The 57,671-nt window shown below is 44.8% G+C and carries 48 protein-coding genes and 6 pseudogenes (2 of these 54 running past the window's edge); 24 read left to right on the top strand and 30 right to left on the bottom strand.

Annotation, left to right across the window (positions count from 1 at the left end; genetic code table 11):
* Positions 1–328, bottom strand: the start of a protein-coding gene (locus FTU54_RS02475; RefSeq protein WP_104471333.1) for a LysR family transcriptional regulator. It extends 557 nt beyond the left edge of the window; only the first 328 of its 885 coding nucleotides appear in the window; it begins with the start codon at positions 326–328; its stop codon lies beyond the left edge, outside the window.
* Between the two features lie 177 nt (positions 329–505).
* On the opposite strand from FTU54_RS02475, the pseudogene FTU54_RS02470 reads away from it, so the two are divergent.
* Positions 506–1,396, top strand: a pseudogene (locus tag FTU54_RS02470) (aldehyde dehydrogenase family protein); the annotation flags it as partial.
* Positions 1,397–1,945: 549 nt separating this feature from the next.
* Here FTU54_RS02470 and FTU54_RS02465 read toward each other — a convergent pair.
* The 5 genes and pseudogenes from FTU54_RS02465 to FTU54_RS02445 all read right to left on the bottom strand — a co-directional run.
* Positions 1,946–3,046 (bottom strand): ABC transporter permease, encoded by a 1,101-nt coding sequence (locus FTU54_RS02465; protein ID WP_127800767.1) that lies wholly within the window; start codon positions 3,044–3,046, stop codon positions 1,946–1,948.
* Positions 3,043–4,173, bottom strand: coding sequence for an ABC transporter permease (locus FTU54_RS02460; protein WP_180074382.1), 1,131 nt, complete (start codon positions 4,171–4,173; stop codon positions 3,043–3,045). The genes FTU54_RS02465 and FTU54_RS02460 overlap by 4 nt, the downstream gene beginning before the upstream one ends.
* Positions 4,173–5,303 carry an HlyD family secretion protein gene (locus tag FTU54_RS02455; RefSeq protein WP_180074380.1) on the bottom strand — a complete coding sequence of 377 codons (1,131 nt, stop codon included), beginning with the start codon at positions 5,301–5,303 and terminating at the stop codon, positions 4,173–4,175. Before FTU54_RS02455 ends, FTU54_RS02460 begins: the two co-directional genes overlap by 1 nt.
* A gap of 11 nt (positions 5,304–5,314) precedes the next feature.
* Entirely contained in the window at positions 5,315–6,775 is a 1,461-nt protein-coding gene (locus FTU54_RS02450) for a TolC family protein (protein WP_127800761.1), read from the bottom strand.
* A 171-nt stretch (positions 6,776–6,946) separates the two neighbouring features.
* A pseudogene (locus FTU54_RS02445) lies at positions 6,947–7,435 on the bottom strand (IS3 family transposase); the annotation flags it as partial.
* A gap of 27 nt (positions 7,436–7,462) precedes the next feature.
* Here FTU54_RS02445 and FTU54_RS02440 point away from each other — a divergent pair.
* A pseudogene (locus FTU54_RS02440) lies at positions 7,463–7,947 on the top strand (IS3 family transposase); the annotation flags it as partial.
* 14 nt (positions 7,948–7,961) lie between these two features.
* On the opposite strand, the pseudogene FTU54_RS02435 reads toward FTU54_RS02440, so the two are convergent.
* A pseudogene (locus tag FTU54_RS02435) lies at positions 7,962–8,060 on the bottom strand (IS1 family transposase); the annotation flags it as partial.
* 54 nt (positions 8,061–8,114) lie between these two features.
* Between FTU54_RS02435 and FTU54_RS15370 the strand changes: the two are divergent.
* Positions 8,115–8,252: pseudogene (locus FTU54_RS15370) on the top strand (IS982 family transposase); the annotation flags it as partial.
* A 78-nt stretch (positions 8,253–8,330) separates the two neighbouring features.
* Here the strand turns inward: FTU54_RS15370 and FTU54_RS02430 are convergent.
* Together FTU54_RS02430 and FTU54_RS02425 are read right to left on the bottom strand one after the other, a co-directional pair.
* The gene (locus FTU54_RS02430) at positions 8,331–8,939 is read right to left on the bottom strand and encodes a MarC family protein (protein ID WP_005177911.1); all 609 of its coding nucleotides are present in this window, start codon (positions 8,937–8,939) and stop codon (positions 8,331–8,333) included.
* A gap of 12 nt (positions 8,940–8,951) precedes the next feature.
* Positions 8,952–10,988: a choline transporter gene (locus tag FTU54_RS02425; RefSeq protein ID WP_005177908.1), complete on the bottom strand. Its 2,037-nt coding sequence runs from the start codon at positions 10,986–10,988 to the stop codon at positions 8,952–8,954.
* A 231-nt stretch (positions 10,989–11,219) separates the two neighbouring features.
* Here FTU54_RS02425 and betI point away from each other — a divergent pair, with 231 nt between their 5' ends.
* The 4 genes from betI (at position 11,220) to FTU54_RS02405 (ending at position 15,912) form a co-directional block, all read left to right on the top strand.
* Positions 11,220–11,804: a transcriptional regulator BetI gene (betI, locus tag FTU54_RS02420; RefSeq protein ID WP_035363085.1), complete on the top strand. Its 585-nt coding sequence runs from the start codon at positions 11,220–11,222 to the stop codon at positions 11,802–11,804.
* Positions 11,805–11,821: 17 nt separating this feature from the next.
* Positions 11,822–13,297: a betaine-aldehyde dehydrogenase gene (gene betB, locus FTU54_RS02415; protein ID WP_180074378.1), complete on the top strand. Its 1,476-nt coding sequence runs from the start codon at positions 11,822–11,824 to the stop codon at positions 13,295–13,297.
* Positions 13,298–13,313: 16 nt separating this feature from the next.
* Positions 13,314–14,981 (top strand): choline dehydrogenase, encoded by a 1,668-nt coding sequence (gene betA / locus FTU54_RS02410; RefSeq protein ID WP_160243190.1) that lies wholly within the window; start codon positions 13,314–13,316, stop codon positions 14,979–14,981.
* Between the two features lie 157 nt (positions 14,982–15,138).
* Positions 15,139–15,912 (top strand): hypothetical protein, encoded by a 774-nt coding sequence (locus FTU54_RS02405; RefSeq protein WP_180074375.1) that lies wholly within the window; start codon positions 15,139–15,141, stop codon positions 15,910–15,912.
* A gap of 23 nt (positions 15,913–15,935) precedes the next feature.
* On the opposite strand, the gene FTU54_RS02400 is transcribed toward FTU54_RS02405, so the two are convergent.
* Together FTU54_RS02400 and FTU54_RS02395 are read right to left on the bottom strand one after the other, a co-directional pair.
* Positions 15,936–17,327, bottom strand: a complete 1,392-nt coding sequence (locus FTU54_RS02400) for an ATP-binding protein (RefSeq protein WP_180074372.1) — start codon at positions 17,325–17,327, stop codon at positions 15,936–15,938.
* Positions 17,328–17,329: 2 nt separating this feature from the next.
* A complete protein-coding gene (locus FTU54_RS02395; RefSeq protein WP_104470221.1) occupies positions 17,330–18,001 on the bottom strand; it encodes a response regulator transcription factor in 672 nt (223 codons plus the stop codon).
* A gap of 109 nt (positions 18,002–18,110) precedes the next feature.
* On the opposite strand from FTU54_RS02395, the gene dsbD reads away from it, so the two are divergent.
* The 5 genes from dsbD (at position 18,111) to FTU54_RS02370 (ending at position 23,088) form a co-directional block, all read left to right on the top strand.
* On the top strand, positions 18,111–20,093 hold the full coding sequence (dsbD, locus tag FTU54_RS02390) for a protein-disulfide reductase DsbD (RefSeq protein ID WP_180074371.1): 1,983 nt from the start codon (positions 18,111–18,113) through the stop codon (positions 20,091–20,093).
* Positions 20,090–20,932, top strand: coding sequence for a TlpA disulfide reductase family protein (locus FTU54_RS02385; protein ID WP_180074369.1), 843 nt, complete (start codon positions 20,090–20,092; stop codon positions 20,930–20,932). The genes dsbD and FTU54_RS02385 overlap by 4 nt, the downstream gene beginning before the upstream one ends.
* A 12-nt stretch (positions 20,933–20,944) precedes the next feature.
* Positions 20,945–21,685: a thiol:disulfide interchange protein DsbG gene (gene dsbG / locus FTU54_RS02380; RefSeq protein ID WP_180074367.1), complete on the top strand. Its 741-nt coding sequence runs from the start codon at positions 20,945–20,947 to the stop codon at positions 21,683–21,685.
* Between the two features lie 272 nt (positions 21,686–21,957).
* Positions 21,958–22,881, top strand: coding sequence for an Abi family protein (locus FTU54_RS02375; RefSeq protein ID WP_180074365.1), 924 nt, complete (start codon positions 21,958–21,960; stop codon positions 22,879–22,881).
* A 3-nt stretch (positions 22,882–22,884) separates the two neighbouring features.
* Positions 22,885–23,088, top strand: coding sequence for a hypothetical protein (locus tag FTU54_RS02370; RefSeq protein ID WP_127801575.1), 204 nt, complete (start codon positions 22,885–22,887; stop codon positions 23,086–23,088).
* A gap of 153 nt (positions 23,089–23,241) precedes the next feature.
* On the opposite strand, the gene FTU54_RS02365 is transcribed toward FTU54_RS02370, so the two are convergent.
* Complete coding sequence (locus tag FTU54_RS02365) at positions 23,242–24,249, bottom strand: OmpA family protein (protein WP_104470225.1); 1,008 nt, start codon at positions 24,247–24,249, stop codon at positions 23,242–23,244.
* A gap of 661 nt (positions 24,250–24,910) precedes the next feature.
* On the opposite strand from FTU54_RS02365, the gene FTU54_RS02360 reads away from it, so the two are divergent.
* The 5 genes and pseudogenes from FTU54_RS02360 to FTU54_RS02340 all read left to right on the top strand — a co-directional run.
* A complete protein-coding gene (locus FTU54_RS02360) occupies positions 24,911–25,897 on the top strand; it encodes a DUF1852 domain-containing protein (protein ID WP_104473240.1) in 987 nt (328 codons plus the stop codon).
* A gap of 28 nt (positions 25,898–25,925) precedes the next feature.
* A complete protein-coding gene (locus tag FTU54_RS02355) occupies positions 25,926–26,954 on the top strand; it encodes a methionine synthase (protein WP_104473241.1) in 1,029 nt (342 codons plus the stop codon).
* 109 nt (positions 26,955–27,063) lie between these two features.
* On the top strand, positions 27,064–27,555 hold the full coding sequence (locus FTU54_RS02350; RefSeq protein WP_104473242.1) for a flavin reductase: 492 nt from the start codon (positions 27,064–27,066) through the stop codon (positions 27,553–27,555).
* A gap of 41 nt (positions 27,556–27,596) precedes the next feature.
* Positions 27,597–28,397 carry a sulfite exporter TauE/SafE family protein gene (locus tag FTU54_RS02345; RefSeq protein WP_075168281.1) on the top strand — a complete coding sequence of 267 codons (801 nt, stop codon included), beginning with the start codon at positions 27,597–27,599 and terminating at the stop codon, positions 28,395–28,397.
* A gap of 333 nt (positions 28,398–28,730) precedes the next feature.
* A pseudogene (locus FTU54_RS02340) lies at positions 28,731–29,507 on the top strand (TonB-dependent receptor plug domain-containing protein); the annotation flags it as partial.
* Between the two features lie 520 nt (positions 29,508–30,027).
* Here FTU54_RS02340 and FTU54_RS02335 read toward each other — a convergent pair.
* Positions 30,028–30,963, bottom strand: coding sequence for an alpha/beta hydrolase (locus FTU54_RS02335; RefSeq protein WP_075168279.1), 936 nt, complete (start codon positions 30,961–30,963; stop codon positions 30,028–30,030).
* A gap of 250 nt (positions 30,964–31,213) precedes the next feature.
* Here FTU54_RS02335 and FTU54_RS02330 point away from each other — a divergent pair, with 250 nt between their 5' ends.
* The gene (locus tag FTU54_RS02330) at positions 31,214–31,750 is read left to right on the top strand and encodes a TetR/AcrR family transcriptional regulator (RefSeq protein WP_075168278.1); all 537 of its coding nucleotides are present in this window, start codon (positions 31,214–31,216) and stop codon (positions 31,748–31,750) included.
* Positions 31,751–32,111: 361 nt separating this feature from the next.
* On the opposite strand, the gene FTU54_RS02325 is transcribed toward FTU54_RS02330, so the two are convergent.
* The 11 genes from FTU54_RS02325 to FTU54_RS02275 all read right to left on the bottom strand — a co-directional run bounded on the left by FTU54_RS02325 (position 32,112) and on the right by FTU54_RS02275 (position 45,647).
* Positions 32,112–32,879, bottom strand: a complete 768-nt coding sequence (locus tag FTU54_RS02325) for an OmpA family protein (RefSeq protein ID WP_075175237.1) — start codon at positions 32,877–32,879, stop codon at positions 32,112–32,114.
* Between the two features lies 1 nt (position 32,880).
* Complete coding sequence (gene tagF / locus FTU54_RS02320; protein WP_005177824.1) at positions 32,881–33,840, bottom strand: type VI secretion system-associated protein TagF; 960 nt, start codon at positions 33,838–33,840, stop codon at positions 32,881–32,883.
* Between the two features lie 31 nt (positions 33,841–33,871).
* Positions 33,872–37,687, bottom strand: a complete 3,816-nt coding sequence (gene tssM, locus FTU54_RS02315; RefSeq protein WP_127801016.1) for a type VI secretion system membrane subunit TssM — start codon at positions 37,685–37,687, stop codon at positions 33,872–33,874.
* A gap of 40 nt (positions 37,688–37,727) precedes the next feature.
* Positions 37,728–39,146, bottom strand: coding sequence for a hypothetical protein (locus tag FTU54_RS02310; RefSeq protein ID WP_168399662.1), 1,419 nt, complete (start codon positions 39,144–39,146; stop codon positions 37,728–37,730).
* Positions 39,143–40,138 (bottom strand): type VI secretion system baseplate subunit TssG, encoded by a 996-nt coding sequence (tssG, locus tag FTU54_RS02305; RefSeq protein ID WP_180074363.1) that lies wholly within the window; start codon positions 40,136–40,138, stop codon positions 39,143–39,145. The genes FTU54_RS02310 and tssG overlap by 4 nt, the downstream gene beginning before the upstream one ends.
* Positions 40,102–41,907: a type VI secretion system baseplate subunit TssF gene (tssF, locus tag FTU54_RS02300; protein WP_127799559.1), complete on the bottom strand. Its 1,806-nt coding sequence runs from the start codon at positions 41,905–41,907 to the stop codon at positions 40,102–40,104. The genes tssG and tssF overlap by 37 nt, the downstream gene beginning before the upstream one ends.
* A gap of 11 nt (positions 41,908–41,918) precedes the next feature.
* Positions 41,919–42,395: a type VI secretion system baseplate subunit TssE gene (gene tssE / locus FTU54_RS02295; RefSeq protein WP_127799557.1), complete on the bottom strand. Its 477-nt coding sequence runs from the start codon at positions 42,393–42,395 to the stop codon at positions 41,919–41,921.
* A 67-nt stretch (positions 42,396–42,462) separates the two neighbouring features.
* Positions 42,463–42,966, bottom strand: a complete 504-nt coding sequence (locus FTU54_RS02290) for a type VI secretion system tube protein Hcp (RefSeq protein ID WP_005177807.1) — start codon at positions 42,964–42,966, stop codon at positions 42,463–42,465.
* 44 nt (positions 42,967–43,010) lie between these two features.
* The gene (gene tssC, locus FTU54_RS02285; RefSeq protein WP_168399659.1) at positions 43,011–44,492 is read right to left on the bottom strand and encodes a type VI secretion system contractile sheath large subunit; all 1,482 of its coding nucleotides are present in this window, start codon (positions 44,490–44,492) and stop codon (positions 43,011–43,013) included.
* Entirely contained in the window at positions 44,485–44,988 is a 504-nt protein-coding gene (gene tssB, locus FTU54_RS02280; protein ID WP_045795670.1) for a type VI secretion system contractile sheath small subunit, read from the bottom strand. The genes tssC and tssB overlap by 8 nt, the downstream gene beginning before the upstream one ends.
* A 20-nt stretch (positions 44,989–45,008) precedes the next feature.
* A complete protein-coding gene (locus FTU54_RS02275) occupies positions 45,009–45,647 on the bottom strand; it encodes a hypothetical protein (protein WP_168399658.1) in 639 nt (212 codons plus the stop codon).
* A gap of 390 nt (positions 45,648–46,037) precedes the next feature.
* Between FTU54_RS02275 and tssH the strand changes: the two genes are divergently transcribed.
* From tssH to FTU54_RS02245, 6 genes are read left to right on the top strand one after another with little or no spacing between them, the layout of a single operon-like run.
* Positions 46,038–48,716 carry a type VI secretion system ATPase TssH gene (tssH, locus tag FTU54_RS02270; protein ID WP_180061539.1) on the top strand — a complete coding sequence of 893 codons (2,679 nt, stop codon included), beginning with the start codon at positions 46,038–46,040 and terminating at the stop codon, positions 48,714–48,716.
* 19 nt (positions 48,717–48,735) lie between these two features.
* Entirely contained in the window at positions 48,736–49,851 is a 1,116-nt protein-coding gene (gene tssA, locus FTU54_RS02265; protein WP_180074361.1) for a type VI secretion system protein TssA, read from the top strand.
* A 5-nt stretch (positions 49,852–49,856) separates the two neighbouring features.
* The gene (gene tssK / locus FTU54_RS02260; RefSeq protein WP_005177795.1) at positions 49,857–51,221 is read left to right on the top strand and encodes a type VI secretion system baseplate subunit TssK; all 1,365 of its coding nucleotides are present in this window, start codon (positions 49,857–49,859) and stop codon (positions 51,219–51,221) included.
* Positions 51,222–51,233: 12 nt separating this feature from the next.
* Positions 51,234–52,040 carry a type IVB secretion system protein IcmH/DotU gene (gene icmH / locus FTU54_RS02255; protein ID WP_075167754.1) on the top strand — a complete coding sequence of 269 codons (807 nt, stop codon included), beginning with the start codon at positions 51,234–51,236 and terminating at the stop codon, positions 52,038–52,040.
* A 14-nt stretch (positions 52,041–52,054) separates the two neighbouring features.
* Complete coding sequence (locus FTU54_RS02250; RefSeq protein WP_160243212.1) at positions 52,055–52,693, top strand: hypothetical protein; 639 nt, start codon at positions 52,055–52,057, stop codon at positions 52,691–52,693.
* Positions 52,690–53,652 (top strand): M15 family metallopeptidase, encoded by a 963-nt coding sequence (locus FTU54_RS02245; RefSeq protein ID WP_075175228.1) that lies wholly within the window; start codon positions 52,690–52,692, stop codon positions 53,650–53,652. The genes FTU54_RS02250 and FTU54_RS02245 overlap by 4 nt, the downstream gene beginning before the upstream one ends.
* Positions 53,653–53,665: 13 nt before the next feature.
* Here the strand turns inward: FTU54_RS02245 and FTU54_RS02240 are convergent, their stop codons facing one another.
* From FTU54_RS02240 to FTU54_RS02215, 6 genes are all read right to left on the bottom strand, one after another.
* The gene (locus tag FTU54_RS02240) at positions 53,666–54,430 is read right to left on the bottom strand and encodes an alpha/beta fold hydrolase (RefSeq protein ID WP_168399303.1); all 765 of its coding nucleotides are present in this window, start codon (positions 54,428–54,430) and stop codon (positions 53,666–53,668) included.
* 141 nt (positions 54,431–54,571) lie between these two features.
* Positions 54,572–55,447 (bottom strand): MBL fold metallo-hydrolase, encoded by an 876-nt coding sequence (locus FTU54_RS02235; RefSeq protein ID WP_005177784.1) that lies wholly within the window; start codon positions 55,445–55,447, stop codon positions 54,572–54,574.
* A complete protein-coding gene (locus FTU54_RS02230) occupies positions 55,444–55,866 on the bottom strand; it encodes a DUF6691 family protein (RefSeq protein ID WP_180074359.1) in 423 nt (140 codons plus the stop codon). Before FTU54_RS02230 ends, FTU54_RS02235 begins: the two co-directional genes overlap by 4 nt.
* Position 55,867: 1 nt before the next feature.
* Positions 55,868–56,284: a YeeE/YedE family protein gene (locus FTU54_RS02225; protein ID WP_075167749.1), complete on the bottom strand. Its 417-nt coding sequence runs from the start codon at positions 56,282–56,284 to the stop codon at positions 55,868–55,870.
* Positions 56,285–56,780: 496 nt separating this feature from the next.
* Positions 56,781–57,527, bottom strand: a complete 747-nt coding sequence (locus tag FTU54_RS02220; RefSeq protein WP_016658159.1) for a hypothetical protein — start codon at positions 57,525–57,527, stop codon at positions 56,781–56,783.
* 3 nt (positions 57,528–57,530) lie between these two features.
* A protein-coding gene (locus FTU54_RS02215; RefSeq protein WP_005177774.1) for a hypothetical protein crosses the window boundary here: on the bottom strand, positions 57,531–57,671 show its 3' portion. 117 nt of this gene lie beyond the right edge of the window; only the last 141 of its 258 coding nucleotides appear in the window; its start codon lies beyond the right edge, outside the window — the gene reads right to left on this strand; its stop codon occupies positions 57,531–57,533.

Raw genomic sequence — 57,671 nt, 5'->3', positions numbered from 1 at the left:
CCGCCAGCAGCCGGGCCAGAAACGCCGTCCCGAAACCTTCCGGCGCACCAATGCGTACCCGGCCTTGTAAAGGGTCATGGCGTTTATCAATCTGGATAAAAGACTGTTCCATCTGTTCGACGCGGGGCACCAGTGCCAGACCTTCCGCAGTCAGCTCATAGCCTTTGGCTTCACGTTTAAACAGCTGGGTACCCAAGGTATTTTCCAGCGCCTGAATGCGCCGTGCCACGGTGCTGTGTTCCACTTCCATCAGGCGCGCAGCATTGGTGAGGGTTTTGGCCCGGGCCAAGACCAGAAAAAAGCGTAAGTGATCCCAATCAACTTTCATTTTATGTTTAACATCCTGTTAAATCTCTGTGCAAATTTGCACAACCGTCGTGCGCCAATCTCTATTGGTGCCAAAAGTGTTCTTTGTTAGTCTGCTGAAACAGCGTAAAAAATAATACGTTAAAAACAGCCAGTAAAGGCAGATAAAACGACAATAACAAACCAGCACGGAGCGACCATGAACGCGATTCATCATCCCCATTCGAATACCGGCATCACCACGGCAAAACTGCTGATTAATGGTGAATTTATCGACTCCACCACCAGCCATTGGCAGGATATTGTCAATCCTGCCACTCAGGAAGTTCTGGGTCAGGTGCCGTTTGCCACCGCAGAAGAAGTCAATGCCGCCATTGCCGCAGCCCAACAGGCTTTTGCCAGCTGGCGTGAAACACCTATTCAGGCCCGTATGCGGATTATGCTGAAACTGCAGGAGCTGATCCGTCACAACTTAAAAAGTATTGCACAAGTCCTGACCGCTGAACAGGGCAAAACATTAGCAGATGCCGAAGGTGATATTCAGCGTGGCCTGGAAGTGGTGGAACATGCCTGCTCGGTCGGTTCGCTGCAAATGGGTGAGTATATTGAAGGCGTGGCGCGCGGGGTAGATACCTATACCATGCAGCAACCCTTAGGTGTCTGTGCCGGAATTACCCCGTTTAATTTCCCTGCGATGATTCCGTTGTGGATGTTCCCAATGGCCATTGTCTGCGGCAATACTTTTGTCTTAAAGCCGTCGGAGCAGGATCCGCTATCAACCATGATGCTGGTCGAGCTGGCGATGCAGGCCGGTGTTCCTGCCGGAGTGCTGAATGTGGTGCATGGCGGTAAAGAAGTGGTCGATCTGCTGTGTACGCATTCTGATATCAAGGCCATTTCCTTTGTCGGTTCAACCGCGGTCGGTACCCATGTCTATAACCTGGCAGGCCAGCATGGCAAACGGGTGCAGTCAATGATGGGCGCCAAAAACCATGTGGTGGTGATGCCGGATGCCAATAAAGAACAGACCTTAAATGCCTTGGTTGGCGCAGCTGGTCAGCGTTGTATGGCCCTGTCTTTGGCGTTGATGTTTAGTGTTTAAATTAAAATAGTGGTCTTTAAATATTGGATACTAAAGTCAGATGCACTTGGCTCAGCGATTATCATTTCAATACAGCCTTATTTTGATGATTAAGCTTTTGCTTTATATGTATTAATCCCAGCTCCCGAAGGAACTGGGATTACCTACAAAATTAAAGTGAAGAGTTGTTCATAACGTCTTCAGGATTGGGTAAATGAGCCAGAAGCTTCGTTCTGACTCAGCGGAATTACCTTACATATTTGGGTAATTCGTGTTAGCGGCAGTGTAAAACTGACCCCCTTGGTTAATATAGCGGTCATGGGGGAGATTAAGAACCACCGCACCATGAGATCGTGACGGTACATTTGAGCCACATCTTACTAAAAAGAATCAGACCAGTATCACGCAAATAGATAGCCAGATTCTATTCCTATATTCGTGACTGGCGTTTAGCCATGAGCCGATTTATTATTGAATTCGGTGACCAGTGAAGCAATCACCTTTAAATTTATCAAAAGCAATTACATAAAATTATTTACAGGTTCAATAATATACAAGCTAGAAAGTTCCACAGTTTGAAATTAAACGTCGATAAGCCAAGAAAAAGCACAAGCTGCCGATCATTCCGAGATAAAGCAATTTAGGCAAGACTAGCTCTGTAGGTACACCCATCTGATTGAGTTGAATAAACATCTGCACAATTTGGGTGGAAGGCAGGATTTCGCCAACGACTTGCATCCAGATAGGCATTGCAGCATGCGGCCAGGCCGCACCAGATAAAAAGAACAGTGGAATGGAAGTGAATACAATTACATGACCCGCACGTTCCGGCAGATCCAGAAAACTGGCGAATAGGCAGGTCATGCCAATTATTGTATAGATAAAAACCGGAACAGCCAGTAGCATCCCGAACAGGTTGCCACCACGTGGATAATCAAATAGCCAGAAGCTAAAGCCGAATAAATAGAAACATCCCAGACAGCCAATAGTAAAGACCGCTAAACACATCCCAATCAATGCATTTGTGTTTAATTCTATTTTTCTTTCCCGATATACCAAAATCAGCATACTCAAACCCAGAAGAATAGTTTGGTGGATAATTAAAGGTGCAACCGCAGGAAAGACATAACTGCCATAGCCGGATAGCGGATTAAATAAAGGAATTTGATGCACAGAAAGGGCAGGTGAAAAGTCCGAGACCTCGCCAAAGCGTTCAGTATAGTCTGCCAAAGTTTGCTCAACCGATGTGGCTAAGCCCAGACCAATTTGTTTGGTCACTAAAAAGTTGGCTGTGCTTAAATACAGGCCAATGCCGCCTGTTTCACCATGCCTTAAGCTTTGCGATAAATTGTCCGGTAGCAGTAAAATGCCATCGGCTTTTTGAGATTCAACCCATTGTTTGGCTTCGGCAAAATTGCCGGTAATCGCCTCAATTTCCACATTGGGGCTTTGTGCCACCTGACCAATAATACGGGTGCTTAAGTTACTTTGTTCTTCATCGACAATAATAATCGGTAAGGCTTCAGCCTGCTGTGCCTGATAAGCGGTTGGATAAAAAAAGCTGTAAAACAAGACAGATAGAATCAGCGTGGTAAAGATCGCGCCGTGACTGACAATATCCTTGAAGCCTTGCAGATAGTAAAACCAGAGGGATTTCATTGGACTGCTCCTTTGGCGATTTTTTTAAGAAACAGATAAGCCAGCAGAGCGTAGACTAGGGCATAGATCAGCAGCATTAATCCAGCTTGCAGTGAAATATGCAATGGACTACCAATCACCCATTGTTCAGTTTGTAATTTGGCATAGGGCGTAAACGGAATAATATTGGACCAAAACTGGGTGAACAGGGGCGCATTATTTAAAGGGAGGGTCACACCTGCAAAACTCAAAGATGAACCACCATAGACCGCAATGATGCCAAAAGATTTACTTAAATCTTTGGCCGCCAGAACCACTGCACTGCTTAAAAATGCATAAGCGCTATATAGCAGAAATTGTGCCGATAGAATCAGAGCGAGCGAGCCAGCAACAAACCAGCCGCGAATTTCAATCAGCCAGAACATCCAGATCCAGGTCCATAGACTAAAAATAGCCACATAGACCAGGTTCTTAGACAGTAATGCCATCCAGATGGACGAGTTGCTAATCCAGCTTGTTAAGGTCTGTCGCTTCAGTTCCTGACCGACGGAAAATGCCACACAACAACACAGCAGTAAATGCAGAATTGCCGGAATGACATAGGGTTCCAGATAGAATTCATAATTTAGTTGCGGGTTATACAGCGGCGATATTTTGATATGCGGTGACGGTGCTTCGAGAGAAGGCAGCCGGTTGCCCAGATATTGCTGTCCGCCAAATTCAGCCAGTGCTTGCAGGGTACTGACCAGCATGGCAGAGGAAATGGTATTTCCGATACTGAAATAACTCTGGTTAAAGGCAATACTGATGTCAGCATCCCGGGCACGAACCAGACGTTGCTCGGCACCGCTGGGAATATGGATATAACCCCAAATTTTATTTTGATTTAACAGGCGCTCAATTTCAGCTGTTTGTTCCGACACTGTAGCAATTTTAAGAGTATGATTCAGCGCCACATGCTGATAAATGCTTTGACTCAGCGCACTCTGGTCTTGATCAATAATCGCAATCGGTAAATGATCCGATTTCCCTTGAGCAAACATGCTGCTGAATAAAATAATCACCAGTGCAGGTGCGAGCGTGACCAGACACAGATCCCATTTTTCGCGGAGCAGATAGCGCAGTTCGCGCCATATACCCGTCCACATTATCGGGTCTCTTTCAGTTTAAATAACACGCTCATCCCAACTTTCAGTTCAGGAATCGCTGGTGTGGGCACAAGATGCAGCTTAAAACTTCGCACATCATAACCGCCGGTTTGGCGTGTGGTCTTAATGGTGGCAAATTCACCTTCAGCACTGATCTGCTTGATTTTAAAAGTGGCGGTTTTATCTAGGGCGGGAATATAACCTTCAATACTGCTCATTTTCTGAAACGGGGCATATTGGTCTTCACGAATATTCAGGCTCACCCACATTTGATCTTCAATCAGGCTGACCACAGGGACTGCGGTGGCTACCAGCTCCGAGACTTTGCCATAGGTTTTAGACACCGTTCCGTTTACAGGTGCTACTAATTGGGTTTCTGCCTCTAATGCATTGGCTTCATCCAGCGCAGCCTGGGCAATATCTACTTGTGCATCGGCAGAACTCTTTTGCTGCGAGGTGCTGCCACGTTTGGCACGTGCGTATTGCTGATACGCTGCTTCTGTCATTTGTGCCGCTGATTGACTGGCTGCATACAATTCATCACGGCGCTGGCGTGAAATCACACCTTCCTTAAATAAATTTGCACCACGCTCATAAGAAACTTTGGCTAAATTTTGCTGTGCTTTCAGCGATTGCCAGTTGGCATACAGGCTGGCGATATTTTCTTCTTGCGAGCCACGTTCAGCAGTCGATTGTAAGGCCAGCGCAGATTGTAAAGCCGCTGCGGCTTGCTGTTTTTTGGCCTGAATTTCCGGGCTGTTTAAGCGCACCAGCACATCGCCTTTTTTGACTCGCTGACCTTCTTCTACATAAATTTCTTCAATACGGCTTGGCACTTTGGTCGCCACCTGAACTGTTTCAGCTTCTACACGACCCTGCAATTCAAGCGGAGCCGGTTGGTAGCTTTTCCATAATCCAAATGCGATGACTGCCAGCAGAACTGGAATCAGGGCGAGCAATAAATATTTTTTCTTTTTAGCGATTTCAGGAGCTTGTTGTTGCTCGGTCGAAGTCGTCGCGTTGTTTTCTATTTCAGTTTTTGTTTCTACCTGTTGCGCAGGCGATTTTTCTGTATCGCTGGATGAAGCCGCTTCATTCACAGGATCATTGGTTTTTTGATCTTCGTTCATGTTCGGCTCCATTAGCGAATATAGTGAGTGTTGGTATGTTGGATGTAGTTCGGAAATTCTGCAATCGAGCCATGGCTTTGTAATAGTGTGGCCAGTGACATCACATATTTGTAAGCATTCAAGGCAGTTTCGGCTCGTAGTCCGCTCAGCATATTTTGTGCATCGATGACCTGTATGGCGGTGCCCATATCTTCTTTAAAGGACAATTCTTGGATGCGTAAATTTTCCTGTGCGGCTTTCAAATTTTGTGCCAGAAGTGCATCACTTTGCTGTGCGCTGAGTGCTTCGCTATAAGATTTATAAATCAGATTTTCAATTTCCTGCTGGGTGCGTGCAGTGAGCAGTTCTGTGGCAGAGCGTTTGAGTTCGGCAGCCTGAATATTTTTGTTTTTATCGATCCCAGAAAACAGGTTATAGCGTGCGGCAACTCCGACAATCCAGTTTTCATTTTGATCCAGACTATATTCGCCAAAAGCAAAAACATTCGGTTTTTTAGCTGCTTGCTGGGCTTTGACATTGGCTTGAGCTAATTGAGTATCCAGCTGCATTTTTTGAATCAGCGCAGAGTTCTGACTAAAGGTTTTCAGCAGATGATTTAAGGCCTGTGGCTCGGTTTTATTGACAAATAAAGGCGTCGAAAGTTCGGTGATGCTACTTTCCTGAAGCAGATTATTCAGCTGGAACAGGGCAGCATTCAAATTGGCCTGTGTATTTTGCTGGCTGCGCTCGGCATTATTGCGTGCCACTTCAAACTGCATGCGGTGCCCTTTACTGATAAAACCTTGCTGTTCCATCTTTAAGGCATTGCGATAATGCTGCTGCATGGCATTCAGATTAAACAGCGCAGCTGCATGCAGTTGCTTTTGGAGCTGTACATTAAAATAACTTTGAATCAGTTCAAAACGCTGCGTGTCTTGCTGCTGTTTGTTGCTGAGCTGACTACGACCGACCTGAATATTGGCGATTTCTTTAGCGCTGCTTGTCAGCCCACCGGTATAAAGCGGCATCATGACTGAAATCGTCGGGCGAATCACCTGATCATCCAGCACGACATGCGAACTATCAGGAATTAAGCCCACCCCATTTTGAATAGGTTGTCTTAGACTATTTTTTAGCGGGTCAGCCAGCCCCCCTAAGTTCAGTTCATCAATTCTATTATTTACACCATCCGTTAAGGATTGCTCTAAATTATTTTTTAATGCACCCAAAGGCAGATCGAGTTCATTATGAAAGGCATACGCACGAACATTCAGGTCGACTCGTGGCAGACCTATACCTTTCACTGCTTCAGCTTCAAGTTTTGAAGCCTGTTCCAGACTTTGATAGGCTTGGCTGCTATAAGAATTTTGCAACAACTGACGTTCAGCGTCCTGAAAGCTGATGCTCTGCGCATGAGCAAAGCTGCCATACATCATCGATGCAAGCAGATTTAAACCCCAGACAAGCTGTCTTTTATTTTTCTTTAAGTTCATAAAGTCGCTAAAACTGATTTAAAGCCGGTGATGTTATCCGGCTAGTATAAATCAAAGGTTCGCAGATAGAACTAGTGTAAAGTTATAGTATTGTTTCTTTTACATCTGTATGGCTTTGTTGCACAAGCCTATCTGAACCTACCGGGTTTGTCGGAGACTTTTTTATTTAAGTTAGGCCACCTGACCTAACGGGTTAATCTTATCATAGTACATTGCTTCAAACTCAAAAGGCGATACATAACCCAGTGCACTGTGTACACGCTTTTTATTGAACCAATCTACCCAGTTGAGTGTCGCAAGTTGTACATCTGCTAAACCTTGCCAATCTGCTTTTAAATATTCAATCACCTCTGTTTTGTATAAGCCATTCACCGTTTCAGCCAAAGCATTATCGTATGAATCACCAGTTGTACCGACTGATGCTCGTAAATTTGCAGCTTCTAAACGATTGGTATAGCGAATAGAAAGATATTGAACACCTCTATCGGAATGATGAATCACATTCTTTGGCATGCCTCGATCGTGCAATGCTTGCTCAAGTGCATCGAGTACCATATCTGTATTCATCCGTGTAGATACTTTCCATCCAACAATTGCTCGTGAGAACACATCAATAATAAAGGCGGTATAGACCCAGCCTGAATTTGTTTGAATATAGGGGTGAGTAGACCAAAGGAATCTCACCCTTATATCCGCACTTATGAAGGGTGGCTATATCTCGCAGTTGTGATTGACCTGTTTTCACGTCTTGTTGTTGGCTGGTCTATGAAATTCAGAATCACGGCAGATCTGGTTTTAGATGCGTTATTGATGGCTTTGTGGCGAAGAAACCCAAAGAACAAAGTCCTAATCCATTCTGACCAAGGCAGCCAATACACCAGTCATGAATGGCAGACATTTCTCAAGCATCATAATCTTGAAAGTAGTATGAGTCGTCGACTTGCGCAGTACACTGCTCATGCCATGACAATGCTGTTGCCGAGAGCTTTTTTCAACTGTTAAAACGAGAGAGGATCAAAAAGAAAATATATGCATCAAGAACTGAGGCTAGGTCTGATATCTTTGAATATATTGAGATGTTCTACAATACAAAACGCAGGCATGGTTCCAATGATCAGCGTTCTCCATTAGATTATGAAAAGGCCCATCAAAAGATGATTATGTGTGTCTAGAATTTTGGTGGCTATTCACATTGATAGTTTTGCTTGCCATATAGTTTGAGGCCATTTTTCTTTATACTGTCACTTAGACAGGTTGGACATTTGATTTCTAGTGTTATTTGCATCTCACTATCTTATCAAAAGCCAACCTGTTTTTTTCAGCATACTTTTTGAAACACCACCAAAAAACCAGGTTGAAAAAGTCAGCTTTAAGCTTGTCTGAAGAAATGACCATTGTCATTTTATTTCATCAATCCGGTTTTAGATTCTTCAAATATTTTTATTGCCAAATGATCGTTCCATTCTGGAAATCTGCTTTATTGTTTGAACCCCAATAAGCCAACTTTCCAAAATATGCTAAAAGGCTAAGTGGATTTCATCGAACTCAGGTTATTTTAGCTCTGCATAATCCCACTGACACCGGTCACAATCATATCAATGGCAATGGTCCCAATCAGCAAGGCAGCCAGACGCCCGACAATATCGACATACAGATCAATATAATTGGAATGTTTATGCTGCAAATGATCATGCGCATATTTCATTAAAATAAGCAGGCTACAGGTCAGAAACAGCGTCACAAAAATCACCAGCACCAGTTGCCACAGGCTTAGCTGAATTCCGGTAATGACCGCGGCGCTGATGGTTCCCGGGCCAATCATAAACGGCATGGCAATAGTGCCAGCCAAATGATGCGGCGCACCACGCATCACCCCAATGGTATCGGCGCCTTCAAACACATAGCGGTAACCGATCACCAGAAAAATAATCCCGCCAAAAATCTGGAAAGATTCAAAACGGACATGCAGGACATCATGAAAAAAGGCTTCACCGGTTTTGGCGAAAATAATAAACACCACAAAGCTGATTAAACTGCCCTGAATCAGGGCGCGATTAAACACTCGGGCCTCGGAATTACGGATAATGCCGAGCATATAAATACTCATTAAAAACGGGTTTAATAATGAGAAAAATAGTGCAAAGGCGTGAAGCGATTCAGACATCATGCAGCTTCCTTATTGATCCGGGTCTGGAAAGAGCGGGCGCTTGCCTGGACTAATCCGGTTGATGTGCAAGAACATCAGATGGCGCTCGTATTTATCCAGAATGTCGTTAATGACCTGTTCCTTGCTATAACCCACCAGATCATTGCCTTGCGAGCCTTCAAACAGATAGGTTTCCAGACGGTAATAGTATTTCTTGGTGCGTTTGCCGCGTGAACTGAAGTTGGGTGTGTCATAACGGATTGGCCAGATCTGGTAAACGAAGTTTTCTTCTTCATCCAGCTGAATGGTTAAATCCAGATGTGACAGTTCCGGTTCATCATCCAGGGCTTTTTCTGCCAGATCGACCTGAATGCCTTTGTTGATGAATTCTGTGGCCACCGCCTGCATTGCCGGTTTACAGACCTCTTCCAGCATTTGCTGGGTTTGCGATAAATTGGCATGCAGCATTACCCGGCTGAGGCGTTTTTTCCAGTTAAAGATGTCGACATTACCGACTACAGGTGCCGCATTCATGCTGGTACTGGCCTGACGAAAATCTTCCAGTCTTAATGACTTGTACAAACCCGCCATCACAAAGAAAATTACAAAGCTAAAAGGCAGCCCCATAATAATGGTGGTGTTTTGCAGCGCAGTCACACCATTGGCCATCAGCATGGCCAAAGTCAGTAAACCAATCGCCAGTGCCCAGAAGACACTTAACCAGCGCGGCGAATCATGTTCAATATTGCTAAATTTGGTGGTGAAATTCCCCAGCACCAGTGCCCCTGAATCGGCAGAAGTCACATAAAACAGCAAACCGGTAATGGTGGCGACGCCGGCCAGAAACGGGAACCACGGATATTGGGCGAGCAGGTCATAAAAACCATGTGCCGGATTGGCCAATACGGTGGTGGCCAGCTGGGTATTGCCATCAAAAATGACGCTGTGCAGAGCGCTATTTCCAAAAATTGACAGCCAAGTCAGGGTAAACAACAGTGGAATAATTAAGGTACCGGCCACAAATTCACGGATGGTTCGGCCACGGGAAATCCGTGCCAGGAACAGGCCGACAAATGGCGACCAGGCAATCCACCAGGCCCAGAAAAACAGGGTCCAGCTGTTCATCCATTCTTTCGGTTGCTGAAACGGAAAACTGGTTAAGGACAGTTGCGGGAACTGGCTAATATAGTCGCCAAAGTTCTGGATTAACGCTGCCAGTAAAAACTCGGTATTGCCCATCACCAGAATAAAAAGCAGCAGACCAATCGACACATAAATATTGACTTCAGACAGAATCCGGAGGCCTTTATTTACCCCAGAAGCCACTGAAATTGCAGTAATAATGACTGCAACGGCAATCAGCGCCGACTGGATCAGCAGGTTTTCTGGCACATCAAACAGTACATGCAGGCCGTAGTTGAGCTGAACCACACCAATCCCGCAGGTGGTGGCAATACCAAAAATGGTGCCCAAAACGGCCGCGGTATCAACACTATGTCCAATCCAGCCATTAACACGCTTGCCAAAAATCGGATAAAGCGCCGAGCGGATGGTTAGCGGCAGGTTATAACGATAACTAAAATAACCCAAAGCCACGCCAACCAAGGCATACATGCTCCAGCCAGTTAATCCATAGTGGAACAGGGTCCAGACCATTGACTGGCGCGCAGCCTCAAAAGTCTGGCCTTCGCCGACAGGCGGATTCATATAGTGAGACAGCGGTTCGGCCACCGAGAAGAACATCAGGTCAATCCCGATTCCGGCCGAGAACAGCATTGCCGACCAGCTCAGCAGGCTAAATTCCGGCTTGGAATGTTTGGGACCTAATTTGATATCGCCATAACGCGACAGGGCAATAAACAGTACAAAGACCAGATATAAGGTGGCCGCCAGCAGGTAATACCAGCTAAAGGTCCGGCTGACCCAGTTCAAGATTTGGGTAATGAGCTGATTCGCCTGGTCATTAAATAAAATCGTAACCAGCGAAAACAGCAGGATGAGTGTTGCCGAAAGAAAAAAGACAACTTTGTTCAGACTATCGGTCGTCTGTTCAGTTTTCTTTTGCATAAATCTGTGACCATATTTTTTTAATTCGGATCTACAGCGCAGTGTGTTTTGGCTTAACCAGACTCTATAGGCATGGTTCTCATTACAAACATTTGCAAATGAAAAACAAACTGAGCTGTACATCAGGAAGCAGACGGGACTATAATTTATTTTAATTGAACGTTCAATTAAAATAACGTTTTTATATGTTACCTTGTCTTGTGCATGATTTTTATTAGTTAGGTCGATCTTATGCCTAAAGTTGGTATGCAACCGATTCGTCGTCAACAGCTGATTGATGCCACCTTATCTGCCATTAATGAACTGGGTTTTACTGAAGCATCTATCAGCCAGATTGCCCAGCGGGCAGGTGTGTCTACAGGCATCATCAGTCACTATTTTCAGGGCAAGCATGGCCTGATTGAAGCGACCATGCGTTATTTGCTGCAACAGCTGGGCGATGCCATTTCTGCCAGTTTAAACGCCGCAGAAAACACGCCGGAGCAGCGCCTGATTGCAATTGTGTGTGCCAATTTCTCGGCCGAACAGACCGATAAAGCCGCCATGAAAACCTGGCTGGCATTCTGGGCCAACAGTATGCATCAACCTGACTTGCATCGTTTGCAGCAGGTTAACCATTACCGCCTGCATTCCAATATCAAGCATGAGTTTGCCAAACAGCTGGACCGCGAGCAGGCCGAACGCGCCGCCCAAGGTCTGGCCGCACTGATTGACGGTTTCTGGTTACGCGGTTCCTTAATGACCACTGACCTGGATGCCGATTTACCTATTCAGATTTGTGCCGACTATATCCGTCAGCAACTCAATATTCACTAAATTACGAGGAGAACCGATTGATGCAATTCAATACACAACGACCTTATATTCACGGTCAGTTTGTCGATGCTTCATCCTCTGAAACATTCCAAAGTATTAATCCGGCCAATGCTGAGGTGTTGGCCACCATTCAGGCATGTAACCAGGCCGATGTTGATCGGGCAGTACAGTCTGCCAAACAGGGACAAAAAGTCTGGGCAGCCATGACCACCATGCAGCGTTCACGCATTTTAAATCAGGCCGTAGCCATTTTACGGGCACGCAATGATGAGCTGGCAGAAATTGAAAGCCTGGACAGTGGCAAGCCTTTAAGTGAAACCCGGAGCGTCGATATTGTGACCGGGGCAGATGTGCTGGAATATTATGCCAGCATTTTACCAGCGATCGAAGGCCAGCAAATTCCATTAAGAGAGAGTTCTTTTATTTATACCCGCCGTGAACCGCTGGGTGTGGTGGCCGGTATTGGCGCCTGGAATTATCCAATCCAGATTGCGTTATGGAAATCTGCACCGGCCTTGGCCGCAGGCAACGCCATGGTGTTTAAAGCCAGTGAAATTACCCCACTGACCGCGTTAAAACTGGCCGAAATTTATAGTGAAGCCGGAGTACCGGACGGCGTCTTTAATGTGGTGACCGGTGGTGGCGATGTGGGTAGCTATTTAACTGAGCATCCGGAGATTGCCAAAGTATCCTTTACCGGCGGTGTGAGTACCGGTAAAAAAGTAATGGCACAGGCAGCGGCGTCCAGCTTAAAAGAAATCACCATGGAACTCGGTGGAAAATCACCGTTAATTATCTGTGAAGATGCCAATCTGGATCTGGCTGCCGATATCGCCATGATGGCCAATTTCTACAGCTCTGGACAGGTGTGTACCAATGGAACCCGGGTGTTTATTCCTGCTGCTTTAAAAACTGCTTTTGAAGAAAAGATTCTGCAGCGCATTCCTTATGTGCGGATGGGGCAGCCTTTAGACCCGAACACCAATTTCGGACCACTGTCCAGCTTTGCCCATATGGAAAAAGTATTGCATTACATTGAGCTGGGCAAGCAACAGGGCGCCCGTCTGTTAACAGGTGGACAGCGCGCAGCGGCAGCTGAATTTGCGCACGGGGCTTTTGTTGAACCCACGGTATTTACCGACTGTCATGATGAAATGCGCATTGTCCAGGAAGAAATTTTTGGCCCGGTTATGAGCATCTTAAGCTATGACAGCGAAGATGAAGTGATCCGCAGAGCCAATGCCACCACCTATGGTCTGGCTGCCGGTGTGGTCAGTCCAGATTTAAGCCGGGCCCATCGTATTATTCATCAGATTGAAGCGGGGATTTGCTGGCTGAATACCTGGGGCGAATCTCCGGCAGAAATGCCGGTTGGTGGCTATAAACAGTCCGGTGTTGGCCGTGAAAATGGTCTGGTGACCTTACAGCACTATACCCAGACCAAATCGGTTCAGGTGGAACTGAGTCCTTTCCAATCTGTATTTTCAGCTTAAGGGAGGATCATGCTGCATGAACTATGACTATATTATTATTGGTGCAGGTTCTGCCGGGAATGTGCTGGCGGCTCGATTAACCGAAGATCCGGACACGACGGTGTTGCTCCTAGAAGCAGGTGGGCCGGACTACCGGCTGGATTTTCGTACCCAGATGCCTGCCGCGCTGGCTTATCCCTTACAGGGCCGGCGTTATAACTGGGCTTATCTGACCGATCCGGAACCGTATATGAATAACCGCCGTATGGAATGTGGTCGCGGTAAAGGCTTGGGCGGTTCCTCCCTGATTAACGGCATGTGTTATATCCGCGGCAATGCGATGGATCTGGAACAATGGGCCAGTTTGAAAGGACTGGAGCATTGGAGCTATGCCGACTGCCTGCCTTATTATAAAAAGGCCGAAACCCGTGATATTGGCGGCAATGACTATCATGGCGACAGCGGTCCGGTACAGGTCGCCACCCCGAAAGCCGGAAATAACGAGCTGTTTCATGCCATGGTCGATGCTGCGGTGCAGGCCGGCTATCCACGTACCGATGATTTAAATGGCTATCAGCAGGAAGGATTTGGTCCGATGGACCGTACCGTAACCCCGCAGGGACGCCGTTCCAGCACAGCGCGTGGTTATCTGGATATGGCCAGACAGCGCCCGAATTTAACCATTCGCACCCATGCCATGACCCATAAAATTCTATTTCATGGCAAGCAGGCTATAGGCGTCGAATATTTTCAGGGACAAAGTACCGCGCAGCCACTCCAAGTCTTTGCTGAAAAAGAAGTGTTGCTCTGTGGGGGTGCCATTGCTTCCCCGCAAATTCTGCAGCGTTCCGGTGTCGGTAATGCCCAGCATCTAAAAAGCCTGGAGATTCCGGTGGTTCATGATTTACCGGGCGTAGGTGAAAACCTGCAAGATCATCTGGAAATGTATTTGCAGTATCAGTGCAAAAAACCGGTCAGCTTATATCCAGCCTTAAAATGGTATAACCAGCCAAAAATTGGCGCAGAATGGCTGTTTTTAGGTCAGGGTGTGGGTGCCAGTAACCAGTTTGAAGCCGGTGGCTTTATCCGCACCTCCGATGAGTTTGCCTGGCCGAATATCCAGTATCACTTTTTACCGGTCGCCATTAACTACAATGGCAGTAATGCCATTCAGCAGCATGGTTTTCAGGCGCATGTCGGTTCCATGCGCTCTCCATCCCGCGGTCGGGTCAAACTGCGCTCCAAAGATCCGTTTCAGCATCCAAGTATCCTGTTCAATTATATGAGTACCGAACAGGACTGGCGCGAGTTCCGTGATGCCATCCGCATTACCCGGGACATCATGCATCAACCGGCTTTAGATGCCTATCGCGGCGAAGAAATCAGCCCGGGCAAACAGGTACAAAGTGATGCCGAGCTGGACGAATTTATCCGTAACCACGCTGAAACTGCGTTCCATCCATCTTGCAGCTGCAAAATGGGTGAAGATGATATGGCCGTGGTCGATGGCTACGGGCGGGTACATGGACTGCAAAACCTGCGAGTGATTGATGCTTCCATCATGCCGCTGATTATTACCGGCAACCTGAATGCCACCACCATTATGATGGCCGAAAAACTGGCCGATCATATTCGTGCCAAACCGGCGCTGGCCAAATCTACGGCGCCATTTTACCGGGCCAATACGCCAGTCCGGTCAATCTAGCCGCAACAGAACGCTTTGATCTCTTAGATCATTTTGATGTGCATTTTTATACACATCCTTTTTCTTAGTTAAAACCAGATACCCAACCATCCGCACAGCTCACGGTCCGATGGTTGGCTGGGATTTTTTACATTTAATCAGGTTAAATTTTAAAACAATGATTCCATTTACAAGAACGGTGGTCGCCGCCGGGTGTCTGTCATGTATCAGCATGTCCAGCTGGGCCAATGAAGCATCCTCTTCCTCTATTGATGTGTCTGGTCAGCTGACCGCAGTATCTAAATATGTGTCGCGCGGTCTGACCAATGCACCAGAAAATGAAGACCTGGCTTTGCAGGCCTCTTTAACCCTGGGTTATAGAAATTTTTATGCTGCTTATTGGGGCAGTACACTGGGTTATTCATACCGCGATTTACAGCAAGGCCGGCAATACAGCACCGATAAAATGGAACATGATTTTATTGTCGGGCATGTGTCAGATTTTAAAGGCCTGACCTGGGATCTGTGGAATGCGACCTATTATTATCCGGGTGGAGAAAACACCACGTCCAATGAACTGGGCCTGCGTGTCAGTAAAAACCTGAATGAGCAAGCTACACTAACCTTCGGCGTGTCGACCTATTTATATGATGTGGTGTATATGAATCAGGGCGATACCTATGTCAGCCTGAATTATGCCCATCAGCTCAGTGATAAATTAACTGGAAATCTGGCCGTTGCCGGTTCTTATTTTAATGACTCCGGCAAATATGAAGGTCAGGAATTTTTAGATACCCAGACCGATACTGCTTTTCGTTTTGCCTCGGTCGGGCTGGATTATGCAGTTGCGCCGAATGTGAATGTCTTTTCCGACTTCATTCTGGGTGGCTATGACCGCAGTAAAATCAAACAGAAAAATCAGGCGGTTTGGGGCTTAAGATATAGCTTCTAATCTAGTCCCCAAGCATCAACCCTTTAATTGGGCGTAGACGAGGGCTGCTCCGGCCGAATGCGAATGCTTAAACCCTGAGGAAGGTTCAGGCTTAAATCCATCTGGTAGTGATGATGCTGGAGCAGCGCTTTCACCAAAGCCAGCCCTAAACCATGACCCTGTTGCTGGGCAGATTTACGCCAGAAGCGCCGGGTCATCTGGGTCAGTTCAGCGGCAGTCAGCCCCTGACCATCATCTTGTACCAGCAGTTGCTGATTATGCATGGTAATTGCAATTCGGCTTAAGCCTTGGGCATGTAGCAGGGCATTTTCCAGCAGATTTTTCAGAATCGTCTGCAAGCTCAGCGGTGGCAATTGCAGGGTCTGCAGACTTTCCCAATCGACCTGCAAGATAGTGTTTAAATGTGGATAAACCGGACTTAATTCTTCCATCACTTGCCTCAAAACTGGTGCGACTTCGGTGGTTTCCGAATTTGGGGCGGCTTGCGCAGCGTCATGATCGGTCTGGCTGAGTAATAACAACTGTTCCAGCAACTGCTGATAGCGCCAGATACTGTTTTCGGCCTGTTTCAGGTTTTCAATCAGCTTGCTGGCCTGCGCCGGATTCTGTTCAACCATCATCCGGCTGAGTTGTACATGAGTTTTAATTGCGGTTAAAGGGCTACGCAGTTCATGCGCGGCATAGGCGGTAAACAGTTTTTCATTTTCCAGACTATGGTGCAGATTCTGAATCAGCTGATTGGAATTATCGACAAAGGGCTGGACTTCTTTGGGAATTTTGCGCGCATCCAGATGTTGCAGATAATGCGCCGCATCTGACAGCGAATGCTGTTTATCTGCCAGTTGCTGGGCCATATCATCTAAAGGGCGGAATTCTTTACGCAGAATATGAATCACCAGCGCCATACAGATCAATAGCGATAACACCAGCGGAATCAGCACCGATTGCAGAATCTGTTGCAATAAAGAGGCTCTAAGCACCAGCCGTTCTGCGGCCACCACCTGAATATCACCTTTACGCAGCACATAACTGCGCCATTCCACACCATTTTCCTGCCAGGTACTAAAGCCCGGTTGCTGTCCGGTTAGCTGCGCCGGCGCACCGCGGGTGCGAGCCACCACATACGGCCCCAAGGTAATATCCGAGCTAAACACCGACACCTCACAGGCAATCAGGTTTTGCGCATGATACTGTTCGGCCACCTGTTTTAAGGAGTCAGGATTAATTTCCTGGAGCGGCAAATGCTGAATCAGCCGCGCCACCATTTGTGCAGAGGCAAACAGGCGCTGATCCAGCGTATCTTGCAGCCGCTGCTGCAAATCATAATACAGCCAGCAAAACACCAGACTCCACAGGCTAAGAAACACCACCATAAACATGCTAACCAGCCGCCATTTTAAACTGTAGTTCTGCATATTCAGCTCTCGGTTTCCGGCACTTTAAACATATAGCCCACACCACGAATGGTCTGAATCAGCTGCGGCTCTAGTTTCTGGCGTAAATGATAAATATGCACATTCAGCGCGTTGCTCTCGATACTGTCCTGATAGCCATACAGTTTATCGAGCAGCTGTTCATTTTTTAAAATCTGGTTGGGATGGCTCATCAGGGTTTCCAGCAGGCTGTATTCACGCCGTGACAGAGTCACCGGCTGCTGCTGGAACGTCACTTCCTGGGTATCGCGGTTTAACAGCAAATCACCCAGTTGCAACAGGTTGGAAGAAAAACCACGATTACGCCGTGCCAGCGCATGTATACGGGCAATCAGCTCATCCAGTTCAAAGGGTTTGGTCAGGTAGTCATCGGCCCCCAGATTTAAGGCTTCTACACATTGCCGGGTTTGATGCCGGGCGGTTAAAACCAGTACCGGCAGATGAATTTCATCCTGGCGCCACTGCTGCAGCAGTTCCAGACCGTCCTGATCGGGCAGGCCCAAATCCAGCAGGCACAAATCGACCGCACTTTGCCGGATAAAATAATCAGCAGCGCGTGCAGTAGCCACATGCTCGACTGAAATATTTAAATAGTCCAGCGCTGAACAGATACTTTGGGCAATATAAGGATCATCTTCGACCAGAACCACAAACATAGTTACTCTCCACCTGAAATCCTATTTTATAAATAATGAGCTATGTTAATGTTCTCTTAATTTAATCTTTTTAATAATGAATCGGGTTTTCTACAGAAAAATGGACGTCATGATTACGCGTGTAAGTGCTTTGCTTGTGGTTCTTTGTGCATTCTGGCCAGTCTGGTCACAGGCGCAGGAGTTCTTGCCACCCGATCAGGCGTTTCAGTTTCAGGCGCGTTCTATTAGTGATGATCAGGCGGAACTGCGCTGGACCATCGCCGAGGATTATTATTTATATCATGATCAGCTGCAGGTGCGTAGCGATGCCGGTGCGCTAAAATTACAGCTGCCAGTCCCGGAAGATAAGAACGATCCGACCTTTGGCCAGACCAAGGTGCATTATCATCAGGTCAAGACCACCATTACGGTCGCGCCAAACCAGCAATTTAAAATTCAGTGGCAGGGCTGTGCCGAAAGCGGTTTATGTTATCCGGTGCAACGCGCCACCATTCAGACCGATGCGCAAGGCTTGTTGCCCCAGTCAGATGCGCCTTCAAGCGAACGGCGTTTATTAAGTGCCGCCAAACCGGTCGCGCTGGATGCACCGGCTAAAATTGAAGCGGCACCAAGTAAGCCTGAAAAAACAGCGCTGATAACTGCACCAGCTGTAGTAGAAGCAAATGTAATTGAAGATGAAGCGATTGCCGCAGTAGAGAATACAGAGCTGACAAAAATCACTGATGCTGTCGCGGCTTCAGAAATTTCAGTCGTAGCGTCCAATCCGGTGCCGGCCAGTGAAATCGCAGGCGAAACACAAACGACAGCAGCCGCGTCATTACAATCTGAATGGAACAATGACCAGTATTTTTTCAATTTACTCTCGGAACATCATTTATTTTTTAATCTGCTGATTTTTTTAGGTTTTGGTATTTTACTGGCCTTTTTACCTTGTTCTTTGCCACTGATTCCAATTCTATCCGGTATTCTGGTACAACGTCATCGCGGTTATCGTGCTGCGTTGATTGCGCTGGCTTTTGTACTGGGTATGGCCGCAGTGTATGCGGTGATGGGACTGGCGGTTGCACAACTGGGCTATAGTTTCCAGCGCTGGTTCCAAAGCCCGATCTTTATTGGCATTTTTGCGGTGCTATTTATCTTGTTTGCCTTGAACCTGTTTGGGGTGTATCAGCTGTCCTTACCACAAGGTTTATTACAACGACTGGACCGATGGCAGCAAAAACAGCAGGGCGGTACGCTGGTCGGTGCTGCGTTAATGGGGATGATTTCCGCGCTGATTGTAGGTCCGTGTATGAGCGCGCCTTTGGCTGGTGCTTTGCTGTTCGTATCGCAGTTGGATCAGCCGGTACTCGGCGCGACCTATCTGTTTGTACTGGGTCTGGGCCTCGGGATTCCTTTATTTATTGCCGCTGTATTTGGCGCCAAATATTTACCGAAACCGGGTATGTGGATGGACCGGTTGAAATTCAGTTTCGGCTTTTTAATGCTGGCGCTGGCGGTTTATTTCGCCCGCCCATTGCTGCCGACTGTGGCCTATTTCCTGTTGATGGGCATTATTTTCCTGGCACTGGCGATTTACTGCTTCGATTTAATCCGCAGACATCTGCAAGGCAAAATCTCGCGTGTTGGCGTTATTGTACTGGCGCTGGCCATGACCGCTATTAGTATTTGGCATATTCAACATGGCCTTCAGCAGATGGGTGCAGTCCATGCCCAACAAACACTCAGCTGGCAAAAGGTGCATACCCAGCAGGAACTGGTACAGCTGCTACAGCAAAACAGTGGACGCAGTATCGTGATTGATGTCTATGCCGACTGGTGTGTGGCCTGTCAACCGGTAGAAAATGAAGTCCTGCCCCGTACCGATGTACAGGCAGCCTTGCAGGATGTGGTACGGATTAAACTGGATTTAACCGAGTATCATCCATCTCAAGATGAATTACTGCGTGACTGGCAGATTCTTGGTCCACCGACCATGATTTTCCTGGACAGTCAGCAGCAGGAACAGCGTACTTTACGTTTAACTGGTACCTTTAGCGCGACCCAACTTATTCAGCGCTTACAGCAACTTCAGCAGGCAAAAACACCATGATGGTTTCTGCAACGGCGCTGCATATAGGCCCACTGATGTTGCCGTGGCAGATTGTGCTGCTGCTCACCGGATTAGTGCTGGTGTATGGGGCAGGGCGATATTTCAGACACAAACAGCAATGGCCTGAACCTAGCTGGTGCATCTTTAGTGACAGCTTGTGGACATCATTGTGGGTGGGATTAATTGCCGCACGACTGGTTTTTGTGCTGATGCATGCCGATCTTTATCTGGCGACACCACTGGATATAATCAAGATTCAGGACAAAGGCTTTCATTTTTATGGTGGATTGATTGCCGGCATTGGGTGGTTTTTATGGAAAAACCGGGCATTGGCCAATCTGCCTAAAGCGATATTGATCGCGCTATTTGTTGCGATCCAGCTTTGTCTGAATTGGGGTATTCAAACGGTCTTGCCACAGCAGAATCAGTATCCTGATCTGCAATTTCAAAATTTACAGCAGCAACAGGTGCCGCTACAGCACTGGGTTGGCAAACCGACCGTCATCAACCTGTGGGCCAGCTGGTGTCCGCCGTGTCACCGGGAAATGCCGGTTTTACATCAGGCCCAGCAGGATTATCCGGACATTCATTTTGTAATGCTGAATCAGGGCGAAACGACTGACACCGTACAGGATTATCTGCGTCAGCATGGTTTTAATTTCCAGCATGTCCTGTTTGATCCTCAAGGTGACATGGCCACCCAGATGAATATGTATGGCTTGCCAAGCACCTTGTTCTTTAATGCACAAGGACAGCTCGTGCATCGGCATATGGGCGAACTGACCCAGCCGATGCTGCGTCGCTATATCAATGATCTTTCTGCTCCATCTTCAAAATAACAGGAAATTCTCATGAAAATGATTTATCCCGCTGCGTTGTTCCTGCTGCTGTTAAATACGACAGCATTTGCCCAGACTGATCTGAAAAAACAGATTGAGCAGGAAGGCTTTGAATTTATCAAACAGATTGAAGCGCCAGAAAAAATGACCGGATGGGCCGGGCATATGCAGCAAAGTCCGGCAACCGTGTTTATTTCCAATGACCAGAAATATTACATTATTGGCGATTTGCACAATGCCAAGGGTGAGAACCTGACCATCAAAGCGCTTGAAACCCATGTCAAAGACGCCGTGCTGGATGATGTCTGGAAAAGTCTGGAAAACTCCACCTGGATTCAGGACGGACAAAAAGATGCGCCGCGGATTGTATATGTATTTTCAGACCCGAATTGTCCGTATTGCCATACCTTCTGGCAAAAGGCACGTCCGTGGGTGAAGGCGGGGAAGGTACAGCTTAGACATATTCAGGTGGCAGTCATTCGTGATGAGAGTCGCGGGCAAGTGGCAACCATGCTGATGGCTAAAAATCCACAGCAGGTGTTTACCAGTTACAATGCTAACAAAGGGCAAAACAAGTTAAAAATTACCAAGAATATCCCTGCTGATATTGCTGCAAAAATAGATGCCAATCAGGAACTGATGGCTAAATATGGTTTCTTTGCCACTCCGTCGATGGTGTGGAAAAACCAGCAAGGCGAGTTTAAGTCCGCCCAAGGGATGATGGAGGATTTAAGAGAGATTTTTGAGAAGTAAAAGGTTCATGAACAATGGCAGATGTTGTTTAGGTTAGCGCTTGGGGCGTAAAAAATCTTCCCCTTGTGGAATGCTGTTCCTCACCTCTTTAATAAAGAGGGGTTAGGGGAGATTAGATATAAAAAAGACTGTCGCTAAGGGCAGTTTTTGATCATAACTTGCTAATAATGACAATTGTCGCTATTATGTACTTAATACAGCCGCCACGCTTAGTTCTTCTTTTGAAGTCCGCGCAACCTTGGCGGTTTTTTATGCCTCGATTTTAGTGAATTATGTTAAAACCTTATAATAAAAAGCCTTTATCATATGCTGAGCAAGTGCATCATCTACAGTCTAAAGGATTGAGTATTCATAATGTTGCTTGGGCTGAAGGAATATTGGCAAAATATGGTTATTATCGCTTAAGTGCATATTGGTATCCTTACCGAATAAGGTCAGGAAATAATGTCTTAGATCGATTCAAGCTGGGCACTTCGTTTGAAAAAATTGTGCAATTATATGAATTTGATACTGAATTACGATTACAAATATTCGGTGCTATCGAAATTATAGAAACGTTTTTACGAACGAAATTAACGTATTATCTCGGTCATCAATATGGTGCATTTGGTATCTACAATGCACAAAATTTTTATCCCAAATTTAACCATAGAAAATTTTTAGAAACATGCAACAAAGAAGTTGGACGCTCTAAAGATACGTTCATCCAGCATTTTCAACAAAATTATGATGGTTTTCCTCAAATCCCAATCTGGATGCTGACAGAAGTTTTAAGTTTTGGTTCATTGTCATTTTTATATAGTGGTTTAATAAATAATAAGGCAAATAATAAAGAAGATAAGAAAGCTATCGCACAGCATTTTTCTTTGCATCATGAAAAATTAGCTGAATGGTTGCATATATTGACCTATGTGAGAAATATTTGTGCCCATCATGGACGGTTATGGAATAAAGAATTAGCTATTAAATCTAAAGCCGACAAAGATCCAAATTGGCAATCACCGATTACACCGACGAATAAACGTATCTTCTATGTACTCTTAATCTTAAAAACCTTGCTAAGACCGACAGGATTTGATTCAGAGTGGTGCTATCAATTGAATAAACTCTTAAAACCTATTGTGAAAGATGAAAATTGGCGTGTTGCGATGGGTTTTCCTGATAATTGGGAAGAACATCCTATTTGGAGCTTATGAAATATGGTAAAAAAAATACCAGAATTTTTAGAAGGTCGTAGCCCTGATCGTCAAAATCGCATTTTGGAAAATACAAAAATAATCTTAAAAGATTGTGTTATGGATGAGGTTTATTTATTACAACTAGCAGAAAAAGCGAAAAGTGAAGAAACTATCAGGATAACTTTAGCTGACTTAAGAGTTCGAGTTCACAAAAATCGCACTTAAAAGTTTGATAAGCTGAAACCGGGTATCGCTTGGTCTATCAAGTCATTGACGCCAAAATTGTGGTGCTTGTCTTAGACGTTGACCGCCGTGACACCATTTATAAAAAGATGTAAAAAAGACCGCTATATTGCGGTCTTTTTAGTATTTAGACTTTTATAATTTCACCAACTCCACCCGACGGTTTTTCGCCTTACCATCTTCAGTCGTATTATCTGCAACAGGCTGAGTATCCCCAAAACCTTTGGCTGTCAGACGATTTGCATCAATGCCTGCTTTGGTTAGGGCAGCAACTACAGCTTGCGCACGCTGTTCAGACAGTTTTAAATTATGCGCTGCATCGCCTGTATTGTCGGTGTGTCCATAAATGCCAAGCTTTAAATCAGCGTTATCTTTCAGTAAAGCAATAATCTGATCTATTTGTTCTTGTGAGTCTGGCAAAATCTTGGCTTGATCTGTGGCAAAGTTAATTTGCACACTCACTTTATTGTCCTGATCCAGACTTTGTTTCAGTGCACTCGACGTCAGTGCTTTGGCAGTGATATTTAAGGGCTGACTTTCCGCTACCATTAAACCCATATAGTGACCAGATTGCGCCAAATGGAACCAAATATTTTTATCCGCTTGTCGAATCACATACGTTTGCGCAGGGTAATTATAAATATCAGCCAAACCTGAACCATGTTGCACCCGAATGGCATCAGGCAGACTGTTGGCAAGCTCTTTGGGGATTTGACTATTGGCAACTTCTACACCACCAAGCTGTTTAATTACCGCATCAAGATTACGCTGTATTTCTAAATAACTGCCTTCTTTATAATCTGATTTAGCGGTAATACCCGAACTAAACAGTTTTCCTTCAACCCAGTGAAAGTCATGTCCTGTCCAAAACGGCACACGTTCAAAATTTCGTTTTTCATCATTCTGATAGCGATAGCCCTCTGGTAATGCAATATAAGGAAACTCACCAAGCACTGCGGTCGAAATGGGGATGTTATTCAGATTAAAATCTGAGCTGGCTTTGGCAGTTTCATTTGCATCTGATGTGATTTCAGAAGTACTGACTTCAGTTTCAGCCTGATCAGAAGTCGGTTTGGCACAGCCATACATAAGTGCCAGTACACAACTTAAACTTAGCCCCAAGATTATTTTTTGAAAAGTCATCGGATATTTCCTTATTTTACTGATCTCAATATTCTGCTTGTATTTTAAACAGTATAGCTGAGCCGGTTTAAATTTTCATTTTTTATAGAGGCTGAAAGTCGCTAAGTCGCCTCTCAAGGAGATGGGGCTACAGAAGAACACCACATCCATTTTTTCAATATAAAAGATAAATCACTGATCATTTACAAGCTTAACGCCTTGATTTTTCCTCATCTTCAACTGAGCCAAATTCATGTTGATGCTTTTATAGACATTTTTATATAAGCGCCGTTTGACCTAAACAGACCAGATCCAAATATTTAGGCGAGCCAATTTTTTATTCCATCAAGAAGCTCATTTTCTTCAACAAAATGTGAAGATATTTAGCTACAATAAAAATTATAAATAATTGTTTTTATTATAATTTTAAAATTTGTTTTGATTTTAAATCTAGCATTGCTTTGACTTTTTCCTGCTAGAAAAAAAGGACTCGAGTGACAACTAATAGGGCAGTCTATTTTTCTGTTCTCTTTCCTTAAATAACGCTATTAAAACCTCAACATGAATTTTATTCATTATTGACTTAGATTAAATCATTTTTATTCATCTTAGGGTTCACGTATAACTAAAACCAGAAAGACATTCAGATTTTTATTTTTAGATATTTAAAGCGGTGGAACAGATGAGTCAACAGTTTGCATGTTCAATTCAACGTATTCGTTTTGATGAAAACTATCAACCAGCGGACAGTACCCGTTTAACAACCAACTTTGCCAATCTGGCGCGTGGTGAAAGCCGTGAACAGAACCTGCGTAATACGCTGCGCATGATCAATAACCGTTTTAATGCCTTGGCACATTGGGATAATCCGAAGGGTGACCGTTATTCACTGGAAATTGATATTGTATCTGCAGATCTTGATGTCGAAGGCAATGGTAACGCCTTTCCAGCCATTGAAATGCTGAAATCGACGATTGTTGATCATCGTACCAATCAGCGTATTGAAGGCATGATCGGAAACAGTTTTTCATCGTATGTACGTGATTATGATTTTAGCGTGCTTTTATTGTCCCAAGGCTATAAAGCAGGGGAAATACCAGACAACTTTGGTGATTTGCACGGCAAGCTGTATCAGTACGTGGTGAATTCCGAGGCGTTCCAGTCACATTTTAATAAACAGCCGGTGATCTGCCTGAGCGTATCGACCACCAAAACCTATTATCGTACCGCCAATGTTCATCCGGTGCTGGGTGTTGAATATCAGCAAAATGAATACTCAAGAACAGATCATTATTTCGCTAAAATGGGTTTAACCGTTCGCTATTTTAAACCAGAAAATAGTGCTGCACCTTTGGCATTCTATTTTAGCGGTGATTTATTGGCAGATTATACCGATCTTGAATTAATCAGCGCGATTAGCACCATGGAAAGCTTCCAGAAGATTTATCGTCCTGAAATTTACAATGCCAACTCGACTGCAGGTCAGGTCTATCAACCTAGCCTGGAGTACCCGGATTATTCATTGACACAAATTGTCTATGACCGTGTCGAGCGTAGCCAGTTGGCCGTAAAACAGGGCAAATGGACAGAAGAACACTTTATCAAACCGTATCAGCACATCCTGGAACAGTGGGCTGCCAGCTACACCGTAGAAACCAACGCTGCTTAATTCAACGTATAGAGATAGAAGATTAGAGATGAGCATTTTACTCCCAACCTCAACCGCAGGCAGCTTACCGAAACCCTCCTGGCTGGCAGAACCGGAAAAACTCTGGTCGCCGTGGAAACTTGAAGGTGATGCACTGCGTGAAGCCAAACAGGATGCCTTGAGCCTGTCACTGCTTGAACAGTTACTGGCCGGAATTGATATTGTAAGCGATGGTGAACAAACCCGTCAGCATTTTGTCACCACCTTTATTGAACATCTCGAAGGTGTGGATTTTGAAAAACGGGAAACGGTGCGTATCCGTAACCGTTATGATGCCAGCGTACCTTCGGTGATCGGTGAGGTGGCCCGGAAACAGCCGGTGTTTGTAGAAGATGCCAAGTTTTTACGCAGCCAGACCACTCAGCCAATTAAATGGGCTTTGCCGGGTCCAATGACCATGATTGATACCCTGTACGATGGTCATTACAAAAGCCGTGAAAAACTGGCCTGGGAATTTGCCAAAATCCTGAATCAGGAGGCAAGGGAACTCGAAGCGGCTGGGGTTGATATTATTCAGTTTGATGAACCTGCTTTTAACGTGTTCTTTGATGAAGTCAATGACTGGGGCGTGGCCACACTGGAACGCGCACTGGAAGGACTGAAATGCGAAACCGCCGTGCATATCTGTTATGGCTATGGCATTAAAGCCAATACCGACTGGAAAAAAACCTTAGGCTCTGAATGGCGACAATATGAAGCCGTATTCCCGAAATTGCAACAATCCAAAATTGATATTGTATCGCTGGAATGCCAGAACTCGCGCGTACCGATGGACCTGATTGAGCTGATCCGTGGCAAAAAAGTTATGGTTGGCGCTATTGATGTGGCCACCAGCCAGATTGAAACAGCAGAAGAAGTGGCCAATACCTTGCGTAAGGCCTTGCAATTTGTTGATGCCGACAAGCTTTATCCATCGACCAACTGTGGTATGACGCCGTTATCACGTCAGGTGGCGCAAGGCAAACTGCGTGCTTTAAGCGCTGGCGCCGATATTGTGCGTCAAGAATTGAGTGCTTAACGCGCAGGTACATCATGTGGCAGAGCTGATGGGAATGGATGGAAAACATCTGGCCCATCCGCTTAACAACCATTTCAAGCATAACCCAAGAAAATGAAGGAATCCGGTGATGATTGAAGCAGCAGACTTTAGAAATGCCATGTCTTTGCTCAGCAGCGCGGTCAATGTGGTGACCACGGCAGGGGCGTCTGGTGTGCATGGATTTACCGCATCTGCCGTGTGTAGTGTAACCGATACACCACCGACCTTATTGGTTTGCATGAATCAGACCTCACGTTCACACGCCCATTTTATTGAAAATAAAGTCTTGAGCGTGAATGTGCTAGGCGCGCAGCATCAGCAGATCTCCAATGTCTTTGCTTCCAAAATGAAGTCTGAAGAGCGCTTTCAATATGGAACCTGGACCGAACTGGAAACCGGCGCACCGGTGTTAACAGATGCCTTGACCAGTTTTGATTGCGAGATTGAGCAGATTCAGCAGGTGGGTACGCATAGTATTTTTATGTGCCGAGTGGTGGCCATTCAGCACAGTCAGCAAGAACATGGTCTGGTGTATTTTAATCGTGCCTATCATCAGGTTGGTGAGCTGGAACTTGCTTAAGGCACCTTGTTTTTAATTTCAAATTATTCAGTCAGTATTTTGTGGAAATTATCATTTTTTTAATTATCGGGGCATGCGCAGGCTTTGCCGCTGGGCTGTTTGGGGTCGGTGGCGGAACAATCATTGTGCCACTGTTATATATCGTGTTTATGCAGATGGGTTATAGTCCGGATGTGATTATGCATTTGGCTTTAGGTACATCGCTAGCAACTATTGTGGTCACCTCTATCAGTTCATTGATGGCGCACCATAAGAACGAGGCAGTGCTGTGGCCAGTCTTTAGACATCTAGCTCCGCCTATGGCTCTTGGATGCTTTTTCGGTGCAGGGATTGCCGGTTTAATTTCGGGCTTACATTTGCAGATTGTGGTAGGAATCTTTCTGATCTGGGTAGCGTATACCATGTTCACAGGTAGCAAAAAGCCGGTAGAGCAGGGGCAAACCTTACCCTCAACCGGTCAACAAATCGCTGCAGGCTCAGGAATTGGTTTTGCTTCAGCCATCTTTGGGATTGGTGGTGGCAGCTTGACCGTACCGTATCTCAACCGTTATGGCGTGATCATGCAACAAGCGGTGGGCACATCTGCAGCCTGTGGTTTCCCCATTGCAGTTGCCGGTGCTTTAGGCTTTATGATTTTTGGGATGCATGCGCAGGTGAATGTGCCCAATACTATTGGCTTTGTTCATATTTATGCTTTTCTTGGTATTAGCATTATGAGTTTCTTTACTGCCAAACTTGGGGCGAAAACAGCACATGCATTATCGCCACAAATCCTGAAAAAATGTTTCGCCGTGTTATTGGTGATTGTGGGCTGTTTCTTTCTGGTTAAGGGTTTGAGTTAAGCTGAAGGCAATTGGAAGATCACGAATACGCTCATAATAGTGGTTTGATTATAGAGCGTATGCTTCTCAGCAGATTCATGATCTAAATAATTATCTTTAGAAGGAGCTTCCTGTTCAATTTGGATTACTTGATTTACTTAGAAGAAGTCGGTTTCCTCAATTAAAAAATAGAACAATAAATATTAATTTTTTTCATTTCAAAACAGTGTTCATTGTCTGTTTTATGAAATTTTTTCTGTGAAGTTTCAAGCCAAGAAAGTACTCAATAAAATTTTTAAATAATAATGATTATCATTTGCTATAAAATATACAATTGCAATCTAGGGAATAAAAATGCGGCTATCTCAATTTAATCTTTGTCTTCTCACAATCGCTATTTCTATGCATCTTTATGCAAAAGAGAGTAGCCCAGCAGCTGCACCAGAAAAATCGGATATCACTCAACTTTCAACAATGGTGATGACCGCCACACGTACACCTAAAACAATCGCCGAGATCGCAGGGACAGTACAAACCATTCATGGCGAAGCAATTGTTCAACAAGCCGACGCAGGTCGAAAAGTCGCAGATGTTTTAGCACAACTTGTACCGTCTTTAGCGCCTAGTAGTGGAACTACAGGTAATTATGGTCAGACCATGCGTGGACGTAATGTACTGGTCATGATTGATGGAGTTTCACAGACAGGTTCACGGGATGTTGCACGTCAACTGAATAGTATTAGTCCAAATATGATTGACCATATTGAGGTGGTTTCCGGCGCATCCAGTATTTATGGTTCAGGTGCAACTGGCGGTATTATTAATATTATTACCAAACGCGCAGATAAATCTGAACCCGTAAGTTTTCAAACCAAGCTGGGCATCACATCAGCCGATAATTTCCGCCGTGATGGTTTAACTTACCAAGTGGGTCAAACTGCCTCATTTAGTAATGATCAAGTGGATGGATTTTTAGGCCTAGATTATACCCGCCGAGGTTCTCAATTTGATGGTCGAGGAAAGCGTATTTCATTAAGTCCTTGGCAGGGTAGCACAATGGATACCGATACCCTTGACATCAATGGCCGTTTAAACTTTGACTTAACAGATACGCAAACTTTCAGTGTAGGGTTACCCTAAACGTTATCTTTTGCCTGCAACCTATTTAACAATCACTGACTTGTTCTATAGTCTATTTGGTAAGGCAAAATTGATGAAGGTCGTAGCAAAAAGTCGGTTTGCAGTCCTATCAGGTTCGGATTGTTATCAGGGTTATTATTCATTAGTTGAGGAAAACCAAAACTAGGATAACCAAGTTCCTGCACGAATCGTCCTCACTATTCCATTTTATCGCCCCATTTCCGTAAGTCATAAAATTCAGACCCCCACCTTAATGATTGGAGCAAAGCAAGACTCTTTAATTCCAATATCAAGTACACGCAAAACGGCGCAACAATCAAAGTCAATCCGCTATTTAGAAGAAGACTGTGGGCATTTTGATCTGTTTCATGCACCCTTTATCGATCGCATCCAATCGCAACATATATCATTTCTACAGCAGCTTTAATTTAAAAATTTTCTATCGATCGCTTTAAAGAAATAGCCTTATCCAGGGATAAGGCTATTTTAGCTGTTATAAGCGGTATGGCATTTATACGTGTGCTCTTGAAGACTTTAAGCTGTTTAAAAAGTCCAACTGATAACTTAAATTTTGTGAGAAGTATGGTTCAAAATAAGGGTCAAAATGGTCCGCTTCAATTTTCTTCATTTGAATGAAAGGATTTTTTACCTTTTCAATCTTTTTAGCTACGAACGGAGCGACGGTATCTTGAGTTGCCCCTACAATCAACATAGGTACTTTGACCTGCTTTAAACGTTTCCATGGGCGATAGAATCCCATAGTCAAAAGCGAACGTGCAGTAACACGATTATCATAGTCTATATTCAATTTCTCTTTAGCAAGTTCCATGGCATTCCAGGCCTGATCACGATCCATCGCTCCTAATTGACCCGGTTGTGACACAGTTGGAATGCAAATTCGTTTACCTGGTTTAATTCTGTCCGCTAAACCATACCCTAAAAATTTAAACATTTGGGGTAGAGGTACAGAACGTACTGTACTGATGCCATCTAGCATAGGAACTTGAATAATGGCACCTTTTAATTCAGGGTGTTCTGCTACTAGATCCACCACATGTCCACCACCAAATGAAGTACCCCAGGCAATAATATTGTCAGCATCCACCTGAGGCATAGACTTCAAATGGGATAATGCTTTATTAACGGTTTTTACTCTCTTCCACGGATTAATATCCTGACGCGGCAGACCTCCACTTAATCCCCAGCCTGGATAATCAAATTCCATCACAGCATAACCTTGGGTAACAAAGTGATTGATGAAAGAATCGGTCAATGCACCTTGAATACTTCCCCAACCACCTACCATTAAAACAGCAGGCAGCTTTTGTGTTGCTGACTCTTTAGGTACATGTAATGTTGCTGAGCACATATCACCTTCAGTTAGGAAGTTAGACTCATAGACTGATTTTTCAATATGTGAGGTATCAGGATATTTACGGTTTGACATATATTTTGGCCTGCTCTTAGATTTCTTGATGGCTACCTTCCATCTTATTTCTTGTTAAAAATGCACCAGAAAATTAAATTTATTTTGATCAATCAGTAGTGCATTATCATTCTTTTACATTATCTTGAATGTTGTTCAAGATAATATGATTTAACTATATTCTTGAATAGCATTCAAGAAGAATTTACGATACTGCTTTGATCCGTTTTATGTGATAGCACCTTAATTTTTAGTAGAGTGGGAAAACTGAATGGCCCGTAATAAACGTGTACAAGATCGGGAAGAAAAACAACAAGAGATCATTGATGCTGCACGTTCGTTGTTTTTAACCGAAGGGTATGATGCGACTTCCATGAGTCGTATTGCTGTTGAAGCTAGAGTTGCCCCAAATACCATTTACTGGTATTTCAAAAATAAAGATGAATTATTGGTTAGCATCCTGAATGCTGAGTTAACCAAGCATGTAAATGAATACATGTTGCAATCATCAAAGGATCTTTCTGAACGTTTAATCTGGGTAGTGGATCAACTGCAATTAGTTGATCGCTTGGTGAGTACTGTGCATGCTAGACTGAAATTTTCGACAGAACTAAAGGAATGGCATGAGAGATTCCATGTCATGGTGGAGGCATTGTTTCGTTTAGAGCTACAGAAGATAGGAATGTCCGCTGATCAAATTGAGCCTAGAGTAAAAATAGCTGTATTCACCATTGAAGGTCTTTTAGCTCATCAGTTATCTGAACCAGAGAAGCGGGCCGTTTGTGCAGCATTAGTTGCGAGTGCTTAAGTTAAATATGCTGATATAGAACCGTCAGACCCAATTCTTATTTAGTTTTAATTTCTAAGGAAAATTTCAAAAGGCTTGACAGTTGACATAAGCAATTTAATGGCTTACAGCCAAAGTTAGCTAAGTAATTCATTGCGAAAACTTTCAAAGGAATACTCCTAGGGCTATCAAATCCTCAAGGAAGCTATATTCAAAGCCGGCAAGATTCATAAGTTTTGGTGAATAGCCAATTCAGGTGAGAGTAAGATAAATATGAACTTATTGTATGGTGAACGGTATTTAACATAATATACATTATACGAAATAAAATATATTAAATAAAAGCCATCCTATAGATGGCTCTCATTCCTTCAATGACCGCTTAAATCACTTCAAACTCAATACGACGGTTCTTCTTACGACCCTCAGCTGTTGAGTTGTCTGCCACAGGTTTGTTGGCACCTAAACCTTCCACACTCAAACTATCTGCAGGAATATTTTTGCCAATCAAATAATCTTTTACCGCCTGTGCACGCTCTTTACTTAAGATCAGGTTTTTATTGGCATCACCAGAGCTATCAGTATGGCCAATAATTTTCACCTGCTTGCCACCAACCTTATTTAAGGCAATCGCCATCTCATCAAGAATTTTTGTCCCAGATGCGGCTAAAACCGCACTGCCAGATTCAAATTCAATAATCCGGTTTTTCAAGGCATCATCAATAATTTTCTGTTCGGCCTGATTTACAGATAACTGTGCATTAAAACGATATGGCGCCTGTACCAAGCCCTGAAAAGCATTTGTGGTTGGCTGGATATCATTTTGATTGGACATTTTTCCATTTAAATCAATTTGCGTACCGCGTACCGACAATTGACCCTGCTTCACTTTTTTTAGGTCTGGCGTGATCATTCGTGTGACCGATTCGCTCCAGCCATTGGGTGCAGCAACCGATTTAACCTGAATTTTATCAATGACTTGGTCCGCACCATACACACTGTGCATTTTAGTCAGGATGGCCTGTTTGCTGGCTTCATTCGGGACCACGCCTTCAACTACAATCGGCTGTGCACATACCCAGCTACTAACACTGAACAAGAGTACAGACAGCCATTGTTTTTTATATGTATTTAATTGATTTTTAATCATTTTATCCATCTATAAAAGTCTGTCTAAAGAGTTTGATTCCCTGGCTTAAGCTAAGCTGGCGTTCACATAAAGCCTGTTCCAACGCCGCCAAACCTGCATTTTGCTCCAGATACGGATCAATCCAGCTGGCATTGACCAATGAGACCCAATGTGAACTGTCCAGGTTTTGGGTGAAAATTTCGCTTAAAGCCTGAATATCTGCGCCATGAAAGCCAAAAATCAGCAAGGGTTTGTCATAATGCAGTAAACCGACCAGCAATTCTGTGTTCTGATTGGCGACAAAACGGCTAATCAGACTGACCCAAAATGCTGCAATTTCATAGCAATAGGCATGATTATTAATCGGTAAAATCAGGACTTTATTTAATTTACTGGTGCCTTGATGGATCACCGGTTGCAGCAATAATCCCAGTCCAATCATGCTTTGTGCCAGCTCATAGGTGCTGATTTTCATCAACTGGGCAAAAGAATGTGTCGTATGATGTTCATAAAATGCTGCACTTTCATGCACATCAAACACCTGAATCTGGTTATTCAGTTTGGCCAGCTTGTCCAGCAAAATCTCAGGATCACGAATCGACTTGAGCACCCGGTTTTTCTGAAACAGATCAATCAGGGTCTGTTTATAGCGATACGGTGCGTACAGCAAATGCTCCAGGGGGACATCTACATCTAACAGATGGCTCAGTACCATCGGAAACTGTCGCCCCGAACTGTCTTCGCTGGCAATTAAGTTGGCCACCAGAAATTTATATTCCTGCGGATTGGCAATGAAAAAATCTAGCGATGGCAGCTGCGTATAGCGATTTTGAAACTCTGGAGACTGCATCGCTTTTTCCAGCGCCTCAGTAATCCACTGATCCAGCACCTGAATCAGTGAAGACTGACCTTTGGTTTTCAAAAAATCGCCTCGGGCCGGACATTTACCATAATAAAATGGCAGGGTTTTCAGCTCATTCATCCCTGCTCTCCCACTCGCCTGTTCTGGCTGATCATGGCTGTACTCCTTCAATTCCTTTTAAAGGCGATGTGCTATTGGTGCGTGCAGTGGCAGGTGTCGGTGCTGTTTGCGCAGCCACGACACGTACCGATTTATTGGTAACCACCTGATCAACCAGCTGTAAACCCGCATAGCCACGGCTTGAGCCAATATTACCCGAGTTGCCGCTAATCAGTCGGAAGTTCAGTTTCACCGCAATATTCGGGTCCTGCTTGCTTTTCCAGACCATTTCAAAGCTGCCGCCTTGCTGGGTACGCTGAGCCGTGTCAATCAGACGGTTAATGCCGTACTCACCCGGTTCATCAAAGACGGTATGGGTTTTACCTTCTAAATCCACCGCTGTAATACGCGCACCCGGAATCGCACCCGGATTTGGCCAGACGAAATTCACCCATTGCTGAATGCCATTTTCATAAACCATACGCTGCCCATCAATATCAATGGTATAGGCCAGTAATTGCGGATTCTGTAATGGATAGAACTGGAAGTTGGACTGATTCACCGGTGCTTGCGCCGCGGTTTGAGACAATTCACCTGTCGCCATGCCATTGCTAGGCGCGACATAGCTCTGGAAATTCATCACAAATTGCGGGTTCAGGCTGATACCTAAATCTTTCCAGGTTTTTGAGGTTAAGGTATAGCCACGACGGATCACCAGCGGATCTAAATGCTCTTTCACAAAACGGGCGATACTACCATTTTCACCAAAAATCTGGCTAATTTCATTGCTGGTCGCCTGTAAGGTCGCAGAGGAATTAAATGGATATTTTTTGCTTAAATTGGCGCTAAATGGCTGATAAGCCTGCATGGTCCAGAGTTTATTGATCTCATCCTGCGCCGGAATTAACAGGCTTTCAAATGAATGCGTTAATGGACTGATCAACAGTTTTTGTAATAGCTGCTGGTCACGTTCATTTAAGCCCACCGTCATCTTCTCATCGACCAGTTTCTGGGTACTGTTAAACACCGAACTTTGATCATTGATGGTCTGTTTCACCAAGGTCATGGCCGATGGACCAATATCGCCCGCACTTTTCAGGTCATTGAACTTGCTGCGCACCTGAGCAATCGCTTGCATATACTCATCCAGTAAAGACTTGTTCTGCTGGTCATCACGCTTACGTACCAGCTGATAGAACATCTGGAATTCTTTGGAAATTGGTCCTTGTGCTCTGGCTACGGCCTGTTCCGCCATTTTCGCTTCATCGCGGTTCAACACTTTACGTTTAAACCAGGCAATAAAACCTTTTTGCGGTGCGGCTAGTTCTGCCTGAACCACCGGATTATCCCACGAGGTTTCCTGTGCAATCCGGGTAATCATCTGACGGATTGGTGAATTTTCCGGTTCACCCAGTTTTTCAATATTCTGCGCAGACTGTTTAAATTCCTTGCCTTTGGCATAGTGCACACCAGCCAGGAATTTACGCCATTCTGCAATATATTCCTGCTTGTACAGATCGGTCAGCTGTTTACGGATCTGATCGGGGCTGCCACTAAAGGTCAGGTCATCGGACTGGGTACTGTTTAACACCCAGTCTTTAGAATCTGTTGGCCGGTTGGAGACTTCATCAATGGCGGTTTCGACATATTCTGCCCAGGCTTTCTGGGTAAATACACCCGGTAAGGCATAACTGCCCAGCACCACCGCCTGATTATTCTCACCGACCATCTGTTTGACGGTTAAGGCCGGGAAACGTACCGCTGCACGCATTTTAATTTCGTTATAGACCCGATCACGTGCCGGCATACCACGCACCACAGACAATAACACCTGACGTGACTGATCAACCACCAAGGTATCCGCTTCCAGATTTGGGAATTTGGCATCATTGGCCAGGGTCATGGCATAAGATAAAATCTGCTCGGCATCTTTCAGCATTTGGCCGCGCGCCAAATTCCCCCGGTTGGCATCTAACCACGGACGCCAGAAACGCGTCACCTGATCACTTAAATGACCGGCTTCACGATATTCCGGATTGCTCATCATCAAGTAGGCTTTCAGTGCATTGTACGCATCTTGCGGATTACTGTCCGATGGCTCCAGATATTTCTGCTGATTGGCCACCTGCTTGATTTCCACATTGGCATGATTGGCCTTCAGGGTTTCTTCATTGGCTTTTACCCGTTGCAGATACTGTGCCATGTTTTGCTGTGCCGGCTGCAGCACAATCTGCTGCACGCCTTGCAAATATTCAGTCTTCAGCTTTTCACGCAGCTCATTGCCCTGGTATAAACCAAAGCCAAATTTTAATGGACGATCTTCAGCAAAACTGTCCAGCTGTGACATACGGTTTTGCAGAATCAGCAAGGCTTCAAGCTGTCCGGCCAGTTCGGTGCCAGAGCGCTGCTCAATCTGCACCACTTTATTCAGGTCTTGCTGCACCTCGGCAATTAACTGCTGGTTATTGCGATACGACCAGACCCACAGTCCCAGAATAATCGACACACCAAACAATGCGGCAATAAAGCCAACATAACGCTGGCGTTTACGCAGTGGATTAATATGCTGTTTGACCAGATTCTTGTCTTTTAGAATCACATCAGAAAACAGCCCTTTCAGGAAGTAACCATGGTTTTGTGAAACCGAACGGGTCGGCACACCATGTTCACTGTTGGGAATCTTGGTCAGTAAAAAGTCCTGTGCAATCTGCTCGGTCATCGGGCTTTCAATAGTGCCTTCCTGTAAGGCACTGGTGAAATAGAAGCCACGGAATACCGGTTTAAACTGGTACGGATTATCTTCAAACAAGGTACCAATAAAGGTTTTCAGCGCTGGCTTTAAGCTCTTGAACTCCAGCGGGAAAGTCATGACACTTGGAGAAATATTCTGTGAATGGCGGCGGCTTAAATGGGTAGTACTTACGCCTTTTAAACCGTCATATAAAATGCCGTAATGCTTTTCAAACAGCTCGACCGCATTTTGAGAAGATTCCGCATCATAGGGCAAGGTTGCACCCCAGACCTGATCAAACTCATTCACTTCATAACATTCAAAGAATTCGGTAAAGCCGGCAATCAGGTCCATTTTAGAAAACACCAGATACACCGGAGGATAAATTTCCAGACGCTCGGTTAAATCCTGAATCCGGGCACGTAAATTCTTGGCCAGTTTAATTGATTTTTCCGGACTCTGGCTGACCAGCTCGGCAATGCTGACAATTACAATCAGGCCATTAATTGGCGCTTGAGAACGGTTTTTCTTCAGCAAACCTAAAAAACCGAGCCATTCAGAATGATCTTCGGAATAGACCGAATAACGCCCGGCTGTATCCAGCAATACCCCTTCGGTGGAAAAGAACCAGTCACAGTTACGGGTACCGCTTAAACCGGCAGACACCATTTTCTGATGACTTTCTTCAAAGGGAAATTTCAGACCGGAGTTATAAATCGCCGAACTTTTTCCGGCGGCCGGGTTACCAATCACCATATACCACGGCAATTCATATAAGGCCGCATTGCCCTTTTTATCGCCCAGTTTAGACTTGCGGATCAGCTGAATCGATTCTTTCATTTGTTGTTGAATCAGCTGTAATTCTTCTTTATCTTTCTGCTTGCCGTATTCAGCTTCGGTGTCTTTACTGATGGCTTCGGCCAACTCTTCGCCCTGCTTTTCATGACGATAACGCTGGATCAAGGCATAAATCCCGTATCCGACCACACCCAGAATATACACTGCCATCAGCGCCCAGAATAGATTGCGCGGAATGGTGTTATAAGATGCTATGAGTGCCACAAAAATAGACAGTGCAATAATCGCTTTCGGATTAGTCACATACTGCCAGACATAGCCTAAAATGGTATAAAACATACTGTTCTCGTTGTTCTAAAATTCGCGCGATACTGCAACATCAGCCCTGTGGGGTTTCATGGGAAACCGGCATAAAAAGTACGTGGGTGGCCGGATGTTCGGTACTGTAAATCATGGAAATAATTCCCTCTGGAAGATGCATGCCCAACATGAAAGAAAACACTTTCGATAAGTGTTGGGTATGACCAATACTTTGTTTTGTATATAAAAAATGATGAGTTTCGATTTGAGACTCTGCAAAACTCTGTTCAATCTGCTTCACGACTTTAATCTGGGTCGGATCATCTGGCATCAGCACAAAAGGCTGTTCCTGATCGAATTGCGCCAGTTCTGTCATCTGATGCTGCTGCAGGTAATGGGCAATATTTTTTTCATTCAACACCAGCTGCAGCATTTTGAATGGTTCTAACTGGTTAATCTGCACCGCGGTGGAGGCCACAATACAGCTAGAGACAAATTCAGCCGGTAAATAATGGTCGGTCAGCCAGGTTTTTTCATCAATCACGTCCTGATCAATTTCAGAATCGACCAGCACAATTAGTGATACGTCTTCGGTTTGTGCTGCGGTCTGTTCCAGCAATTCAAACCAGTCCTGATAGGCATTTTTACTGCCCCAGTAATGATGCTCGATATGAATCTGCTCCGGAATCACCTGAAAATCCTGGATAAACTCCATGATCATCTGCTGGCTGTCCATTTCATTCCACAAATGCAGCAAATCTTCTGCCAGCACCACATGAATATTAATCCGGTTTAAACGCATAACAGGTTGCACCGGCTCAGGTTCAAGGCTGTCATCTTCCTGATGGTTGGGATCAATCCAGCCCGGATGCATACGGTACTGATAGGCCAGCTCGCTGTCATAGAACAGTGCCGACTGTTTTAAATGTTCGGCAATTTGCATCAGTACATCGCTGTGCTGAACCAGCTGCTGCTGGACCAGCCGGCGCATACGTAAACTGCGCTGGCTGTCAACGCTATATTCATCTGCATCGTCGTCCAGCTCAATTTCATCATCCAGGTCTTTAATCCGATAGGACAGAATTGGCAAGCCGTAGGCATTTAACAGCTGATGATCCAGCTCCGGACTGGTGAAATTTTTTAATTCTTCAACAATCTGTTCATTTTCACCAAAGGCATGCTGGCTATAACCACTGTACAGGTTCAGCGCCACCGTTCTGACCGGCTCCACTTTTTCTTCAGGAATCTGTTGCTGGGCAAGTGCCGCCTGCTCCTGCTGCTGTTTTTGTTCTTCCTGACGTTTTTTATAACGCTGGACTGCGCTATAAATGATGAAAGGTGACGTCAGCAGCAGCGTAATCGCCAAAGGCAAAAACACAAAAAATGCCAGCATATCTGCCGTATCGGGATCATGCTGAATATCGCGCCAGTAAAAGATAATGGCGGTGCTGACCAGAATAAAAATACTGACAAAAGTGCCAATGATCCACTTGATCATCTTTGATCCCCCAACAGCGGATAACAGCTATCACGATTATCTGCCCGTGCCTGTGGCATTAAAAAAGCCCCTTGCCCTAGCCCCGCATGATGACTGGAGTTCAGACACAAAGGCTGAATGTCTTCTTTGCTCAGCACCAAACGCAAGTCAACCATTAGAGTCGGACTGCACCAGGTCTGTAAGAGTTTTTTCAGTTTAGTGCTGTCTCGCTGTCCCGGTAAAAATTCCTGATATTGCTGCCGGTTTAAAGGTCCGACTTCAATTTCAATCTTGCCATCAATCTGGCGGATGGTTTCCCCACAAAAGGTATTTACTCCAAGCAAGGCCGGATTGCTGCCGCCTAAACAGGTTTTATGCGCATCATCCAGTTTGAATTTTTCTTCAATAAATTCATGTACAGTAAAATCGGTTTTGAAAATACAGTTCAGCACGGTTTTTAAGGCATGTGCGGTGTTGTTCTGGCCCTGCATCAGGCCTGAAAATTCTGCAAAATAATGATCCATCTCATCCTGTTCATGTTGTGAACGGATGTAACCATTGAGCGCATGCAGAATATCCAGATAATGATTGTCGTGTTCGACCTCATAACGTACCGGCAAGTTATAAGCCAAGCTGGCTTCAATATATTGGCCGGTCAGTTTGTTATTAAACAAACTGAGGAACTGCACGGTTTCTTCACGCTGGATACGTGGACTCTGGCGGATGCGCTGGGTATAGGTATACGGTAAGGCCCCCTGAATGCCGGTGAGTCCCACCATTAAATTGGTCAGCTGAATCTGATCATCTTCAACCGCCAACGTTTCAATTTCTACCGCCGGAAAATTCAGATTGAGCGAGGTCTGAAACTGAAAGCCCTTTTTCCAGTCGGCCTGTACGGCCTGTTCAGGTGCATGACGCAGCAGCCGCGTGGCCTGAATAAACTCATACGCCGTCGGCTGTTCAACCAGATCTGCAATTACAGAAGTTTCTTGCCACCAACGTTCTGCACGCATTGGTATAACTCCTGTAAGCTGTTGGCATCGCGCACCACCACATCCACAAAGCTGTTCATCTGAACTTTTAAGTTAAAGATATGACTGAGCAAGGTACTGAAAATATAAAGGCTATGGCCACGAAATACCTGTGGATCAATATCCAGATGCACTTTCAGACCACGGACAAATAAAGGAAAGGGTTTAGCTTCGACCATTTTCTGGGTTAACGAAAACTCGACCGCTTTAATTGAGTCAATAATTAAATGATTTTCTTTAGATTTTGGTAGGTTATAAAGTTCAAGCAGCTCTTTGATATGACTGATCGCATCGCCTTTCATCAAAGACAAGGTGTTTAAGGATAAATGCGAGATCACCCGCCATTGTTCCATTTTATTCTGCTCAAAATAATACGGCTTATTCGGACGCTTCAGTACCAGAGCGCGCCGTGCCAGACTGCTGTCATTCAGATTTAAAATATTATTGGCTTGGCTTAAAGCCTCATGTGGCAAGTCACGGTTTGAGCAAAGCAGTTTGGCGCTGATAAAATCCGACTTGGTGTGCTGCGGTTGTAATTGCTTTGACAATACACTGTAGCCCGTTTCCACAAAACGGTTATGCAGCTGCTTGGCATTTAGGGCGTAATAAAACTGAATATCTTCATGCCGATAATGACTCATGGCAAAAAATGGATAAACCGGAAAAACCACCTGATCCTGATTGGTTTTTTCCCGGATCATGTTCATTTCCTGAATGCTGTACATCTGATAAAACTCAGGATGATGCGCATCGGTCACCAGTGGATATTCCAGCTGCTTGTGATCAATTTTTTGCGGTTCGGCCTGCTTCTCAAACAGGTTCACCACCGGTGTGGCAAATAATTTAAAGTTAGCCACGTTCAGTTCGGAATAATTGCGAATCACCATCTGATCATTCAGATTCAGTTTCAGATGAATCAGCAATTCAAACTGGCTCTGATCTTCGAAATAATGCAGAAAATCCAGATTCAGACTCAGGAAATTAAACTTTTCCGGAAAGCAGAAATATTCCAGCAATAACCGGTAGGCATGATGGGTATGCTCATCTAGCGGCAGTACACTCTCCTGCTCATGCATACCCATCAGCTGAAATGGATTAGCAATCTGAATTTGGCGCTGGCCAATTTTTAGCGAAAATCCGGTACTGGGACTGAAAATACCATCGAGTACCTGGAGTGGAAAATTGGAAATCGCATCAAGATAAATTGGCAACTGCTGTTGTTGCAGCAATGCGTGTGCCTGATTAAAAATTTCAAAACCCAGACTTAAGGTTGCATTCTGGTTCAAGTGCATATGCGCACTCGGATTGCTCTTGAATTCCAGCTTGTTGAGCTGAATTGGCAATAAATTCACAGTGTGTGTGCTGGAAAACTCGCACTGAACGCCTTTGAAACTCCTGGATTTTAACGCCGTGCCTTTGGGAATTGTATGTGCTTCGGTCAGCTGTTTAATTTTATTGAGATCTTCAAAGCTGACCACAGAACAGGCCGGAAATGGCTTTAGGTACTGTGGAAACATGACCTCAAACAAAGCGCGGGTAAAAATGTCGTAGCTGTCTGCCAGTTTTTTATCAATACGCGCGGCTATTAGTGAAAATGCCTGAATTAAACGCTCGATATGCGGGTCATCAATCTGTTCCTGATTTAAAGACAGACGCTGCGCGATTTTAGGATATTTCTGGGAAAATTCACGAGATTGCTGGCCGAATTCTTGCAGCTGTTTTTCGTAATAAGGTAACAAGTCTTCAATCACAGGAATCCCACTTATGCACGTGCCGAAATAACATATTGTTGTGTTGTTGGTTTTAATAAAGCATCAAAAATCACAGGTTCATATAAAGGATGAATATTGATATAGGCCTGAATACTCAAGCACAAAGCCCCCATATCCTGTTCATCTAATAACATTTCAACTTTAATCTGTCTTAAACGCGGTTCATGTGCCGCGATGGATTGTGCAATAGACTGGCAGATTTTATCGCGGTCACTTGGATTAGCGGTCGATAAGCCGACAAAATCAATAATCCCAAACTGCATAATGGACTTTTTAACCAGTGGAAAATCATCAATCTGTTCATACAAAGATGCCATGCGGCTATTGAGCAGGTCTTCCAGATCTGCAGCGACAGATTCGCGAAGTTCCTGTAATGACAACCCCTTTAAATGATAATCTTCTGTAGTTAAAAGCCGGTCAAATAATGTAGTTCTAAAACCGTACGGATAAAGCTGGTCTAAATTCATGTATTACTAATTAAGCATAAAATCAGGTAGAGGCTGGCATAGCGCCAGCCTCCCGTGGTCATACAAATTAAGCAGCGTAAGATGCTGTGTTATTTGAAAGTGACCATTTTTTAGTAACTGCACCTTTTTGGGTACCGTTAATGTCTTGCTGGTTATAAGTCCACTCGACTGCGGCATATTTCAAACCGAATGATTCAGTTGGAACACCTTCTTCATTCACAGTTGGCGTTACGCTTGAAACCAGTACATGTTTCAGTTTGATTTGCAGGTACTTGATACGCTTGTCACCGTTAGCACGATAGAAATCGATCTGTACTTCATCGAAGGTATAACCCGCAGAACATGCTTCCCAAAGTTTTGGACTGGTTGCATCCAAATCTTTAACAAAAACCATGTCTGAGTGTTCTACACGCTCAGCAGTATGACCACCTACACTTGAAGAAGTCGCTGATTTAGGCTGACGGATATTGTGCGCCCAAGAATTTACTTCTAGCCAATCTTTGTGCTCTGCGTCACGCGATTCGCCATCAACTTTATACTTCCCTCGAAACTGTACGTAGATATCTTTCATTTTATAAATTTTCCTGTTTTAGTTAAAAGTTATTATAAGTTGCCTCAATTTGAGGACTGAGGTAACTCAGTAACAAGTCGCAAAGAAACCGACAACTCGTCCAACTGGAAATGCGGTCTTAAGAAAACCACAGACTTGTAGTGTCCCGGCTGAGCAGGATTTTCTACAACCTTTACCGATGCTTCACGAAGCGGATATTGTGCTTTCGCTTCCTGAGAGGCACCGTCGTCAAGCAAGACGTATTGCGATAACCAGTCATTTAAAAAGGCTTCAACATTGCCAGCAGAGGCAAAGCTGCCGACCTTGTCGCGCATCATGGCTTTTAAATAATGGGCAATACGCGAAACCGCCATAATATATTGAATCTGGCTAGATAAGGCCGAGTTGGCATTGGCGCTATCGCTGTCGTATTTCTTCGGTTTTTGTGCAGATTGCGCACCAAAGAACGCCGCGTAGTCAGTATTTTTACAATGTACCAGTGGAATGAAGCCTAAATCGCTTAATTCTTTTTCACGACGGTCAGTAATGGCAATTTCAGTTGGACACTTGAAGACCACTTCGCCATCGCTGGTTTTAAAGGTATGGACCGGCAGGCCTTCGACCAGACCACCACCTTCAACGCCACGAATTGCCGCACACCAGCCATGCATATCAAAGGCATTGGTTAAACGGGTACCAAAGGCATACGCCGCATTCATCCATAAATATTCATCATGGTTTTGGCCCGACACTGCTTCAATAAAGTTAAAGCCTTCAGTGGCTGCACCATCTTTCGGATGGAACGGTAAACGGCCCAATACACGCGGCATGGTCAATGCGACATAACGTGAATCTTCGCTGTCACGAAATGAACGCCACTGTACATATTCTGCAGTTTCGAAAATCTTGGATACATCACGTGGACGGTCAATATCGGTAAACGATTCCAGCCCCAGAATGCTCGGACTTGCCGCAGAAATAAATGGTGCATGCGATGCCGCAGCCACGTGCGAAATCTGCTCCAGCAGATACATATCTGAAGGCGTACGGTCAAACTCGAAGTCACCAATTAAAGTCGCATACGGTGCACCACCAAATGAACCATACTCTTCTTCATAGATTTTCTTGAACAAGGTACTCTGATCAAAATCAGTCGCGCCCTGGAAATCTTTGACCAGTTCTTTTTTGGTCGTATTCAGCATGCGGATTTTAATCAGCGGATTTGACGGTGTTTCCTGACAGAAATAATATAAACCGCGCCAGGTCGATTCAATTTTCTGGAACTGCTCATGATGCATGATTTTGCTGAGCTGGGCAGAAATCAGCGCATCAATTTCAGCGATACGTTTGTCAATCGACAAAGTCATGTTTTCAGAAACAGTAATTGTCCCGGCCATGACTTCTTTGGCCAGTTCACCAATCAGGCTTTTGGCACGGTCATGTTCTTCTTCATTGCGGGCAATCCGGCTTTGCTCGACAATCGAGTCCAGCAAAGTCAGTTCTTCTGCAGTCTGGGTTTGCGCCTGAACGGCCTGAGCATTAGTCATGATCTGCCTCCGCACTTAATTTACGAATCTGGTCAGTATTTTTTAATACTTCATCCAGCAGATCTTCCAGACGTTCGCTATTGGAAATCTTGTTACGCAAATCGGTTAAACGCTCACGTGCTTCGACCAGTTTACGCAGCGGATCAACCTGTTGCACCACGCTTTCCGGACGGAAATCTTCCATGGAAGTGAAGGTCAGATCCACCGACATGCGACCGCCCTCTTCGGTTAAGGTGTTTTCCACATCAAATGCTGCGCGTGGCGCCAAAGATTCCATCACTTCATCAATGTTATCCAGGTCAACATTAATGAATTTTTTATCTTTTAATTTGGTCTTTTCCAGTTCAGAAGCAGCAGAGAAATCCCCCAATACCCCCACCACAAAAGGCAATTCTTTCACTTCTTTACCATCACCCACTTCAACATCATAAGTCAGTTGAACACGTGGAGGACGAATGCGCTGAAGTTTCTTTTGTACACTTTCACGTTTAGCCATAATACAGTGATCCTGTTTTATTATTTTCGTAGCGATTCAAATGGATTATTTGAAGCCGCTGGTTTTGCTGCCGGAGCAGTTGTTCTTGTTGCAGTTGCTGCCTTGGTCGATGCGGTACGTGGGGTTTTGGCACGACTTGCATTACTGCTAGCTTTACGCGCGGCAGCACGTTGGGCTGCAGCTTTTTTGGCAAGCGATGCATTGGTAATGGCCTTGGCAGAACTGGTATCCGGAGCAGGCACTGAAGCGCGGATAGTATCCGATAATTCCTTGGCCGCTGGATAGGTCACTTCGTCAGATAAAAAGCGCATTTGCTCGGTACGCATATAATTTAAGGCATTTTTGGCAATCGAAACGCCTGCTAAAAAGTGCGCATCGGTCAGGTCAGGATGGCGTACGCCCTGGTTTTCCAGCTGTTCTACCAGCTGCAGGGTCTTCATATTTTTACCAAGTTCCTGAAAACGTTTTGCGGCTTGAACTTGCAGTTCTTGTTTCACCTCTTGATTTTTTTTATTTTCTTTGGCACACACTTGCTGATAAATCCCCAACAATGCCTGATCAGTTTCTCCCTTAACCAGCGGATAATCCTTGATACAGCCTCGTTTTAGCTCAATCTGCTCATCTGCATAAGCAATTGGGGTGGCACAAAGTGTCGCCATTAGGGGAAAAAGAAGAATACTTTTTTTCAAAACGAGCCTCTAATTTCTAAATTCATTTATAGTGAATGGGTGTATTTGAAAACTGAACACGAACAATTTTTATCAAAAAAAAACATCGCGCAAATTTAACAAAAAATAAACTTCTGGCGTCAAGACAAATTCTGCCAACTATCGACAATAATTGTCATATTTTTGTTTCCGGTAAAATTATTTTTGTCTTATTTGTTTTCATTTTTGAAAAAATTTTAGGTAGAATACTACAACCCTAATATTTATATCAATTCAAATTATTGATATGTAAGTAAAATTTATTTTATTTACTGAAAACGATGTTCAGCCCATGGTCGCTACTTTAACCCATTTGGACTGGAATTATAACTAGAGTGTGTTATGAATAATTTAAAAATTTTGATTAATAAACTATCAAGTCATGCCAGAACAGCCTTAGAAAAGTCTGCCAATGCCTGTATTAATCAGCAGAACTACGAAATTGAAATAGAACACTTTTTCCTAGAATTATTAACCCAAGACCATAAAAATGACCTGAGTCTCCTTCTCGATAAATATAAAATTTTAAAAGATGATCTCATTCATGATTTAAAAGAAAGTGTCAGTCACCTGCCAAAGGGTAATTCTCGTACACCTATCTTTGCAAAATCTATCATTCGTCTGTTAGAGCAAGCCTGGTTATTAGCCTCGGCCGAGCAAAATCCGCAAATTCGTAGCGGTCACTTACTGGTTGCTTTGCTAACCGCACCTGATCTTTATCAGATTGCAGTGCGTGCTTCGAGCCTGTTTGACCTGTTCCCAATTGACACCATGAAGCACAAATTCTTAGATGTATGTGTCAAAAGTGTCGAAAATGAAAACGCTACTGTCCCGGAAACGGCTGAAACTGAAAGCGTCACAGCTATCGAGCCTGCACCAAACAGCAAAAAAACACCTGCGCTGGATCAATACACCATTAACCTGACTGAAAAAGCCAGAACGGGCGCAATTGATCCGGTGATTGGCCGTGAATTTGAAATCCGTCTGATGCTGGACATTTTAATGCGTCGCCGTCAGAACAATCCGATTTTAACGGGTGAACCGGGTGTCGGAAAAACTGCGGTGGTAGAAGGTTTGGCACTTAAAATTGCCAATAACCAGGTACCCGATGCGCTGAAAAACGTGCATTTGCATGTGCTGGATATGGGCCTGTTACAGGCTGGTGCCAGTGTTAAAGGTGAATTTGAAAACCGCTTAAAACAGGTGATTCAGGAAGTTCAGGCTTCGACTCATCCGATTATCCTGTTTATTGATGAAGCGCATACCTTAATTGGTGCTGGTGGACAGGCCGGTCAAAATGATGCCGCCAACCTGCTAAAACCGGCACTGGCTCGTGGTGAGTTACGTACCATCGCGGCCACCACTTGGGCCGAATATAAACAGTATTTTGAAAAAGATGCCGCGCTCAGCCGCCGTTTCCAGGTGGTTAAAGTTGAAGAACCGACTGAAGAAGTGGCCATTGATATGCTGCGCGCCATGATTCCGGTGATGGCCAATCACTTTAAACTGAATATTGATGATGAAGCGATTGTCACGGCTGTGCATGCCTCACATCGTTATATCAGTGGTCGCCAGCTTCCGGATAAAGCGATTAGTGTATTAGATACCGCCGCTGCACGTGTAGCGCTGACCCAAAATGCCCAGCCGGTGAAACTCGATCAGTTACAGGCGCAGCTGCACAATTTAACACTTGAACGCGAAATTGTTGAAAAAGAACATGCACACTTCCCGATTCATCATGAACGTTTAGACGGTTTAAATCAGAAAATTACTGCTCTTGAGCAGGAAATTGCCGATACACAACAGCAATGGCAACAAGAACTGGAACTGGTTCAGCAGATTCAGACGCTAGAACAGCAGACCGAAGCCGATGAAAACAGCCAGACCCAGATGCAGCAGTTACGCAGCCAGTTGCAGCAACTGCAAGGTCAACATCCGCTGGTATTTGAACGCGTCAATGCCCAGATTATTAATGAAATTATCTCGGACTGGACCGGTATTCCTGTCGGAAAAATGATTAATGATGAAATCAAGCAGGTTCTGACCTTAGAAGATAAACTTTCTGAGCGTGTTATGGGGCAAGACTATGCCCTGCATCAACTGGTGCAAGGTATTAAAACCTCAAAAGCCAAGTTGGAAGATCCAAACAAACCGCAAGGCGTGTTCCTGCTGGTCGGCCCAAGTGGGGTTGGTAAAACTGAAACTGCCCTGGCCTTGGCCAATGAGTTATACGGTGGTGAATCGCATCTGATTACCATCAACATGTCGGAATATCAGGAAGCGCATACGGTTTCATCTTTAAAAGGTGCGCCGCCGGGTTATGTGGGTTATGGTCAAGGCGGTGTGCTGACGGAAGCCGTACGTCGTAATCCGTATAGCGTGGTCCTGCTCGATGAAATTGAAAAAGCGCATAGTGATGTGCAGGAACTGTTCTATCAGGTGTTTGATAAAGGCATGCTCGAAGATGGTGAAGGTCGCCTGATTGACTTTAAAAATACCACCATCCTGCTGACCTCTAACGCCGGTTCCGGCGCCATCATGCAAAGTTGCCTGCCGCTGCCGGTAGATGAATGGCCAAGCGCAGAACAGCTGATTGAAAAGCTGAAACCAAGTTTGTACAAGCAGTTCAAACCGGCCTTTTTAGGACGTATGCGGATTGTGCCGTATTACCCATTGCATGATGATTTACTGGTGCAAATTATCCAGCACAAACTCGGTAAAATTACCGCGCGTCTGGAACAGCAGTACCAGACCAAAGTCAGCTATTCCGACGATTTAATCGAATTACTGCTGAGTCGCTGTACCGAAGTCGATAGTGGTGCACGTAATGTCGACAATATTCTGAATTCTTCGGTGCTTCCGGCCTTGGCGACAGAAATCCTGATGGCACTGGCCGAGCAAAAAATTCCGCAACTGATTCATATTGATGTCAAAGACGATGAAATCATCTATCAGCTCGATCCGGAACAAAAAACGGCCAAAAAACGAAGCAGTAAAAAAGCAAAGATGACTGAAGCGTAATCAAGGATTCAGAACAGCAATGAACCTCAACCTCGATGTATTGTTACACCCCATTTCTGCCGAACAGCCTTGTGGAGAAGACTATTCTTTTTCCAATGAGTTTCATGCCATTAAAAAGGCCAAAACTCAGGATGATCCGCTTCTCGATCAGGGCGATTGGGTCTCCGAACCCAAACAGGCCGACTGGGGTTTTGTACATAGCAAATCGACTGAATTACTGGAAAGTAAAACCAAGGATATCCGTTTATATGGCTGGCTGCTGGAAGCATGGAGCAATTTGTATGGCTTTGAGGGCATTGCTCAGGCTATTCAACTCAGCCATCGAAGCTTGAATGAATACTGGTTGCAGCTGCATCCGGAAATTGAAGATGATGATCTGGATCAGCGTATTGGTTTATTGCAAGGTTTGATCAACCAGATTCCGGTGCTGATTAAAACCGTGCCGATTGTGACTGCACCGCACCTGAACCTGCGTGATTATGACAATTTTCTGTATCAGGACAATTTGCGTCGCAAGCAAAGTGAAGATTCATCTGATCAAGCAGCCACGCCACAGCTGGAGCAGTTTGATCAGGCGCTGTTGAATACCTCGAAGTCGCTGCAATACCAGAATTACCAGCACTTTCTGGACATTTTGCAGCAGTGGTCAAGTTTAAAAGAAGTACTGGATCAATTAATGGGCCTGGATGCACCAAGTTTTGCCGCCATTGACTCACAGCTCGATTCGATTCATTCCACGCTTAAAAAATTATATAAAACAGATGCCTTTGCCGCGCAGACTCTGGTTGAAGCACCTGAACAGAATAACATTGTGACTGCTGATGCCATTAATACTACAGCAGCCCCTGCCATAGCAATGCCCATCATGAATTCACCGACCGGTTTTCAACCGCAACCTCAAAACCATCTGGCCAACCGTGAACAGGCCATGCAGGTTTTACAGGAAATTGCCGATTATTTTCAGGCCAATGAACCGCATAGCCCGGTCAGCTACATGCTGCAAAAAACTATTAAATGGAGTCAGATGCCGCTGCATGAATGGCTGACTCAGGTAATTAAAAATGACAACCCGCTTGAAAATATTCAGGAATTACTGGGTGTGCAAAGCTCTAATGAAACAAATAGTGATTGGTAAGTGCCATGTTTAAAGCAGATAAAATTCTTTGGGGCGAAGGCTTGTTTTTACGCCCGCAACATTTTCAGTTGCAAGACAGCTATCATGAACAGCGCCTGAACCATACTGTTCGTTCCACCATTCCATTTGCTTATGGTGTGCAATCTATAAAGTTTGATGAAGCTCAGCTAAATACCCATGTGCTGGCTTTAGAAAGTATTGAAATGCTGTGGCAAGATGGAGAAATCTATCAGGCGCCAGCACGTGATTTACTACCTGAACCGGTACAGCTGGATGACCTGAATCTGCGTGGTGAAATGCTGGTTTATTTAGCGCTACCGATTGTACAGCCAAATAAAAATAATGTGGTGTTTGAATCTGGCGCTCAACCGGGCCGTTACCATTCACATCTCACTCAAACCCATGATTTATTCACCGACGCTACTCCGGCAGATATTACCCTGCTGAAACGCCGTGCCGAGTTTAAACTGCTGGATGCCCAGTTTGAACCAAATCATGAAATGGATGGCTTTATCTATTTGCCGGTGGCCAAAATCAAACGTCACAGTTCCGGCCATTTCGAGTTTGAGCGCAAATTTATTCCACCAATTTTACATATTGAATCGAGCGACAGCCTGCTGCAAGGCCTGCGCCGTACCTTGAATGTGATTAAAGCCAAAATCAAAACCATTCAAACCAATAACCGGGAAAATGAACAGAAACTGATTGAGTTCCGTTCTGGCGATATTGTTTCGTTCTGGCTGGTGAATGCCTTAAATACTGCACATGCGACTTTAAGTCATGTTCTGCAATATCCCCAGATTCATCCGGAACGTCTATTTTTTGAATTATTACGTTTAACCGGTTCTTTGCTGACCTTCTCGACGGCCTATGAAGTCGATCAGTTGCCGCGTTATAAGCATCATCAGCTACAGGACAGTTTTGAACAGCTGGATGTCATCCTCAGAGAATTGCTGGATACCATTATTTCCAGCCGTTATATCAGCATCGCCCTGAAAGAAATCCGTCCGTCTTATTGGGTCGGCAGTCTGGAATCCGACAAAATTACTCGCGATACCCGTCTGTATATTGCCGTGTCCAGCTCGATGATGCAGGCGCATGAACTGATCCAGATTGTGCCGCTGCGTTTTAAAGTCGGTAATACGGTTGATGTTGAACAGCGTGTGATGGCCGCCTTACCGGCTATTCCAATTCATCACCTGATGCAGGTGCCGACTGCCATTCCGGTACGTTCCGGAGTGAGTTATTTTGAAATTGAGCCGAATAATGACCTGTATCAACGTATGCTCGACTCGGAATCGATCTGTATTTATGTACCGGCTGGCTTCCAGGATCTTTCTATTGAACTTATTGCTGTCATGAACGGTTAAGGACATTTTTTCATGAATACTCCACATCATGCACCTTCCTTATTTGATGATGGTCAGATTGGTACTGGTCTGACCCCGCCACAGGTCAACCCGAAAATCAGCAATAGTTCTAATCTGGTCGATTTACTTCATGACGGCTTCTATATTGTGTTCCTGATCAAGAACCAGTATGTGCCAGGCAATGTTGAAGCATTCCGCGAAAAAATCATGGATATGCTGAACCGCTTTGAAACCCAAGCAAAAAAATTGCAGTTTTCAGCCGATGATATTCACGATGCTAAATATGCGTATTGTGCCTTGCTGGATGAAACCATTGTGACCCAGCAGGACCCGAAATTTTTTGATTTGCAGAATCACTGGCTGATTAATCCCCTACAACTCAATCTGTTCGGTTCGCAGCTGGCCGGCTATCGCTTTTTTGAAATGCTGGAACAGCTCAGAAGTCGCGGCAAAGAACGTCTGGCGGCTTTAGAGGTTTATCATTACTGCATGCTGCTGGGCTTTCAGGGCAAATATCGTATTGAGTCGATGGAAGCGCTGAACCATATAGTGGCGCGTGTCGGCGATGAAATTGATTATCTGAAAGGCAAGAAAACCGCGTTTTCCCCTTTTGCTGCCTTACCGGATCAAATCAAACATATTATTCACCGTGAATTACCTTTTTTCTGGATTTTGCTGTTTTTAGCCCTTTTTGCCTTATTGTCCTTTGCTGGCCTGCGTTACATGCTATCCAACCAGAACAGTAGCGCAATGAGCCAATATCAAAACGTGATTACTGCACCCACGGAACAGGCGCATATCACCATTCATTTACCATAAAATTTAGATAAAACATGGCAAACGAAAAACAAACTTCATTACGGATTTTACAAAGTAACAAGCCAAAATCGCCGTCGCCACTTTTATATAGTCTGGGCGGTTTTGTGGCGGGGGTCGTGGTCACCGGTTTAGCCGGTTATGCCTATTTTTATGCAGGCCAGCCATCGACAACACTAGCAGAGTCCACTCAGGCAATGGCCGCGCCAGCGGCTACTCCATCGGAACTGCCGGCAGAACTGGAAGAATTAAAAAACCAGATGACCGATCACTCTGGCAGTTTTGACGAGCTCGAAGATGTGCAGGCTGAACATCCGGTTGAGTTTCAGCAACCCAATGATGGTGATTTAAGTAAAATCTTTGCCCATCAACCAGCAAAAGTTGCTGCCCAGCCTGCGCCAAATCAAGCGCGTGTAGCTCCGAACTTCCCGCAAGACATAGCCAGTGCTCCTGCGGCGACAGCAAAACAGCCGCCTGCACAAAAACCAGCACCAGCCAAAGCTGTTCCTGCTAAACCGGCTGCACCGGTCGTGGTGCCAATGGCCGCGGTAGAACCGGAAGAAACACCACAGGCCAGTGTCCAGATTTCGGTCACCCGTAAACCGGTGGAAAAAGTTGAAACTGTAAGCGTACAGGACACTGCTGTTCATCCATGATTGCGGTTATTTTTATTGCCTTTGTAGTTGTGGCCTGTAGCCTGGCACTATTGCTGTCTTATGAACTGCGCGCCAAGGTGTTATCCGGTTTTCAGGCACTTATTCCTAACAGTAAAAAACAGTTGAGCTCGGTGAAAAGTCTGGCTCAACAGTTTAATCATGCGGCTGCAGCAGAACAAACCCAAACTCATTGGCATATCCAGCAATGGTGGATTCTGATTGCCGGATTTTTTCTGTTTTCCAGCATCATTCTGTTTGCCTTTACCCGCCCGATTAGCGCCACCAAAATTGAAGCCGACTATTTAAGGGAAGTCGATCCTCAAGTTTATGCCCTGCTTGAAGGTGAAATGCTGTCGCCACCACCTGAAGTAGAAGAAGCACTGGTTGAAGCCGCCGTGGTTGAGGCCATGCAACTGGAAAATCAGTGGGCGGCTGTGCCGGCAGATCAGCATAGTTATGATCCAGCGGTGGAAGATTTACATGCTCATTCTCATGTCAATCCATCAATTGTGAGCGCTGACCGAAAGTGGCATAAGATGAATCCGCGTTATAAACAGCGCCTGCTGATGGTGTTTAAAATCATGAAAGAACGCCACGGCTATGAGCTGGTGCTATTGGAGGGTTATCGTAGTCCGGAGCGACAAAACTCGCTGTCCAAAAATAAAAACACCACCCGTGCCCGTGGTTATCAAAGCTATCATCAATTTGGTTTAGCCGCCGATGTGGCCTTTAAACGCAATGGCAAAGTGGTGATTTCCGAGCGTGACCCGTGGGCAATGCGCGGTTATGAACTGTATGGCGAAGTGGCGGAGTCGGTTGGTCTGACCTGGGGTGGCCGCTGGAAATCCATTAAAGATTATGGTCATACCGAATACCGGATGCCAGGCTTAAAGAAAACCCGGGAAATGGCGGAAAAGCTGACCTCGGAAGGTCAGCTGATGGCCAATGCACTTGATTAAAACAATACCGGGCTTATGCAGATAAAAACTGCTGGATTTTATCAACCACTTCAGCAGTTTTCTCTGCATGCAGCCAATGCCCCGCATTTTCAACAGTTTCAATATTGGCCTGACTAAACTGCTGTTCAATGGCAGCATAGTGTTCCGGTTTAGATAAATACGGAGAGGCGCCGCCACGAATAAATAAACTTGGTGCATCCACCTTGACTGACTGCCAAGATAAAATTTTCGGATAAGATGCATAAAGTGCATCAACATTAAATAACCACTGCCCTTTACTAAACGATTTCATCAGAAACTGAATCACTGCATCTTCACGCAAATGCTGCTGCATAATCTGGGTGGCATCCTGGCGTGATTCCACTTGTGCTTTTTTGACAGCAAATAGCGCATCAAACACCTGATCATGATGATTTTCCTGATAGGCAAATGGTGTCATGTCCAGCACCACCAGTTTTTCCACTCGCTCTGGTGCAAGGTCAGCCAGTTGCATGGCAATTTTTCCACCCATGGAATGGCCAATCACGATAAATTTTTGTACCTGAATCGCATCCAAGGTTTCCAGTACATCTTGCGCCATCTCGGTATAGCTCATGCTCTGGCGATGTTCCGATTTTCCGTGGTTACGTACATCAATCTGGATGACTGGATAATGCTCCTGTAACGCACGTGCCAACATACCCAAATTACTCAGGCTGCCAAATAAACCATGAATAAGAACAACCGGAATGTCGGTGCTTGATAGATGTTGTTGTGAAGTCTGGAAATTGAGCAGCATTTTTGATTCCTTGTATGCATCGGTTTTGGCTTTCTCGATATTATAGGATAAGTGTTTTATTAAAATTGTATTTTTGCTTAGGCTATTTTGTATCAGGCCAAAAATATCGGCCAGTTGCACGAAAGCATTGGCCGATCCAGTTTATTTGTTGAAATAATTGAGTGGCAGTTTCAGATAGCGCGTGCCATTGGCTTCCGGTTCAGGGAAATGTCCGGCCACCATATTGATCTGAATGGCAGGCAGAATCAGTTTTGGCATCGATAAACCGGCATCACGGCGATTACGCATTTCTACAAACTCAGCTTTTTGCGTGCCATCGTGAATATGGATATTCTCGGCTTTTTGCTGCTGGATACTGGTTTCGTGTATAAAGACCTCACGCCCTTCAGGCAGATAGTCATGACATAAAAATACCCGTGTCTGTGCTGGCAACTTATACAGTTTTTGCACAGAATCAAACAGTTGCTCTGCACTACCCTTCGGGAAATCGCAGCGTGCAGTACCATAATCCGGCATAAACAAGGTATCGCCGACAAAGACTGCATCACCAATCACATAGCTTAAACAGGCCGGTGTATGCCCTGGTGTTGGAATATTGTAGGCCGTTAATTCACCAATACTGAATTGCTCATGATCATCAAACAGATAATCAAAGGCTTGATGCGCATTCAAATATTTCAAATCCAGATTATAAATACGGCCAAACGTATCCTGCACCACAATAATCTTGTTGCTGATGGCAATTTTTCCACCCAGCTTTTCTTTTAAATACTGGGCTGCGGTCAGATGATCTGCATGCACATGGGTTTCTAAAATCCACTCAACGCTTAGGCTATTTTGCTGAATATAGCTAATGATTGCGTCTGCACCTTCAGTCGAGGTAGATGCTGAAGCCGCATCATAATTCAAGACACTATCAATAATTGCACATTGCTGCGTGGCTGGATCGGTCACTACATAGCTGAATGTATTGGTCTCTTTGTCAAAAAAATGTTGTACAACTGGCGTAGCGGTCATGATTTTTTCCCTAAAAGTCGATGATGGAGATACATGCCATACATCATCGCAGCAATAAAGTACAGCGCCTGATAATAGCCCAAACCAATTAACGTAAAGCTAGGTGCAGGACAAATGCCGGCAATTCCCCAGCCAATCCCAAACAAAGCGCTGCCGATAATCAGTTTAGAATCTAGCTGATTTTGCCGAGGTAACTCAATGGCCTCATGATACACCGTCTTAGGTTCTGCCTGACGAACTGCCTTTTGAAACGGAATAAAAGCCACGGCGATGGCACCCATCATCACAAAAGCCAGACTGGCATCCCAATCGCCGAAAATATCCAGAAAACCAAGTACTTTTTCAGGATTGGACATACCCGAAATCATCAGGCCCAATGCAAATAATCCGCCAAATAGAAACGCCCAGATATTTTTCATTTTAGAATGCTCCTGTGATATGGCGGATGACATACACCGTCAATACGCCCGTCAGCATAAAGGTCAAGGTCGCTACCATCGAACGTTTGGATAAACGGCTGATTCCACAAATACCATGACCACTGGTACAACCCGAACCTAAACGGGTCCCAAAACCAACCAGGATACCGGCCACCACCATCATGAGTGGACTGGCGTCAAGTTCAATCTGTGGCTGCTGCCAGATTCCATAAATAAACGGCGTAATAAACAGTCCCAATAAAAACCACAGCGCCGGTGTTTTAAAGATGGTGCTTGGCTGCATCACCTGAGCCAGCAAACCACTAATCCCTGCGATTCGTCCGTTCACATATAAATAGCCGACCACGGCGGCCCCTAATAAAAGACCACCTAAAAACGCAATCAGGAAATCATGCATCGCCATACACCCAAAACATTATATGTTTTTATAATATATAAAATATTAATAAATAGCTATCCTTTCTTACAAAGAGCTAACCATCCTCCCCCCTTCCTTTATTCTGGCTTTTGCGTTGTCATTTGCTGATTAAGGAGAGTGTTGCTTAGGCTATTTTAGGGATAAAGGAATGAGAATGAAGCGTTTAAAAAATAAGGAAAATAAAAAAGCTTCCACTGACTAGAGGCTTAGCGCGGCCAGCACATCTCTAAAAACAGGACTTGGATAAAGACTATTTTAGTTTAATAAACCGCCTTACAGGTCGTAAATGGAAAACAGTTTGCTAGAAAAATCATGTGAATTAATTAGCTGATCTTGATAGTTGGGCAAATCCCCCGAATATATCCTCGGGGAATTTTGTACTTCGGCAGAATATTATGTAGTTTGGCTTTAATTTCTTGGCGTTTTAAAGCTGCTGATCAGAAATAGAGATGAGTACCCATCCAAGTGAACTGACTTACTCAAAAGCATTTAAAACTTTCTCTACAAACCACTCTGGCAACACCTGCGCCTCGGGATTTATTTTTAACAGCTCGGCATTTTCAATCTCGGCCAGAAAAGATGCGGCTTGACCATCCGTCGAGTTATCAAAAAAGTAGGTTCGATCTGTGGCATCCACCGCCTGCATTAATAAATCCATACTGCGGTAGTAACGCTGTTTAATCTTTTGTTCAGGCACGCCATGCCCGCCCTTCTCTACGCGATACTGCACCCGCGCAATATTAATCAGCGGATCAACCGTGGAAACATAGTACAGATAGGTTTTAAATCCGTGGCGTTTTGCCTCATGTAAAAATTCCACTTTGGAAATATGCGACATCACTGTTTCAAAGGTAAAACTCACCTTTAAACGTAAAAATTCCAGGCGAATATAATCAATAATACGCGCGCATAAATAGGAATCGATTTCTGCAGGATCAAACTGTACGCAGCTTGCACTGATTAACACCGGTGGCTGACGTAATAAAGGCACCCATGTATTTGCCTGCGGTCGTTGTTTTTGTTCTAGAAAGGAAATTAAAGCAGCTGCATTCAATGCCCGATGATAATGGTCCAAATGCAAAACTGCAGAGTGTTTAAGCTGATATTCGAGTTCATCTGCATTTAAATATGCCCCAATATGATGGGGCAACAAATATTCCTTAATGGTACTTTTTCCTGAACCATTCGGACCTGCAAACATCCTGATGCGGGGTTGTGGCATAAATTAATGAACGGTCTGTAATTTCTTTTTACGTGTCAAGGTTTTTGGAAGATGCTGCGCACTACGATAAGCCGCAGATACATCCTTCATTACGCTTTCCTGACCATTCGGCTGGCGCTGTACCAGTTGCTGATCTTTCACATA

Origin of the sequence: Acinetobacter sp. YH12116, assembly GCF_013418895.1 — a bacterium.
In the GTDB taxonomy this organism is placed as follows: Bacteria; Pseudomonadota; Gammaproteobacteria; order Pseudomonadales; family Moraxellaceae; genus Acinetobacter; species Acinetobacter indicus.
This window is presented reverse-complemented; position numbering and strand designations above follow the sequence as displayed.

Bases quoted from the DNA above. Each gene is read 5' to 3' on its own strand.
- FTU54_RS02465 (WP_127800767.1), bottom strand. From the start codon at position 3,046: ATGAAATCCCTCTGGTTTTACTATCTGCAAGGCTTCAAGGATATTGTC.
- FTU54_RS02460 (WP_180074382.1), bottom strand. From the start codon at position 4,173: ATGTGGACGGGTATATGGCGCGAACTGCGCTATCTGCTCCGCGAAAAA.
- FTU54_RS02455 (WP_180074380.1), bottom strand. From the start codon at position 5,303: ATGAACGAAGATCAAAAAACCAATGATCCTGTGAATGAAGCGGCTTCA.
- FTU54_RS02450 (WP_127800761.1), bottom strand. From the start codon at position 6,775: ATGAACTTAAAGAAAAATAAAAGACAGCTTGTCTGGGGTTTAAATCTG.
- FTU54_RS02430 (WP_005177911.1), bottom strand. From the start codon at position 8,939: ATGTCTGAATCGCTTCACGCCTTTGCACTATTTTTCTCATTATTAAAC.
- FTU54_RS02425 (WP_005177908.1), bottom strand. From the start codon at position 10,988: ATGCAAAAGAAAACTGAACAGACGACCGATAGTCTGAACAAAGTTGTC.
- betI (WP_035363085.1), top strand. From the start codon at position 11,220: ATGCCTAAAGTTGGTATGCAACCGATTCGTCGTCAACAGCTGATTGAT.
- betA (WP_160243190.1), top strand. From the start codon at position 13,314: ATGAACTATGACTATATTATTATTGGTGCAGGTTCTGCCGGGAATGTG.
- FTU54_RS02405 (WP_180074375.1), top strand. From the start codon at position 15,139: ATGATTCCATTTACAAGAACGGTGGTCGCCGCCGGGTGTCTGTCATGT.
- FTU54_RS02400 (WP_180074372.1), bottom strand. From the start codon at position 17,327: ATGCAGAACTACAGTTTAAAATGGCGGCTGGTTAGCATGTTTATGGTG.
- FTU54_RS02395 (WP_104470221.1), bottom strand. From the start codon at position 18,001: ATGTTTGTGGTTCTGGTCGAAGATGATCCTTATATTGCCCAAAGTATC.
- dsbD (WP_180074371.1), top strand. From the start codon at position 18,111: ATGATTACGCGTGTAAGTGCTTTGCTTGTGGTTCTTTGTGCATTCTGG.
- FTU54_RS02385 (WP_180074369.1), top strand. From the start codon at position 20,090: ATGATGGTTTCTGCAACGGCGCTGCATATAGGCCCACTGATGTTGCCG.
- dsbG (WP_180074367.1), top strand. From the start codon at position 20,945: ATGAAAATGATTTATCCCGCTGCGTTGTTCCTGCTGCTGTTAAATACG.
- FTU54_RS02375 (WP_180074365.1), top strand. From the start codon at position 21,958: ATGTTAAAACCTTATAATAAAAAGCCTTTATCATATGCTGAGCAAGTG.
- FTU54_RS02370 (WP_127801575.1), top strand. From the start codon at position 22,885: ATGGTAAAAAAAATACCAGAATTTTTAGAAGGTCGTAGCCCTGATCGT.
- FTU54_RS02365 (WP_104470225.1), bottom strand. From the start codon at position 24,249: ATGACTTTTCAAAAAATAATCTTGGGGCTAAGTTTAAGTTGTGTACTG.
- FTU54_RS02360 (WP_104473240.1), top strand. From the start codon at position 24,911: ATGAGTCAACAGTTTGCATGTTCAATTCAACGTATTCGTTTTGATGAA.
- FTU54_RS02355 (WP_104473241.1), top strand. From the start codon at position 25,926: ATGAGCATTTTACTCCCAACCTCAACCGCAGGCAGCTTACCGAAACCC.
- FTU54_RS02350 (WP_104473242.1), top strand. From the start codon at position 27,064: ATGATTGAAGCAGCAGACTTTAGAAATGCCATGTCTTTGCTCAGCAGC.
- FTU54_RS02335 (WP_075168279.1), bottom strand. From the start codon at position 30,963: ATGTCAAACCGTAAATATCCTGATACCTCACATATTGAAAAATCAGTC.
- FTU54_RS02330 (WP_075168278.1), top strand. From the start codon at position 31,214: ATGGCCCGTAATAAACGTGTACAAGATCGGGAAGAAAAACAACAAGAG.
- FTU54_RS02325 (WP_075175237.1), bottom strand. From the start codon at position 32,879: ATGATTAAAAATCAATTAAATACATATAAAAAACAATGGCTGTCTGTA.
- tagF (WP_005177824.1), bottom strand. From the start codon at position 33,840: ATGAATGAGCTGAAAACCCTGCCATTTTATTATGGTAAATGTCCGGCC.
- tssM (WP_127801016.1), bottom strand. From the start codon at position 37,687: ATGTTTTATACCATTTTAGGCTATGTCTGGCAGTATGTGACTAATCCG.
- FTU54_RS02310 (WP_168399662.1), bottom strand. From the start codon at position 39,146: ATGATCAAGTGGATCATTGGCACTTTTGTCAGTATTTTTATTCTGGTC.
- tssG (WP_180074363.1), bottom strand. From the start codon at position 40,138: ATGCGTGCAGAACGTTGGTGGCAAGAAACTTCTGTAATTGCAGATCTG.
- tssE (WP_127799557.1), bottom strand. From the start codon at position 42,395: ATGAATTTAGACCAGCTTTATCCGTACGGTTTTAGAACTACATTATTT.
- FTU54_RS02290 (WP_005177807.1), bottom strand. From the start codon at position 42,966: ATGAAAGATATCTACGTACAGTTTCGAGGGAAGTATAAAGTTGATGGC.
- tssC (WP_168399659.1), bottom strand. From the start codon at position 44,492: ATGACTAATGCTCAGGCCGTTCAGGCGCAAACCCAGACTGCAGAAGAA.
- tssB (WP_045795670.1), bottom strand. From the start codon at position 44,988: ATGGCTAAACGTGAAAGTGTACAAAAGAAACTTCAGCGCATTCGTCCT.
- FTU54_RS02275 (WP_168399658.1), bottom strand. From the start codon at position 45,647: ATGGCGACACTTTGTGCCACCCCAATTGCTTATGCAGATGAGCAGATT.
- tssH (WP_180061539.1), top strand. From the start codon at position 46,038: ATGAATAATTTAAAAATTTTGATTAATAAACTATCAAGTCATGCCAGA.
- tssA (WP_180074361.1), top strand. From the start codon at position 48,736: ATGAACCTCAACCTCGATGTATTGTTACACCCCATTTCTGCCGAACAG.
- tssK (WP_005177795.1), top strand. From the start codon at position 49,857: ATGTTTAAAGCAGATAAAATTCTTTGGGGCGAAGGCTTGTTTTTACGC.
- icmH (WP_075167754.1), top strand. From the start codon at position 51,234: ATGAATACTCCACATCATGCACCTTCCTTATTTGATGATGGTCAGATT.
- FTU54_RS02250 (WP_160243212.1), top strand. From the start codon at position 52,055: ATGGCAAACGAAAAACAAACTTCATTACGGATTTTACAAAGTAACAAG.
- FTU54_RS02245 (WP_075175228.1), top strand. From the start codon at position 52,690: ATGATTGCGGTTATTTTTATTGCCTTTGTAGTTGTGGCCTGTAGCCTG.
- FTU54_RS02240 (WP_168399303.1), bottom strand. From the start codon at position 54,430: ATGCTGCTCAATTTCCAGACTTCACAACAACATCTATCAAGCACCGAC.
- FTU54_RS02235 (WP_005177784.1), bottom strand. From the start codon at position 55,447: ATGACCGCTACGCCAGTTGTACAACATTTTTTTGACAAAGAGACCAAT.
- FTU54_RS02230 (WP_180074359.1), bottom strand. From the start codon at position 55,866: ATGAAAAATATCTGGGCGTTTCTATTTGGCGGATTATTTGCATTGGGC.
- FTU54_RS02225 (WP_075167749.1), bottom strand. From the start codon at position 56,284: ATGCATGATTTCCTGATTGCGTTTTTAGGTGGTCTTTTATTAGGGGCC.
- FTU54_RS02220 (WP_016658159.1), bottom strand. From the start codon at position 57,527: ATGCCACAACCCCGCATCAGGATGTTTGCAGGTCCGAATGGTTCAGGA.